Here is a 57,671-nt window from a genome sequence, read left to right as displayed (position 1 = left end):
ATGACCACATCTCCGGTGGCCAGACCAATGCGGACGATCAGATCGATTCCAGCGCCCATCTGTTGCCAGTCGTCGCGAAGGTTGGTGACTGCATTTTGCATTTCGAGGGTTGCGAGCGCCGCATTGTAGGTATGGGCTGCCGTCTCTTGGTCCTGAGGTTCGAAAAGGGCGATGATTCCGTCACCCATAATCTTGTCGATGCGCCCGTTAAAGTGCTCGATAATGGACGACATTGTTTTAATGTAATTATCCAGCAGGCCTTCGAGATTGGTGGCCGACACACTTTTTGAGATGGTGGTGTAGCCTTTGATGTCTGCAAACAAAACGCTGATATTTGATTCGTTCATTTCCTAGATGCCACTTACTTCAACTTGGGGTTTCAAGCTCCGTTTACAATCCAAGCGTCAGGTTACTCGAACTTGCCCAGTCAGTACAGCGCCTTGACCATGCTAAAATTGCCCAACCGCAAGGTGCCACTCAACAAAACGCTCTGAGTAAATCTCGCGGCCGGTTGCTTGGTCTAAAATGGGCTTGGCAGGGTAGGGGTTAAAGCCAACGCTGAAGGTCAAGGGACCCACGGGAGTTGCGTAGCTTAGGCCCACCCCTGTTCCGATTCTCAACAAGATATCCTTGGGATCGATGGACTGGGACCACAGGTTACCGGTTTCAAAGAACAAATCCAGTGCGATATTTTGCGATAACTTGATGCGGAGCTCGGATTTCGCCAACGCAAAAAACTGCCCGCCTTGGCAAAAGTCATCGCAATCTGCTGGAGAAATCGAGTTTTCTAAGTAACCGCGAAGTGAATTTCGACCGCCGAGGAAAAAGCGTTCATCGATGGGTGCGTCATTGGAGTTTTCGTTGGGGCTATAACTATCATGTACTTTGATATAGCCGCCCGATCCTGAGAGCGCCAAGACGTGTTTGCCGAGCGGGATATAGCCGGACATGCGGCCTTCGACTTTTGTAAATGCGTAGCTTTGCCACTCTTCACCGGAGTCGGCGCTTGAGGTACGTGAGCGACCGGTTGCATAGCGTGCATCAAAAAATGCAATCCAGCCTTTGGTTGGATTGATGGGCTTGTCTCGAAAATCCACGGTAATGAGAGGTCCAATTTTCAGTCCCTGCCGCAGCCCTTGTTGGTAATTGTTATCGCCCTCGAGCTGGGTGTTGCAGTCCGTCTCGCCGATACATTCTAGATCTGTGATACTTACCTGCGGCTCAAGCGCAACTTTGAGCCATGGAGCGGGATTCACTTCGACTCCAAAAATGGCTGCGAACGTTTCTAGAAAATAAGCAATCTGGTTGTCTCGCTCATTAACGAAATCTACACGAAGCATGGGTGACCAGGCCCATTGAGTAAAGCGCGGTGAACGCAGGCTGAGCCGAAGCTCGCGCTCTAGGGCCTTCGTCAATTGCTCTGTTGCATTGTAGCTATCGTAAAGCGTTTTAAGGTTTTGTCCCTTATCACCATAAAGCCCGAAAAAGATTTGCCGATTCACTTTGAGCGAGGTTGTCATTGAGGCGCCGACCCCAAAGAGATTGAGGTGGGAGTAAATAAATCGCAGACGGGGACCATCTTCTGTGGAGAGGCCTCCACCTATTTGAAGTCGGTGACGGTTCTGCTCTTTGACTTCTGCGACCAAATCTTTTTGTTCGGTGGGATTGTCTTCGTCGAGTAAGCGAAGCCGGACGTTCGAAAAGACGCCTAGATTGGCAATTTGTCGTTGGTCTTGGATGGCGGTATCGAGGCTATAGATATCGCCGGGAGTGAGTGAAATGCGGTCACGAATAAAAGATTCTCGGGTATAGCGGTTACCGCGAACCAGGACTTCGCCGATGCGGACTTGAACACTTTCTTCGAAACGAAAACGTACATCGTAGCGAAGTGCTTTGGGGCTTTCATTTATTTCGGTGAAAACGCGGCAATAGATATAGCCCTCGTCACGGTACATCCGGAGTAAGGCAATGCGTGCGTTTTCAACTGCGCTCGACGAGAGCGGTGCACCGGGCGTCATCTTCGTGGCTGCGTAAACAACATCCAAGAGTTGAGCCGATGGAATATTCACGTTGTTTTTAAACGACATCGTATCGATAAAAGTTTGTTCACCTTCCACAATGGGAACAACAATGGTGGCGTGAGAGTCGACGATAGTAGGTTTAGCTGGACCGATTTGAGCGTCTAAGTAGCCGCGGTCTTGGTAGGCAGCTTGAATATCTCTGAAGGCTTGGTCAAAGAGTTCGGGGATCCAGCGTTTGTGTTGTGCGATGATTTGGGTGCGTTTGATTTTCGGAGGTGCCCCAGGTTTGGTTTTAAGTTCTCCGCCGCGAGAAATAATGTGACCGTCTTCTGCATAGAGCGGCTGAATGATTCCATCGGTTCCAAGAGCTGATTGGACGACTGAGCGAATATGTTGCTTGAGTTCGTCTTGGGTAAAGGCAGAAGCACCTTCGAAATTGAGTGATTGAATTTCGACCGGCTCGCCCTCAGTAATTCTAAAAAGATACCGGATGATATCAGTCGTCTCGTCGAGAAAGCCTTCGGCTTCAACCTTAATATTAAAGAAACCAAACCGCCGATACTTGCCGATGATTCGGCGTTTGAAGATTCCAAGGTCACCGATTCGAAGCCGTCCTCCATTATCGGGCCATAAACGCAAAAGCTCATCGTCACCTAAAAGCATGTTTCCAGTGAACTCTACTGAGATACGGGGTCCTGCTTGAATTTCAACGGTAACAACAGCGCCATCTTCCGTTATTTCGATTTGTGGCTTCTTGATTCTGCATGTCCGAAAATCACGTTTGACGTAATTTTTTTGGAGTTGTCGTAGGTCTTCAGTGAGTTTGATTTGATCAAGCGGGTCGCCAGGTCGCAGCGATAGCATGGCACGCAAGTGCTGCTCTCTTAATCTCGGATCGCCAATGATACGAACTTCACTTAAGACTATGGGCTCGCCTGGGTCGATTTCCATCAGGAGATCGATGGTTGCGGGGGTATCAGCGAGAGTCCGTGTGAGTTCGACTTTGGCGTTTTGAAATCCCGTTTGCTCAAGAAAGCTTTGGGTCTGTTTGGCGATTTCGGCTTCCGTACGGCTGTCTATTTCGAGGTGGTTCGACAAGCCAAGTGCGAGTCGCAGTCGTAGCTCGTCCTCGTAAGACAAACCTTCAATCTCAAGATCTCCAAGGTGCAGAATGGGTTTGAGCTCAAAAGTAAGTTCAACAGAACCGGCAAGACGCTTTGCATGAACAATCACGTTGGAGAACCGGCCGAGGCTGTAGAGTCGCTTGATGGAGGTATGCAGATCGATGGTACCAAGCAGGAAGCCGGGCTCGATGGATATCAGTTTCTTTAGTTCTTCGGGATTTTCGGACTCGGGTGCTTCGATGTTGATCGCGACCACGGGCTGCCCACGGTATGGTGAGAGCTTATCTGGAGTTGCCGTTCCCACCAGTACGGTGATGATGCAGGCAATAAGAGGTCCCATTATTCAAACTGCCAATCCAGCCTTAGGTCCAGGCCCATATCTCCAAGCGATGGGATGGCTTCACTGAAGCTTACCCAAGTGCTTTCTAGGGTGATGCGGGAACTTAGTCGATATTGCAACGCAATAATATGTTGCTCGTCTTTTTCATAGAGTGGGCCGTTATATTTCAGCTCCCAGTTTTTACCTAAATCCTTGGTAACAAGAATTCTGGGCTCGGTTTTTTTACTGGTCTTAGAATAACCGCTCGTGAGTGTGAACTGATCGACAACCGGCAGAATTCGGCGAACGCGCTCGTCCATACCTGTTACTTTCCAAATGGCGTCGACCGCGCCGGAGAGTACACCCGTCGCATTTTCTTCAGTAATGATAGAACCGTTGGAGCCGTTACTATTGCTTTGGCTGTTGTTGTCATTATCGAGTCGTAATCCAAATTGAGCACAAACCAGTGCCTGCTGTGAGGTTACTGGGGCGCCGCTGTCGTCCTGGCCTTCGGCTTGAACGGTGTAGCCCGAGTCATCGCCAGTGATGTTGACGGAGAGTTGCATATTACAAGCTTCGGTCGAGGACTCGGTAGATGCGCGAACCTCGAACCGTGGGCTGATACTGTACTCTTCAACAAAGTCGATGATGCCCCGCTCTATTTTATAGGTGTTGCCGGCATAGGTTGCTCGCCCCCAGATCGGAGTGACAGTACCCACGAGTCCCATGTGTTTTGTGGTTCCGGTAACCCGCAAGTTGGCAGTGAGTTCTGATTCTACGAAGTTATTGGTGAAAAGAAGGTTATTCTCCCCGCGAACATTCACCCGCAGGCTCCACGCTTCTCCGGGGCTCAAGCCGGGTAATGGAAGCGGCTTTGCCTTTTTGCGAAGCATATCGTCCAGTTCGATATTGGAAGTGTAATGAAGGTTTAAAAGCTCAACATCACCAACCAGCTCGAGGCTGCCAACTCGGCCCATTAGGTTCAGGGTTCCCGATGCGGTGAGATCAAGATCTTCATTGGGCCTTAACCGCACGGACGAGAAAGTGGCTTGCAGGTTGGTTTGGCTCGGGGCATCTTGAATCAGGATGATGCCTCCGCCCAAGCGGACGGTGCCATTGCCGATACGCGCGTTGCCTTCTGATATTTGGACGGTACGCCCACTGATATCGAGCCTCGCTTGGATATCTTCAATTTCTTCCTGGATGCTTGCGAGTCTGAGAGAGCCCGACTTAATGGAGGCATGCCCAGCATAAATGGGAGTCTCAAATGTTCCTTCCATCAGGACACTTGCGTTGATGCTACCCTGACCAGATTCCACCTCGTTCCAAAGGCGTGGGACCATACTCAGGTCACCATTTAAGTTGACCCTTAGGCTAAGCTCATCCTCCAGCGGCATACGGCCTGCTAGGCGAATGGTTAGCTCGGGAATCGCGAACGCGGCATCGGAGAACTCGAGAACCTCATTGGCGTAATTCATTCTGACGGGTCTGACTTGGTTGAATTCTATATCGTTCCAGACGAGCCGCGCTTCATCAAAAACACTGTCCGCAATGATCGCTTCTGGGTTGAGGAGGTCACCCTGGGAAAACAAGGAGCCTGTTAACCAAAGGTCGACACTTTCGGGCAATGTATGAATACGAGAAATATTAACTTCATTCAGCTGCATCGTGGCGGTGTATGGCATCTTTTCACCAAGCGTGATGTTGGCTGAGACATTGGCCGCGCCCGCTACGCAACTACCGGAGACCTTGGATTGGCCGTTGGCTGCGCGGAACTGTAAATCGGTTTGGCCCAGGTTGAATCCATAGACTGAGAAATCTTTAATTTGGAGAGCAGCCTCGCCGTTGAGTTCGTTCAGCTCGCCGTTGAATTTCCCTTGTCCAGAAACGCTTCCCGTTGATTCAAGGTCACCAAGAAAGGGGGTAATCAGCTCCATTTCGATTTGCTCTGCTTCAAAATTGAATAAAGTCGGGCTGTCGTTGTTCAGAGCGATTTGAACTTCAAGGTTGCCATCTTCTGGAAGGTGCCTGCTTTCAATCGTGAGCCATGGGTCTTCAGGCATCATGGTGATGTTGACGAGCGTTTCCCCAAAGTTTGCTTCATCAACAAACATTGTGTCTGATTTAATCTGTGCGCGAACCTTGGGCTGGGCGAGCTCTCCGGAAATGGTAATGTGACCATCGAGAGAGCCCTCAAAGCGGTCGGCATGCTCGGGAATGGCCTGAATTGAATTTAAGAGTGGCGCTGCTAAGACTCGCTTCACTTCAAATGCGCCATCAAAAGTGGGGATATCGTTAAACTCAATTCGAGCTGTGCCCTGAATGGTGCCTGGCTGACGTTGGATATCGATCCTGGGCAATTGCAAAGCATTATCGGCGAAAATAATCGTTGCCTGAGTTTGCCCCAGTTGGAAGGTGTCAATTCCAAACCCCTTAAACTCGGTGGTTCCTGAGATCACCAAGTCATCGTAAGGTCCTTCCACGGTGGCAGTTAATGGGCCACGCCCTCGGTAAGGTAGACCGACAATGGGACTGATTTCGGCAAGGTTAAATGTTTGGCTGACCGCACGCAGCTCCATTCCTTTGGATGGGTCATAATGAAGTGTGCCGTTGGTGGTGAGTGCTGACCTGCCTTGGGAGATAACCAAGCCCCGCAAATCTATTTTGTCTGCGGTGGTGTAAGCTTTGCCGCGAACCTTACCGTCAGGCAATAAAAGTGAAACCTCAGATCTTGGGTTTTGATAATGTCCTTGAAGGCTTTTAAAATTACCCACACTGAGGTCACTTAGTAGGTTTGCCTCAAAAGGGTTGGCCGTTCCTTGAACACCCAAGGTGCCATTGATTTCACCATCAACCCAGACCGAAGGCTGACCTAGAATCTCAATCAAAGAACCCATACCGACGCCATCGAGATTAAGAGTTATGTCCATGGGCAGACTCGGTTTCAAGAGCACATCACCTTGCGCCTTGATCACACCGAGGTCGGGCCGGTCAATTTTGAGTTCCTCGATGGTGAGCTTGTCGTTGTCAAAGCTTGCCTGCGCCACCAGTGTGCCTAGGTAGTAGTCGAGGACACTCACATTTTTGCCCCCCACTGTGAGGTTGAATTTGAGGTTGTTGAGGTCTCCTTGAATGGAGCCATCCACTCGAACCAGACCTTCCATTTCGGGGAGAGATGGAATCTTTTGCCGTAATCTTTCAAGGATAGCCGAGCCGCCAATTTTCATTTGAAGATTGATATTGTTGCTGAATTCGAGTTCACCGCTGGGCTCAAGGTGGAGTCCGGGGAGGAATATCTTGACGGCGTCAATATTAATGGAATCGGGTGAAAAGAGCGCTCCGGTGATTTGCGCTTGTCCTTTGGCTTCAAGGCCAATGTCTTGAGTGGCATCGGTGTAGTGAAGCGAGGGGATATGAATGGAGGCGTTATGCCCCTGCCATGCTCTAGGTGTAGCTCTCAATTCTAAGTTCTGTGCCGAGATTGAATACTCTTTTGTGGCGTATCGAAAAGTGGTGTTGACGATCCAAATTTCGTCGATGCTCGGGGGGGCTGAGTTTTCAGAGTCTTCGGGCACGGTTTCTTGCCCAGCCGGTTTTCTATTTTGAAAAGCCGCGATATCGGACTCAAGAATGTCACCTTTTAGCCCATCCACTTCCAAGCTGGTCGTCAGCAAGCCTGCTCCGGGTTTCCATTGAGGCCGAATGCTTATTTTGGCCCGGTGGATGGTGACCCAGGGTCCACGTTCGTTTGGTCGAAAAGCAGTGACATCCTTAATTTCGACGCCCGGTGCAAAGAGCGAAATACGCAAATCACCAATACTGATGGGGTACCCTGTGGACGCCTGCACTTCTTCCTGGATTTGAGTAAGCAGTGATTGCCGCACTCTGGGCGTATCGATTGCAAAGATAATCCCGGTTAGGAGTCCTGTGAGAATACACAGGGATATGATGATGTCGCGCTTCACGCTCTGTCCAACTCCTAGTGTACCGACGGCTGAGGTGCCAAGGCTCGCATTCGCAGGGTTTGGATGCGGTTAAGAATGGCTTCGGCTATTTCTCGTTTTGGTGCCAGTTCGATGGCTTGCTCACTGCCATCACGGGCCAAGATAGTGACCGCATTGGTGGGGCTTGCAAAACCAGTATTTTTTCCACTGATATCATTGGCAACAATCATATCGAGATTTTTGCGGTTTAGTTTTTCGCGGGCATAACCCAAGACATCTCGGGTTTCAGCGGCGAAGCCTACAATGAATTGTTCGCTGCGCATGGCCTCAAGGGCGCCAAGGATATCGGGAGTTTTTTCAAGCTGCAGTTGACCAAGTTCGCTCTTGGTTTTTTTAATTTTATGCTCATGTTGCTCAGCGGGGCGGTAATCCGCGGGTGCTGCCGCCATGATCCAAACATCGCTTTGTTCAAATGCTTTCTCGCAGGCGTCGAGCATATCTTGAGTCGATGTTATCTTGATGACGTTCATACCACTGGGTGCTTCGAGCGCCGTCGGTCCAAGGACGAGTGTGACCTGAGCCCCACGGTCTCTTGCGGCTTGGGCAATCGCGATACCCATACGACCGGTTGAGGGGTTCGATAAAAACCGCGCAGGATCGATATGTTCTCGGGTTGGTCCCGCCGTGACCAGCACACTCATGCCAACGAGATCTCCAGGGCCCAAAAGCGCAGCAGCTTTCTCGGCGATTTGAGCTGGCTCAGCCATACGTCCACCGCCACTGCGACCCGAGGCGAGTGCACCTTGAGTGGGCGACATAAATTGTACCCCGCGCTCTCGAAGGACGGCCACATTGGCCTGTGTGGCGGGATGGTTCCACATGCCGTCTTCCATGGCTGGGCAAATGAGGATGGGCGCTTGGGTTGAAAGTGCTACTGCACAGACCGGATCGTTGGCTCGGCCTTGAGCAAGTCGTGCAAGGGTGTCGGCGGTGGCGGGTGCGATAATTAAGGCATCGATATCGTGTGATAACTCCACGTGACCGATTTCTCCACCTTCGGCGGCCGACCACATATCCTCGATGGCGCGGTGTCCACTGAGGGCCGAAAAACTCATGGCGCCCACAAATCTCGTGGCTCCGCGGGTAAGAACGGGGCGCACATCTGCACCAGCTTCTGTGAGAAGTCTCAAGAGATAGATGGCCTTATAGGCGGCGATACTTCCAGTAACGCAGAGGCCGATGGTCTTTCCGTTCAGCATGGTACTCCTATATCGGATGCTGAGACTGTCTTCTATCGTGATCTTATTGGATTTTTTGAAATTCCTCCTAAAAATCGCGAATCCTGAGTTCTTTGAGGGTGCATCTCATAAATAGTGTGCTATCTGCAGCGCCATAAGGAGCAGACCATGGTTTTGAAGAATTTATTCGGCGGTGGGCCTCTATCTGAGAAAAAGATCGAAAAAATAACGAAGTTGGTGTGTAACCCATACTGCCAACCAGATGTGCGAAAGCGCGAGATGTGCCGCTTGCTCGACGATGAGCAACCCGCTGCATTACAGGCGGTTTTAAAGCGATTTGCGTTCAATTCCAACGGCGGTATCGCCGATGAGGATGAGAAAAAATGGCTTGAAAATCAGATGGTTGACATGGGTAAGCTCGCGATTGAGCCCTTGGAGCTTTACATCCGAACCGGCAAACAGCTGACCTATGCGTTACGTGCTTATCATCGGATTCAAGGTCCTGAGAAATCGGCAGATTTCTTTTTGACCGTGCTTCATGGTCACGGCCCAGATGCTTACCGGGCGATTGAAGCGAAACTGCAGATCGTTTGGCAATTGGCCGACTATCTCGAAAATGAAGGCGTTATTGCCGGTCTTGCGCCTTTCGTCGAGGATCATTCCGACGATATCCGCTGGGCTGTGATGGATCTTCTTGAGAAGATTGCCGACGCAGGAACCCTGAAATCGGAGGTTCAGCAAGTCTATGCCGCTAAAATGGGAATACTTTTGGCTGATGACTCAGCCGGGCCACGTATTCAGCGCCGAGCCGCCGAAGTCTTGGCGGATCGTGAATGGCGGGTCGATTCGGCCGCGACGGCGGTGGCTCCTGTCTTGGCGGACGAATTCTTCATCGATAAAAAATATTATGTGCGACGACGTAGCAAACCGAAGAGCTAGAAAGACTTCCTGTCATTTTTTGCTTGACCAGCGACCCCTCGGGGTGCGACTAAGCTCTCGCAACTTGGCGGGTTCACTTCCGTCTGAGTCATTTACCTATAATCGAGGTTTAAAGAAGGCCTGAGGAGACACCCGTTCTCTTCAGCCAAACCCACACAGAAACAAAGTGCTTAGAGCACCCAACCCATCGCCGCTTTTGAGGCAATCATCACGCGGCATCAGAGAAACATTCCATGGCAAAAGCAGAAGCAAAAGCAAAGTCAGTGAAAAGTGATGATGAAGTCATCAATCTTAATGAATTAAAGAAAATGAAGCCTCAGCAGCTGGCTAAGTATGCAGCCAAGCTGGATATTGATGGGCTGGCAGGAATGCGTAAGCAGGAATTGATGTTTGCAATTCTACAGGCGCAGACTGAAAAGGGCGGCAAAGTCTACTCTGAAGGCGTTCTTGAAACATTGCCTGATGGTTTTGGATTTCTTCGTGCACCTGATTATAACTATCTGCCAGGTCCAGATGATATTTACGTATCACCTTCGCAAATTCGCCGTTTGAACTTGAAGACTGGTGACACTGTTGCTGGACTTATTCGTCCACCTAAAGATTCTGAGCGATATTATGCATTGCTTCAGGTTGAGTCGGTGAACCATGAAGTACCTGAGAAGGCTCGTCAGCGTATCTTTTTCGACAACCTAACGCCGCTTTATCCAACCGAACGCTTCGTCATGGAGCACCCCGGTGGCGAGATGTCCACGCGAATTTTGGACCTTTTGGTACCAATCGGTAAAGGCCAGCGCGCACTTATCGTTTCACCTCCACGTGCAGGTAAAACAGTTTTCTTGCAGAACGTGGCTCACGCCATTGCTCATAACCACCCAGAATCGATGTTGATCGTTCTTTTGATTGACGAACGTCCTGAAGAAGTTACCGATATGCAGCGTTCTGTAAAAGGTGAAGTTGTAAGCTCTACATTTGATGAGCCAGCACAGCGTCACGTTCAGGTTGCTGAGATGGTTATCGAGAAGGCCAAGCGTCTTGTTGAGCACGGTAAGGATGTTGTCATTCTTCTCGACTCCGTGACCCGTCTTGCTCGCGCATACAACACTGTTGTTCCTCCATCAGGTAAGATTCTTTCTGGTGGTGTTGATTCAAACGCTCTGCACAAGCCAAAGCGTTTCTTCGGTGCTGCACGTAACGTTGAAGAAGGTGGTTCACTGACCATCATCGGTACTGCACTTGTGGATACAGGTTCTCGTATGGATGAAGTTATCTTTGAGGAATTCAAAGGAACAGGTAACTGCGAACTTCACCTTGATCGTAAGCTCATGGAAAAGCGTATCTTCCCTTGTATGGACATCAACCGTTCAGCAACTCGAAAAGAAGAAATGCTTTTGGGCGCCGACGTTTTGAACCGCGTTTGGATTCTGCGTCAGCTGCTTCACCCACTCAACGTCATCGATTCTATGGAATTCTTACTTTCCAAGATGAAGGGCACGAAGACCAACCAAGAATTTTTGGACTCCATGAGTTCATAATTTCTAGTTTGTCTAGATTGTTAGATTCTAAAGAGGGGCTTGGTTATCAAGCCCCTTTTTTTTTGCCTACCTTGCCACTTTAATGACCTGCTGCGTCATCGTTTTTTTGAATATTTGCACATCTTTGGACGATGGTGGTCTTACGGGGTACACTGTTTGGGCCGAGCTGGCATTCCCCGGGTGGGGTCTGTCCGCTTTAGATGTTTAGGCAAAGATGTTCAGGGATGGAGGAGCCCTATACTATGGCGGGTTTAGGAGAACTGCTGGTTCGCGAAAGCATGATCAGCGTTGAACAACTGCAAGAAGCGCAGTCTGAAACACGTCGCTCTGGAGTTCGCCTCGGAGCCTCGCTGGTCAAACTGGGAATGCTTGAGGAGGGTAAACTTCTAGAGTTTCTCTCGCGTCAGTATCATGTACCTTCGATCAATCTTGACGACTTTGAAATTGATCCTGATGTGATCAAGCTTTTGCCCCAAGATGTGGCGATTAAGCACCAAGTCGTTCCGGTGCATAAGGCAGGTCCTTCGCTGGTTGTAGCGATGGCAGATCCATCCAATATTTTCGCAATCGACGATATCAAATTCTTGAGCGGCTACAACGTAGAGGTTGTGGTTGCCAACGAAAGCCAAGTAGCACGTGCCATTGAGCGGTATTACCTTGGCAACGTCGCGATGTCGCTTGACGCGGTGATGCGAGAATTTGATGAAGAAGAAATCGAATTCGATGTTGATGAAAATTCAATTGATGTTAGCGATTTAGAACGGAGTGCTGAAGATGCACCGGTCGTAAAACTCGTTAACTTGATTCTCATTGATGCTATCAAAAAGGGCGTTTCTGATATTCACGTTGAATCTTACGAGAAAACATTTCGTGTGCGTTACCGCATTGATGGTGCGCTTTATGAGGTGATGAGTCCGCCACCGAAGCTACGTGATGCGGTTATTTCGAGACTTAAAATTATGAGTTCGCTGGACATCGCCGAACGACGTTTACCTCAAGATGGTCGTATCAAGCTCAAGCTTGGTAAGGGCCGCGAGATGGACTTTCGGGTTTCCGTGCTACCGACGCTTTTTGGCGAAAAGGTTGTTTTACGACTCCTAGACAAGAGCAATCTGCAGCTGGATATGACTAAGCTTGGTTTTGAGCAAGATTCGCTGGATTCTTTTCTGCACGGTATTCACCAGCCTTACGGAATGGTTTTGGTCACGGGGCCGACGGGAAGCGGTAAAACGACGACTTTGTATTCGGCCCTTTCAGAGCTTAACCAAACAACTGAAAACATCTCGACTGCAGAAGATCCCGTGGAATTTAACTTAAACGGGATCAATCAGGTGCAGATGCACGATGATATCGGCTTGAACTTTGCGTCAGCGCTGCGTTCCTTTCTGCGACAAGATCCAGACATCATCATGGTTGGTGAGATTCGAGACTTTGAGACGGCTGAGATCGCGATTAAAGCGGCGCTTACGGGTCACTTGGTTTTATCAACGCTTCACACCAATGATGCGCCATCTACTGTTTCTCGATTATTAAATATGGGTGTTGAGCCGTTTTTGATTACCGCCAGTTTGAATGCGGTTGTGGCTCAACGACTCTGCCGAAAGATCTGCAGTGACTGCAAGGTCGAGGTAACCGTTAATCCGCAAACGCTGGTCGATTTGCAAATGAGCCCCGCCCAAATTGAAGGCGCGAAAATTCAACGGGGAGAAGGTTGTCACACGTGCTCAGAAACTGGTTACAAAGGACGGGTTGCTGTTTACGAAGTGATGACCATGCACGACGAACTCAAAGAGATGCTTCTGAATGGAGCTTCGACGGCGGAACTAAAATCCGAAGCCGTTCGTATGGGCATGCGTACCTTACGACAGTCAGCCGTTCGGAAAATGCTTGAAGGCATGACGACGGCGGATGAAGTCGCGCGCGTGTCGGCTGCCGATTAAGGGGTTTATGGGCGAGGAACTTACGGATAGTTCAAGCAATGGTTTGAACCTGCACGCTCTTTTAAGAGCTATGATGGATTATGAAGCCAGTGACCTTCATATCACCACAGGCTCGCCACCTCAGCTGCGTATTGATGGGGCGTTGACTCCATTAAAAACAGAAGCTCTTCGGCCTGGTGACACCCAGCGCCTGTGTTTTTCGGTTCTTTCTGAAGAGCAACGTGAGAAATTCGAAGAGGAAAAAGAACTCGATTTTTCTTTTGGTTTGAAGAACATGGCGAGATTTAGAGCCAACTTCTTCATGCAAAGAGGAGCCGTTGCTGCCGCCATTCGTAAAATTCCGTTTGAAGTCCCAACCATGAAAGAGCTGGGTATCCCTGACTCGATGCGACAGTTGGGCAGGCGCTCATCAGGTTTGGTACTCGTTACTGGGCCCACGGGCTCCGGAAAATCCACGACTCTGGCTTCGGTGATTCACATGCTCAATACTGAGCGGCGTGGTCACATCATCACGATTGAAGACCCCATAGAGTATTTGCATCCGCATAAGATGTGCCTCATCAACCAGCGCGAAGTTGGGCACGATACGGCAGGCTTTAAGGAAGCGCTCAAGTATGTTCTGCGCCAAGATCCCGATATTATTCTCATCGGGGAGATGCGCGACCTGGAAACCATTGAGGCAGCTTTGACGCTCAGTGAAACAGGGCACTTGGTTTTCGCGACCCTGCACACCAATTCATCGGTGCAGACTATCAATCGAATTATTAATGTATTCCCCACATATCAACGCCTTCATGTGCGAGCGCAGCTCTCATTTGTCCTACAAGGCGTGATGAGTCAGCAACTTTTGCCCAAGATTGGCGGAGGTCGAGTCCTGGCAACAGAGGTCATGGTGACCAATGCTGCGGTGCGAAATCTCATCCGTGAAGAGAAAATTCATCAAATTTATTCACACATTCAAGTGGGTGGGGCAAAATATGGAACACAGACGATGAATCAATGTCTTTACGATTTGATTCAAAACAAAACAGTTCTCGCGGAGGACGCGTTATCGCGCAGTCCCAACTTCGAGGAACTGGAACGGATGCTGCGGTAAGACGTTGGTTGATAAAAGATTGGATCCTCGGGTAACACAGTTTTAAGAATGCCCGCGGAAAAGGGGAAACATGGCAGTTTTCATCTGGGAAGCCAAAACGAGAGTCGGGGAAACCCGTTCCGGCGAAATGGAAGCCGATTCCTCAGCCCTGGTTACACAGCGGTTGCGTGCGCAACAGCTTCAAGTTGTGAAGGTTCGCAAAAAACCGACCGAAATCATTATCAGGATGCCAGGTGCCACAGGTGTTGAACCCAAAGACCTGATGGTTTTTACGCGTCAGTTCGCCACCATGATTGATGCCGGACTCCCGATGGTTCAATGTCTAGATATTTTGGGCACTCAGATGGAGAACCCAGACTTCAAGAAAATCGTCATCGCGGTAAAGCAATCGGTTGAATCCGGTTCGACACTGGCCGATGCATTGCGCAAACACCCCAAGGTATTCAACCGCCTCTTCGTGAACTTGGTTGAAGCCGGTGAGACCGGTGGTATTCTCGATACGATTTTGAACCGACTTGCAGAGTACATTGAAAAAAATGCGAAGCTTGTAAAGCAAGTCAAAGGGGCAATGATCTATCCCTCATTGGTCCTGGGCGTGTCGCTTCTGGTGACACTGGTTCTCTTGATCTATGTTATCCCGGTTTTCCAAAACATGTTCGAGGATTTCGGGCAGGCATTGCCGGGCATGACTCAAGTAGTTGTCGATATGAGTGAGTGGACCCGTGATAATACATTCTTGATTTTTGGTACCCTCATTGGTGGTTCTGCGGCAGCCTATTCTTTTATTAAGAGCAAACAGGGACGGCGACTCTTTGATGAGTTTGCCCTGCAGGCACCTATTTTCGGGCCTCTTGTTAAGAAAGTCTCGGTCGCTAAATTTACGCGAACGATGGGAACGATGCTTGCGTCGGGTGTACCCATTTTAGAAGCACTTGATATTGTAGCCGGTACCGCCGGAAATGTTGTGATTGAGAGCGGACTGCAAACGGTTCGTGCTCGAATCAGTGAGGGTAAGGCTATGGCGCAATCATTGGGCGAGATGAAAGTCTTTCCCACGATGGTTGTGCAAATGATTGCAGTTGGTGAATCGACCGGTGCGATGGATACAATGCTTAATAAAATTGCAGATTTCTACGATGATGAAGTCGATGACGCGATCGGTACGATGATGAGTCTCCTAGAACCTGCCATCATGGCATTTCTTGCGGTCTTACTCGGTGGACTTGTTATTTCGATGTACCTGCCTGTTTTCTCCATGGCCGGTTCAATTGGTTCTTAACCTCAGGTATCGATGATGGGGTTGGTTCAGCGAGAGGCTGCTTTACAGCGACGCTTACCTTGGCTTCTCGTCTTCAGGGCGGTGATTGCCACCGTTCTTCTTACCCTTAATTTCCTTGCAGATTACTTTGAATGGCCTCAGCGCCGTACGTCTTTATTGCTTTATGCGGTGATCATCGGAACCTACCTCATGGTTCTGGTTGTCGGCATTTTGCTCAAAAAAGGGACGAAGCCTGTTGTGCTGAGCCGGTTGTACCTTTTTGGAACGGTGCTTTTTGCCTTGATGTTCGTTCAGGGTACCGGCGGTATCGCCAGCCCATTTTCGTTTTTGTACCTACTCGCGATTCTCGATGGTTCTATCATTGGGGGGCAGCGCGCAGCCATTGCCTTAGCCTCGGCATGCAGCGTGATCTATGGCGCTCAGTTGGTGCTCCAGCTTTACGGTGTTGCCACAGCGGGCTTAACGCCTATTCCACCCGTAAGAGATTTTGCATTCCAGGTTGGGGTGCATATGGGCGCTTTTTATCTGGTGGGACTTTTGTCGGGCTACCTGGCGGAGCTTTTGGAAAGAGCCAGATTACTGGCAAGTACCGCTCAACAAAACCTTGCTCGAGCGCGTGATTTACACAGCGCGGTGGTAGAGTCGCTTCCACTGGGGATTATTGCAGTCAACGAATTGATGGAAATTCGAACCGCCAATAAAGCAGCTTCGAATATTTTGGCGATGCCCATGTATCAGCTGGTCGGCAGTGTTGTTCCTCTTTCCTTACGCGGATTCTTAACGCGCCATGAGAGTTTTGGTGAAGTTGAAGTTGAAATAGCAGAGCGAAAAGTCTCTCTTGCGCTTAGTCGATGTCCGGTACAACCCGATGATGAGAGCGAAGATGATGAGCACGAAGAACTCACTCTCTTGGTCTTGGAGGACCGTACGGAGATTCGAATTCTGGAAGAAGATTTACGCATTAAACAGCGGCTTGCATCCATTGGGGAATTGGCGGCCGCGATGGCCCATGAGTTGAGAAACCCATTGGCTTCTATGTCGGGTTCGGTTGAGCTTTTAACGCGCTATTTCGAAGAGGGCGACGACAAGCAATTACGGCTTAGCAATATCGTTTTGCGTGAAGTGGAACACCTGAACCGGCTCGTTGAAGAGTTTCTTATTTTTGCGAGACCGACGCCTCCGGTTCAAACGATGGTCGATGTCCCAGGGCTATGCCGAGAGGTGGCGGAAGCTGTATCCCACGATCCGGCTTGGGAACGTCACAGCCTCAAGCTGGAGCTACCCGACCGATTGTTTGTACGCTTTGACCAAGGGCAGGTACGCCGGGTTCTGTGGAATTTACTTCGCAATGCAGTGGAAGCATCACCAGACGGCAAACCTGTGAAAATGATTGTTCAGGAACGTGAGGGTATGGTGGTTATTGCCATCGTGGATGAGGGACCCGGTATTCCTGCAGAGCTAAGAGATGAAATATTTGAACCCTTCAAAACGACGAAGCAAGGCGGTACGGGTTTAGGTTTGAGCATATGCCACAGGATTGTCAGCTCGCACGGCGGCCGAATCGAGGTTTACTCGAAGCCCGATGAGGGGACGCGAATGGAAGTGGTCTTATCTGCTCGTGATGATTTGCCGGGAGATGCCGGCGGACAAATGACACGGTTAGGGCGCTTGCCCGTTCGCGAAGAGGCTAGAAAAATAAGCCGAGATTAAAATCTTTGTTTTCTGCGCTTAGCTTGAGTGGTTAAACACCAAGAGCTACGATGTCCATGTGGCGAAATTACTCATAGTAGACGATGAACTCTCCATGAGAGAGTTTCTGCAAATTCTCATGGAAGGCGAAGGCCACGAAGTGGAGCTTGCGGCCACCTACGCTCAAGCTCAACAATGTTGCCGTGATGCCCAATTCGATCTCGTGATTACAGATTTGAAATTGCCGGACGGCTCGGGGCTCGATGTTCTCAAGGCTGTCAAAGAAAGCCAAGTTGATGCCCAAACAATTATGCTCACCGCGTTTGCAACGACTGAGACCGCGGTCGAAGCGATGCGACTTGGGGCTTACGATTATCAAATTAAACCGGTCAAAGTGGATGAACTCTCGGCTCTGAGTACGAAGGCTTTGGAGAAAGTACAGCTGGTTCGTGAGAACCGAGAACTCTCTCTTGAGCTTAACCAGCGAATAACGACCGATAGAATTCTAGGCCAAAGCAGTGCCACCCGTGCATTGATTAAGATGATTGCGAAGATTGCTCCTACAAAATCCAATGTCTTGATTGAAGGTGAAAGTGGCACGGGCAAGGAGCTTGTCTCAAGAGCAGTTCATGACGCCAGTACTCGTAAGACTGGACCTTTTATTGCCATCAACTGCGGAGCGATTCCTGAATCTTTGATCGAGGCAGAGCTCTTTGGCCACGTGGCCGGTGCCTACACGGGGGCTTCTAAAGCTCGCGATGGACTTTTTGAGGCGGCCAATGGAGGCACGCTTCTACTGGATGAAATTGGTGAACTGCCATTGTCCATGCAGGTGAAATTACTTCGTGTGTTACAGGAACGACGGGTTCGGCGCGTGGGAGACGATAAAGAGCGAGACGTGGACATCCGGTTGATAGCTTCAACCAACCGTGACCTCGAGGAAATGGTCGGTGAGGGAGCGTTTCGCGAAGACTTATTTTACAGGCTCAATGTTGTACGCCTAAGGGTTGCCCCTTTACGAGAGCGAGCAGAAGATATCCCGATGCTCGCCCGTGGATTTGTTGCCAAGTATGCTACCGATGCAGAGAAGCAAATCAGTGGAATAGCGCCCGACGCTATGGCTACGCTTTGTTGTTACCCATTTCCGGGTAACGTGCGTGAGCTGGAAAATAGCATTGAACGGGCGGTGGCTTTGGCGGCTGAAGAGTTTATTCAGCGCGAAGATCTGCCAGAGAAAATATTACAAAAAGCCTCTGATCCGTCGGGAGATCCTCTAGAGTTCATGGAAGAAGGTGTGAATCTCGAAGGGCGTCTGCAGCAGATTGAACTTAGCTTCATCATGGAAGCGATGCGCCGAACCGGTGGCGTGAAAAAGCGAGCCGCTGAACTTTTGGGGCTATCGTTTCGAAGCTTTCGCTACCGTTTGCAAAAGTTGAATATGGGCGAGGACTCTGAGAACGATGAGTCTGATTAATTTGAAGATTTCAGAAACCCTTTTGGCCCCAAGTCGGCCTCTCTGAGCCCTCAGGCCGTAACCGGTAAAACCACATCGAACTTACCTACGAACTCATTTTCACTTTGATTTGAAAGGGGAATGGTTCGCTCTGGGACTGCCCATGGATCGTCCTCTAGAAACGGGTCGTTTTCAAAGTAGAGCTGAGTGGTAAGGCTTGCCGTATCGGAGGCACCAGCTTGGTAAGTCACTTTGAAGTGAATATGCTCGGGGCGGTAGGTACCAGCATTGGGATAGCGACCGGGCCGGATGGTGGTAAATTCGTAGTACCCATCTTCGTTGGTTGTCATTTGGCCACGCATTCGGAATGCATCACTTGAGTTATCGTAGTCACCGGCATCATCGGCATGCCAAACGTCGACCACAGCGCCGACCAAAGGTGTGAGGCAATCAGCGGCAAAGACTGTTCCTGAAATCACCAGAGGTCGGCCAGGCTCATCTTCGCCGACCAGTTCGGCCCGGTATGGAGGGTTGTCGCGGTAAAAGGGACCCTCAATATCGGAGGATGTTAGCTCGCAGATGTCTTCTGGCGCAGTGGCGTCTGTGCTGGGATCTGTTGCATCGGCCGCATCGGTGGGCTCTGGCGCAGTGGGATCTGATGCATCTGGCGATGTGGGGTCAGATGCATCGGCCGCGTCCGGCGCAGTGGGATCTGTAGCATCTGGAGATGTAGGGTCAGGCGTTCCGGGGTTTGTAGGGTCGCTTTCACTCGGGCTTGGTTCGGTGATGACAGGGTTGGATTCTCCGCAGCTTTGCACGAGGACTGTTCCCAGAGTGATGGCGGTCGCCTTTTGAATAAACTGTCGCCTAGTTGGGGAAGGTTTCGTCGACATGATGTTCTCCTTGAGCAATGAGTAGCGGCAATGACTAAGACCTTTAGTGTGACCGATTTAATCATTTCAAATAGGAATATTCTGTTTACTCGATTGTTCGTCAATTATATATAAACATAATGGCATATCCAACACCATCTCTAGATTCCCTGCGTTGTTTCGTTGAAGCAGCCCGGTTTCTAAACTTCCGCTCAGCTGCGAAGGCTGTAGCCCTCACTCCGGCGGCGCTGGGCCAACGCATTCGCCAGCTTGAAGAGTTGATGGGGCACCAGCTTTTCCACCGTACAACACGCAGCGTGACGCTCACAGAGCATGGTTTGGCTCTTCTTCCCCATGCTCAGCATGCTCTCGAGGCAGCCCAGGAGTGTGTGCGGGCTGGCCGCGGCGAGCTTGAGCCGCCTCCTACGGAAATTGTCTTGGGAACCCGTCATGAGCTTGGTTTGAGCTGGGTGGTCCCGGCGTTGGCTGTACTCAAGGAGGAGCTGCCCCATTTAACGATTCATCTGTATTTTGGTTCCGGTCTAGATCTTTTGGCTCACAGTGCTTCTTTGGAAATTGATTGCGCCATTACATCAAGCCGAATGATGGATCCTCGTCTGGATGCCTTTCAGCTTCATGTTGAAGAATACGTTTTCGTTGGGAGTACGGAACTCTTAGAAGAAAATCTTTTGGAACAACCGGGTGAAGCCGCCAACCATACACTGATTGATATCAATGAATCCTTGCCGCTTTTTCGCTACTGGCGCGATGCTCCGGGGGGTATGGACAGCATGAGATTTGGTTTCATTCGCCGTGTTGGAACCATCGCTGCGATACGTTCCTTGGTTGTTCAAGGAGACGGCGTTGCTGTGTTGCCCAAGTATTTTGTGCAAGAGGATATCGATGCAGGACGTCTTCAGATCATCATGCCGGCGGTCACGCCCGTGAATGATTATTTTCGACTCGTCTTTAGAGGCGATGATCCAAAGAGAAGTCTGTTTGAAAGAATGGCGCGTAAGCTGGCTGAGTTACCGCTGACTTAAAGAGCAAGGTTTTGGCGCTTGCAGTAGCCCCAAAGAAATCCGCAGCCGAGCACACTTGTTCCGGCGATCACCGCAAGAAGTAAAAAGACTGAATTTTGGCCATGGTTTGTCTTGAGGTAACCAATGACCAGTTCTTGGATCACAGGCCCAATCGACCCAAGTCCGTTGATGATACCGCTGGCGACAACGGCTTTCTCTTTACTGCTAACATCCATAGCAGCGGTGCCCGAAAGCAATGAGTCTGGTCCCATCATCATGAAGCCGATGAGTCCTAAGAGTAGAACAAAGAGCCAGAGCTGCGTTCCGCCCACCAAGTAGAGCGAGAGTGTCGCAAAAAATGTACCCACACTCATGATGAAAATGACGGGTGTTCGATGACTCTTGAAAAGCTTATCCGAAGCATAGCCGCTGACGATTACGCCTAAAAACCCAACCCAATCAAAGATGGTGGAAAGGTGGCCGGCGGTGGCAGTGTCGAGATCTGGAAAGGATTCGCCCAGAAGCATCGGTGCCCAACTATCGAGCGCGTAGCGAAGAAACTTGAAGCAAAAGTACAAGAGGCCCATGGCAAAGACGATGTTGATCGCTTCACTCCATGGCAGCACTCGGCTTTTCGTTTCGCTTGAGTCGCTGGTATCCACTTCTTCGACAAAGTCTGGAAGGCCAACCTCCATGGGGTTTTCTTTGCCCCAGAAGTAAAAAACAATCCAGATTCCCATCAAGATGACACTGGCACCCCAGAACGACCAGCTGATTCCAAAGAGGGCCAACATGAATGCTGCGAAGTGTTTGGCCAGAATGCTACCAATTTGGTAGCAGGTGCCCCACCAAGCCATGAGTCTACCACGCTCGGAATGAACGCTCCATTTGGCAAGAACGCCGATATTACCTGGCCAACCGGTTGCCTGTGCGAAGCCGTTGATGACCATGAAGCTCATGAGAGGATAGTAGGCGGCGGTTCCGGCATCGATGACAAAGCCAATCCCGATATTGGCAGCGAGAGATATGGCCATGCCCACGAGAATCAGGAGACGGCACGCGAATTTTTGCCCAAGCCGAGCAGATAAAAACTGCCCCAACATATAGGCCATTAAGTAGGCCGCCCAGATATTGGCAAGATCCATATCGGTGAAGCCAAAGTTTCCTTTGAGCTCCGGTTTTACGATTCCAAACCCTTTTCGGCAGAAATAAAAGCCCGCGTAGGAAAGCCAAGTGGCGGTAAACACTTTAATACGCCACCGGGTAACCTCGGGTTGCTTGGTGTTCGGTTGTAAGCTTGCTGCTTGAGTCATGGTTGCCCTTTGAGCACGTCTAAAAAGACACGTTATCGATCTCTACACTTCTTGGAAGGTGGAAAAGGAGAACTTCCGGTGACAATAGGAGCACCTGTCTTGGTTTAATGAGACAGACCCTACCTTTAACCCAGCGTTGATACCAATCTTTAGTACTTTAGTTCTCTGCATTGAGCTGGCCACGTAACCAGTGAAGACTGGAAGATCCGGCAAGTTGATAGGTTACAATAAAGCCAAAGGCGGTGTTCAGGTGGTTTGCCAGCGGAATTTCTTCATATTGAATATCCATCCCACCTTCTCGTAGGCTTGCAATGAGAATCTGCGTAGATTCGGGCGGGACAGTATAATCCCAGATCCCTTGATAGATCTTAATTGGCGCAGTTTGTTCGAAGGGCACCAAGCGGTTGGCTGCAAAGCCGAGTTCGAAAGCAGGGAAGTTTGTGAAGTCACCACTGCTGAATGCGTCTCGAAATTGTTCGGTGAAAATCTCTTCCGCAGAGGTACCCAGTCTGTCCCATAAGGTTTCCACACCCTCATCTTCAATCAGGCATAGCGACAAGATTGCTTCTTCGATTTGCGAGCGACGTGCCTCGTTGAAAACTCCGGCGGTGGAATAGTCGTAATAGTGACTCCACGCGAGTGCAATCAGGGCGTAGAATGTAAGATGTGTTCCATCTGTATTGATGTAGGGTGTCCAAAACTCAAGAAACATATTGGAAGGAGCCGCGGCAGCAAAGGCTTTGATGTCTAGCTCTGGCGCGTAGGTACGATGCAACGAGGCCGCACTCAATGTGGCATGACCGCCCTGACTTAGGCCGGTGAGCGCTAATTTTTTGGAATGCGGCACTTGTGCGTATTCTAGGAAGTTAAGAGTTGCACGGGCCCCATCCAGTGCGGCTTTGGCTTCGCTTTCGGCAACGAGGTAAGGATGGGTTCCTGCACTGCCAAGCCCGGGGTAATCAATGGCTACACCCACGAGGCCTTGTGAACCAAATTGAGCTGCCAATCCTGCGCCAACCGAACCGGCGCCCGGAGCACACCGACTGGCCACACCTACTGTGAGTGGATTGTTTAAAATTACATGGAAGCCATTTTCTGGGTATTGAACATCGAGTGGCAAGGTGATGGTTGCCCGTGCTTGTGTTCCATGTGTTGCAAATTGAACCAGCCATACACTGTAGCCGTTTTGGATATTGGAGCCATAGGCTGCCCACTCGTCGACCGTTTCTCGGTCATACGCACCGATGTAGGTCACCTGCTGGATGCACCCATTTTCGGTACACTCAGTATTAACCTGAGAAGTGATTGCTTCGATGCTTGGTATTGGTGGAAGCGATTCTACAGTTTCTTCGGACTCGGCCGGTGATGTCTCAACGCTATCGTCCGGTTTTGACGAGGACGTCCCTGAAGGGCTGGCGCATCCGAAGAGGAATAAGCCTATTCCCAGGAAGGTGCCTTTGCATAAATGAAAAACCATATGAGTAACCCTACGAAGAACATACACCCTGCGCTTAAAATCATCCAGGCTGATTCAGGCCCGACCACCACAAGACCGATCCCGATACTGCCGCCAACCCATTGAAATCCCCAAATGATTTGTGCGGCTTTCGCTGCACTGATGTTGCGATTCTTAAGTCGGATGGCTTGGTGGTCTGGGCTTCCTTGGAGCGGGGATTTCCCTTTCGAAATCCTAGCAAGAGAGCAAATGGCAACCTCGAAAAGCGGCACAAATAGGATAAACAAGGGAGCGAGCAGTGCTAGGCTGTTGTTGGCAGCGTAGTCTCCAATCATCGTGAGACTTGCTAGCATGAAGCCGATAAACATACTTCCCGTATCACCTAGGTAAATTCGAGCCGGCGCTTTGTTAAACCAAGCAAAACCAGCGCAGCTTCCCGCCAGTGCAAGTGCGGCTGAGGCGATTAAGGGGCGTCCATTTAAAAGTGCGATAACGGTAAGGCTTAAAGCGGCAATAGCAGCTGTTCCCGAAGCAACGCCGTCGGAGACGTCGAGAATATTTACCGCGTTGGTAACCACCACGACCCAAATGACAGTAAGTAGCAATGTGGCCCAGGCAGGTAAGGATGCAATTTGGATGGTGGCGCCGCTTTTAAAGAGTACCCAAATTGCTAAGAGTTGCCCCATGATTTTTAAGCCCGGTGTTAACACGCGCAAGTCGTCGAAGAGACCGAGCATGGTGACGATGGTGCCGCCGAGGAGCATGCCGAGTAATTCTTTATCGAAGTCGAAGACCATTCCAAGGCTGATTAAAAAAGCGAGATAAACCGCAACGCCGCCTAGGTAGGGAGTGGGTTCTTTATGTCGTTTAAGCTTGCCGTCCGGGCTGTCTAAAACGCCAAACGAAATTGCGGCCTTGCGCACCAGTGGTGTGAGGTAAAGCACGAGCCCCAGGCTTAAAATAAAAACAGCCCCAAGAGTAAGCTCAAAGAAATCAGACATGCTTCTTCCTTGAGAAAACCCACATGGAGGCGACCAGCGCAATGGCCGCATAAGACAGGCCGTAGAGGGTACCAAGCTCCAGAAAGTTCTTGGGAATGTTGAGTGCGTTCGAGGCTTCAGGCCGTAGGGATAAATCGGCCAAGTCGGGAATGATGTAGTAGACAGCATGTAAGATTTGGGAGCTTAGCGCATCACCTCCCGCTTCCGATTTTTGCGCAAGGTTCAGAATATCTCCGGCCAGATTGCCGGCTAGGATAAGACCTGAGGTGTAGGTGGCCGCCAGGACAGGTACGCCGACCGTGCTGAAGAATAAAGCCACAGCAACGACCAAGGACATCTCTACCAGGGTGAGCCAAGCACTGGCCCAAAACGCCAACGGTATCTCTTCACCATAAACTGAGAGGGTGAGCGCGGTGGCGCCGAGCATCAGCATCACCACAACTTCCATTGTCGCTACGATGCCTAAATATTTACCGAGAAGGTAGGCCCACCTGGAGATGGGGCGAGTGAGAAGCGTGTAGGCTGTTTTGTTTTTTACTTCTGAACCAAATGAAATCACCGTGAGAGCAATGGCGATAATGGTTCCAAGCATACTGGCCGCCGCAAGCCCCACATCTATGATGAGGCGTCCCCGATGACCAAGAGAGACCGAGCCAGCGGAAATGCTGAGTGCGGTAAGAATTGCTGCAAATACCAGCGTTACCAACAACAACTTATTACGAACGGCTTCTTGAAAGGTCATCGCCGCAACGGTGGTAGTGCCTTGCCATGGACGACTCATTGGGTGGCCTCCTGGTTATTGTTGCTGACTTTCGCAAGAAAGAGTTCTTCAAGAGAGGCGCGATGGGCATCGAGCTCAATGATATCAACTTGATGTTTCCGGAGTGTATCGATGACCCGGTTGGTTTCGTCCGGGCTCGGCAGCGTGAGTTTGTGAGTGCCACCACGCTCCATCAACAAGACGCCAATCTGGCGTAAATCTTCCTGGCAATCTGGGTTACAGATACTGGTGTGTATCTCGACCTTCTCGATGGTTTGACCCAGTAAGGTATGCAGCGGCCCCGACTTTTTAATAGAGCCAGCTTGAAGAATCGCCACGCGGTCACAGATTTGTTCAACATCCGGAAGAATGTGAGTGGAGAAGAAAACGGTTTTACCGCGGGAGCGAAGATCCTCTAAGATAGTCCGAACGAGGTGACGGCCCAGGGGATCGAGACCACTCATCGGCTCATCAAGAATAATGAGATCGGGGTCTGCGACCAACGCTTGAGCGAGGCCGGCGCGTTGCACCATCCCTTTTGAATAAGTTCCGATTTTGCGATTCATCGATTCAGAAAGCTGCACTCGGTTGAGGGCAGCCAACGCCCGCGTTTTAGTCTCTGCTCGGCTCAGTCCGGCGAGCCTTGCATGGTGCATGACCCATTCCAGTGCTGTGAGGTGGGGTGGGAAGAATGCACGCTCGGGCATAAAGCCAACTCTTTGCCGGATACTGGGATCTTGCATGGTACCTCCCAGTACTTCCACTCGTCCCGCTTTGGGTTGAAGTAGGCCCAGTATGGCCTTGATGGTGGTCGTTTTTCCTGCACCATTTGGGCCCAAAAATCCGAAAATTTCGCCTTGCTCGACATGGAGGCAGACGCCGCGAAGGATTTCGAGGGTGGGCGTCCAAAAATGAGGCTTCACGTCGAATGTGAGCCCATCAATATTCAGAGCTTTCACTGCAATTTCTCCTTGGCTTGTTGGCTTAGCCTGATTCGGCGCGCTTCGCTGGTGGTCGCTGCTTGGCCTGTCTCTGAAATGTAGTAATCACCGCCTACTGGATCACTCTTCGGCAACTGCCTGAGCATTCCTGTGCTGACTAAATCTTGGAGAGTGGTTGGGGCTTTATTGAATGAACGGGTGTATTGGTCGATGATGCGCTGAAAGGATAAGAGTTCCTGCTCGAGTACCAAAAGGTTTCTGCGTTCAATGTAGAGTTCACGGAGCTTCTCATCTTGAATGTCGTCGAGAATGGTATCAATCATCGCGATACCGATGTCTGGTTTATGAGATTCGGCTGCCAGTTTCACTGCAAGCTTACCAAGTACCGGAGGGGCCTCTTCGTGCTTGGCAGCCTCAGCGTAGAGCTTAGCTGCCATCTCAAAATCTTGGTAATACATATAATAGTTAAAGCCGAGCATGTAGGCGATTCGCCAGTTGTCGGGTCGCTCCAGTCGGCCCGTTTCTAGGATACGCATCGCGTGTTTGAGGTTGTCGCCGCTGGTATTGAGTACAGAACCTGCGAAGAAGTACGCCGCGCTGAATTTTGGGTCGAGGCCAATGACCAATTCCATAAAGCCCAGCAGGTTTGGATACTCGTATGCGTGCATCCGCCGGTCCCCGAAATGGCTAATCGCTCGAAGCCAATAGTAATCTGCGACCACTTGTTCGTAACCGAGACTGATCAATTTGATGGCAGCATGGGCGGGGAGAACTTCTTTATCGAAGGTTGTATCTTTTCGACTCGTGGCATCAAGGCGCATGTGTGCTTGGCTAAGAATAATCCCTAAAAAAATAAGCCATGGTAGAAATCTTTTCATGGTTCGCCGTTGAGCAAAGTTTCCATACGTCCCTTTGTAGCAGGTGCGAGCGACAATATTTTCTTCTCACGAGCCACATGGCTCAGGCTCAAACGGTCCGCAGCAATCGCTCTTTTCGCGTGGACACGAGCATCGTCATTTTGGCCGGTGATACGAAGCATGAGGGCGAGGTTTGCGTGAGCACTGGCGCAATGTGGTTCCATCTCGAGGGTCTCTCTAAGAAAACCAATAGCGCGTTGGGCTTGGCCGCTTCGGTAGACCGCGCGCGCCAAAGGAACTCTGGTTAGACAGTCGTGCGGGTTTCGTTCTAAACCAGCCATACCCACTGCCGCAGCTTTAGCCCAAAGGTCTTTGTCCTTTGTTTGATTGGCAGCATGTGCAAGCAGCGAGGTCGCGCGTTCAACGGGGCGGTGGTCGCGCGGGTAACGGTCACCGAGTTCAAGCAGCCGCTCCGTGATAACGAGTGGTCCTTCGCCCCGTCTGAATTTAAGGCTTTCGAGTAAGAGTTGTGCCCCAACACTGAAAGGGGCAGCGTCAACGGCTTGTTGAGCCACAGATTCTGCTCGTGGAAGATTGTTGGCTCGGCTAAGAAGTTGCGCCTCGTCTTGATAGTGCCGGTTGAGAATACCGGGAACCAGAAAACCAATAAGAACGACACCTAAAGCTCCTATACTGGCGTGAACATGAGCCCAGCTTTGCTCCTCCTCAAAGGGGCCGGGTTCATGAGATAGTCTGAAAATATAAGCAGTCCAAACAGCGGCGGTGGCTATAATAATGACCACATGAAGTGTGGTTGAAAACATCGCGGGTATCAGAAAAGCAAAGAAGGTTCCGAGGTGGGGAAGTCGCTGGGACCATGATGTTTCGATTCGCAGCAGAGCTAGAAAAGGCGTAGCGAGTGCGGCGGCAATGGCAACCAAACCTAAAAATCCTGCTTCAATCCAGCCGTGTAAAATCGCATTGTGGGCTTGTTGGGCAAAGCGTGGGTAGTGAACAAGACCATCGAGTGCAACACCGTGCATGCGCATGGCTTGCGCGAAACCGGCAATACCAACGCCTTCGGGGCGTGCAAATGCAACTTCCAAACTGCTTTGCCAAATCGAGAGACGACTAAAAGAGAGTGGGTCTGCGCTGCCTGTAATACGATTATAGAGGAGAGCTGCGGCACCGCAGGTTGCGATAACAACCAGAGCACTTAGATATTTTTTAAAGCGGCCAGAGACAGCGACAAAGCATGCTGCACCGATGAGTAAGGCAAGCACGGCAGAACGGCTTTGGGAAGCAAAGACGGCGGCCGCGCAGATCACGGTGCCCAATAAAGGGAGTTTGGACTTTGGTTGCTGAATAAAAAAGTAGAGGAGAATAAGTGCGCATGGAGCAAGCCATGCGGCGAGGTTGTTGGGGTTGCTAAAGGCACCACTTGCCCGAGCCAGTGGTTCTGCGGCCCAGAGGGTGAGCGCGTAGGCTGCATGAATCACGGCCACAAAACATATCGTTTTCAAAAGGGTCGAAGAGGTATTTTGTTCGCTGTGAGTCAGGGCGAGAAAGAGCCCACAAATAATGGTTCCCGTAACTGTGGCTTGAATACCTAAGCCGAGATTGTCTGCAACGGTGAGACCCCAAAGCATGGCAATCAACGCAGTTCCTACTGGGATTATGGCGAGGCTTTGAAGGGGAACTTTTCTTTGAGGCCATGCGCAAATGCAAAGGTAGGCAAAGAGTGCACGAAGCACCGCGGCTGAAAAATGCGTCGTTGCCCCATCCACATAGAGGGAGCAACCCATTATCAATGCAGTGAGGCAAATGGCACGTTTAGACATAGCTGGCATCATGAACTGAAATAGAGTTGATTTAAAGTAATGTGCAGGTTGAATTCAGGTTTTGATCGAGGCTGTGTTCGAGGGGAGATGGCAAAAAAAAGGACCCGCCATAGGCGAGCCCTTTTCATATACTAACTGAACGCAGACTTAGAGCTGAATATCGTTACTCATGTGCTCCATGTCGCCGCCGTCATCAATTTTCCAGTTGTCGCAAGTTGCATCGCTATCGATGTTACCACTTGCAGTAATGGTAAATGATGTATCGTTACCCGTCGGTGTATCCGTCGGAGACGTACAACGTGAATCCTTACCGTCAACTTGAGTTGCACCTGTTGCAGTCAAACCCTGTACCGATGTTGATGCATCGTTGCAGAAGTAAGAGTAGCGTGGCTCTTGACCGGTTGACCAATCGCAGAAACAGCTGTTTGAACAAACAAATGTATCTTCGGAACCGAAGTTTGTTTGCTTAGCAGTGTATACCGCTTTCAAGTTCGCTTTAGCTTCTGACTGCTTAGCGCGTGCTTGAAACTTAGAAAAGTTTGGAATTGCGATGGCCGCAAGAATACCAATAATGGCAACAACAATCATGAGTTCGATAAGAGTAAAACCCTTAGATAGAATTCGTTTCATTTTACGTTTCTCCCTCCCCAATACTAGGGCTCTGGCACTCCCGCGAGCGCCGGTTATCCTTGTGAAAAATTAGCACAAGGGCGGTTGTTACCCAAACATTCTGCAAACAAAGTGCCAGTTCTCTCAATTTTAAGAGTCGTGTGATAATAGGGATTTAACCAATAGGTAACCTTTTGAAAGTGACAATATTTGTCACCTCGCACTAAAACAGTGACGTGTTTTGTCGCTTTCTGGGACTTTAATGGGCTCCAGAGGGCATTATAATGGGGGCGCGAGTGAAATTGCGTCTTTCAAAGGTTCAAACGAACTGAGCCTAGCGATATAGAGTAGGTATGATGGAAGAGTTACTCGGGCCGTGGCTCATTATATACGTACTTTTTGTGGGAGCCTGCGTGGGTTCCTTCCTTAACGTGGTCGTCGCGAGACTGCCGCGTGCCATGAGTGTGTCTCATCCGCGCTCGCACTGCCCGCTCTGCAAGCATCAGCTGACCTGGTACGAGAACATCCCCATTGTGAGCTTTTTGGCTCTCGGGGCTAAATGCAGCGGCTGCAAGGCCCCGATTGCTTGGCGTTACCCACTCGTTGAGACTTTGATGATGGCACTGTCGGGAGCGTTTTGGTTTCGGTTTGGATTGAGCTTCGAATTTCTCATCTGGTGGCCGCTCTCTGCCGCCTTATTGGCGATTGTATTTCTCGATATCGATCATTGGTGGATCCCAGATGTGATCACGTGGCCGGCTATGGTTTTAGTGGCGGGTGGCTCGTTTTTACCGGGCGGCTTGATGCCGATTGAAGCGGCGATGGGTGTTATCCCAGCCTTACTCATTTTTTCGGTCGGACTCGTATTCAAGCTGCTGCTCAAAAAAGAAGGTCTGGGTTTTGGCGACGTTAAGTTGCTCTTGTTGATCGGATTGGCACTGGGACCCATCAGCGGTTTGCACGCCTTGTTTCTCGCGGCACTCCAAGGGGCAGTGATTGGTGGTTTGGTCGCCATGAGCGGTGGTCACCAAAGTGAAGCGAGCCAAGCGGATGATATTGCTTTCGATGATGATTGGGAGCCGCCCCCACGGGCAGTGCCTTTCGGACCATTTCTCGTCATGGGCGCATTTCAAGTGGTTCTTCTTCCGGATGTTTTTGAGGCGTTACCGATTAAACTTGGGCAATGGGTTTTGGGGCTGGGCACTTGAAGGGCTTGTGGGCAAGACTCATTGTTGGGGTGTTGGGTGCGACCGTTGTGGCGGGAACATTGGCGGCTGTGATTTTTTTCATCTGGCAATCGGATGCGATTCGCCAAGAGCAGTTCTTGAGTTTAACGCTCGATGCCGAGCAAAAGGCGCGCGCCTTAACCAGGGCTCCGGAGTCAAACTGGGAAGCGAGTATCAGCGAGCATACCGGTGAAGATGGTTTAGATTTTACTTTGATAGCTTCCCACGGTGGCAATCATTCATCAGGCCGTGAGACTTTTGTAGCGGTGTTGAGCTTAGAGACTCCGCACAGCCTGGCAGGATACCAGCACGCAGTTGTCTCGCTTCACGGTGAGCGATGGTTAGCTCTTGTGGCCTCGGTCCCAGCTCACAAGATGTATGACAAACTTTATAACTCTCTGGCCACAGCTTTGCTTTGGTTCTTGGTGCTTGCGCTGGCTCTCGTGGCTTTGACGATGCTTTTTTATCGGCGCTTGGTGATAGGGCCGGTCGAGCGACTTAAAGAGCTGGTGGGGGAGGCTGATGCTACTGGACTGTCTCAATTTGGAGAAGTCCAACCAGGTGATTTCGGATTTTTGAGCCGCGGCATTATCTCTATGAATCAAAAGATGGCCGACGACGCCAAGGAGTTGAGTCATCGCCTCGATGATCTCACACAAACTCAAGGTCAATTGGTGCGAGCGGAGCGTTTGGCAGTGGTCGGCCAATTGGCTGCAGGTGTGGCGCATGAAGTGGGCAATCCCTTGGCGGTTGTGAGTGGCTACGTAGAGATGATGAGCGCCGGTGATTTAGAGGCCTCACAGCAAGAACGAGCCCTGGAAAGTATGGGCCGTGAGTTAGAGCGAATGAACCGAACCATTCGTGATTTACTTGATTTTAGCCGTGACGAAGTCAGTGAGAGCACGCGTTCAGATTTGATGGATGCGGTGGACCATGTGAAGCGTCTTTTGGCATCGCAGTCACGATGGCGAAAAGTAGAATTTAAAGTCTGTGAAGATTCGGAGCCAGTAGAACTTCTGATTGGCACAGACAAGCTGGTCCAGGTTTTACTGAACCTTTGTCTCAACGGCTGTAAAGCGATGCAGGGCGAGGGTAAGTTACAGATTAGCTGGAAGGTAGTCGGTGAGCATGTCGAGGTTTACCTTGATGACTCAGGTCCGGGAGTCACACCAGAACAGCGCGAAGAAATCTTCCAACCGTTTTTCACCACGGGGCAACCGGGTGAAGGCACTGGCCTTGGTTTATCGGTATGCGAGAACATCGTTACCCGAGTGGACGGTAAGATTTGGGTTGAAGACAGTACCTGGCAAGGAGCCCGGTTTGTGCTTTCTTTAATTGGGAAGCGGCTTGAGAATGCGCAGTGAAATCATCGCGTAAATAACGCCGAGTAATGAAGCAACGTCACCTTCGATTTCATCTGTAAGCTCACGAGGCGATGCAGGAAAGTCTGACTCTTTAAGCTTCTGGCTTAGGCTTTCAGGAAGCTGCAGGTGTGTGAGATCTTTGCGCTCGGCGTTTGGATAATCGAAACGGGATTCCATAAACCGAGACATGAAGAACCGAAGTCTTTTCTCATCGAAAGCTCGGTGAATACCTTCCACAATCAGAGCACCTTCTTGAAAATCAATGGTGATGGTGGGCTCGGGAAGTTCCACAGATGGATTGAACCGGTACTCTCCGGTTTCCCAGGTAAACGGCTCAAAGATTTTAGTTTCAAGCTGGAGGCCTAGAGCGTAAGAAAGATTGCTCTCGGTGATGCTGCCCATCTCAACCAGAATTTGACCTTGCTTGGCTCCAGTTTCTTTCATTTTCGTGATAGACTGCTGGAGGTCTTCTCGACTGATCATACGTTCTTGAACAAGTAATTGTCCGAGGCATTCCCCAACAAGGTTGGATTTCACGCCGCAGGCAGTGCCATCCTTTACGTAAACAATCTTCTTAACTTTTCCGCTTCGCAATAGCAGAGCTCCGCTTGCACGCTCATTCCAAAGCTTGCCGAGTACCTCTGCGATGGAGTGGTTCTCAAGAGAGCCTTGAAGTGCGAGGTCACGGTTGCGTCTTCGAAAGTCGGTTCTGGCTTGTTGTTCAACTTCGTCCGCTTCGTGTTCCGTATCGGTATCTACGGGGAGCTCAACATCTGCAATGTTGAAAGAGCTGGAAGTTAAAATGCCGTCGATAAACGTTCCGCCATTGCCGCCATCTAAAGCAGAGTCGTCAATCTTTTCTTCTTTGCCAAGAATTTTCGTGGCGAGTTCAACAACCCGTTCGGTTTGCAGTGGCTTATCGAGATACTCGATGACTTGTTCATAATGAACAAGGTCTTGTCGATGGTTGATGCTGCGGTAGATTCCACTGAAAACAATGACTGGAATTTTCTTGAGCGATTCATCTTCGTTCATTTGTTCAACGAGGAGAAAGCCATTGATGTTGGGAATGAGTACGTCGAGTAAGAGCAGGTCAAAGGCACCCGAGCGCAGGTGCTCAAGAGCTTGTTTACCGTCTCGACAAGTTTCCACCGTGTAGCCGTGCTCGTTGAAGAGGTCGACAAAGGTATCCAAAATGTTTCGGTCGTCGTCTACGACTAGAATGCTGGCCATTCGGAAAAACTCCGCGAAACTAAAGAGTCCTGGAGGACATTAGGTTCCCCATTATCTCTAAACTACGTCGGTATAGGGTGCCGAGTCCAGATCTTTACCGATTGAATCAACTGGTCAGAGAATAGATAAAAGAGGGGAACTATGAACCGAAGGGCTTGCCGGAGCGCAGGCAGCCTCATCAGCGTCCTGTGGGTGGAGATCTACCTCAGCCATCGGCTTAAGATCGTCGGGCCCATTAACCTCTCCATAGAATGGATGAAGGTCGGAGTCGGCCAGCTGGGAAGGCTGGACGTTACGCAGTGCGTTAAGGAGGTTGCCCTTGAGGTGAGGGTTTTTCACCGAGAGTTCCGCCAAAAGCTTTTTCACTTCTTTTCGCTGAGATTCCTGAGAGCCGCAAAGCGTACATGGCATGATTTCGAAACCATGTGCGATGGAAAGCTCTTCCATGTGGGATTCAGGAACATAAGCCAGCGGGCGCATAACCTCGTGGGTACCGGCATCGTTGAGCAGACGCGGTGGCATGGCTTTGATGGAGCCTGCGAAAAAGAGGTTGAGCATAAGCGTTTCGATTAAGTCATCGCGGTGGTGACCCAGAGCAACTTTGTTACAGCCATGCCGTGTGGCGGCTTTGTAGAGGATAGCTCGACGAAAGCGCGAGCACAGCGAGCAATAGCTTTTACCAGCTTCCGTAATATCAACTACGCGGGTGTAAGTCTCTTGTGTTTCGATTTCCCACGGAATCCCGAATTCGGCTTCGAGCTTTTCCATATGGCGCCGCATGGGGCTGCCATCGTAACCGGGCTGACCTTGATCGAGGTGGAATGCCACCAAATCAAAGCGGAAAGGGGCCCGGGCGCGCATCTGGGTGAGTCCCCACATGAGCCCATAGGAATCTTTCCCACCGGAGAGGGCCACCATGATTCGGTCGCCTTCTGTTATCATATTAAAGTCGCGGTTGGCTTGATTCATCAGCCTTAGGACTTTTGCTTCTAGACCTCGGGTTCGCATGCCGGCCTCTCTACCTTGCAAAATTTGATTCGACAAGCTGTATTTACTGGCTTTTTCAACCCCTCGGGCCTCCAAGAGAGAGTTGAATTCGGGGAAATCGGCAAATTTGTTCAATTGAGCACCTACTCAGCTCTTTTGTGGCTTGTCTTTCTAGGTCTAGTCACCAACTTTCGATATGGAGTGCAAATCCAAAAATAGGGAGCAAAGATGCGTATCTATACGAAAACCGGTGATGCTGGTGAAACTGGGTTGGTGGGCGGAAGCCGTGTAACCAAGGACCACGTCCGTGTTGAGGCCTATGGAGACGTAGATGAACTCAACGCCGTTATCGGGCAGGCTCGCAGCATAGGCAACGATCCCGAACTGGATGAGTTTTTAGCTTTTAGTCAGTCGGTCTTGTTTGAATTGGGTGCGGAACTGGCCACCCCGAGCGGCGGTAAGCAGCGCTCATCGGGAATTTGTCAGGACGATATTACTCGGGTTGAGAAGGTGATCGATAAACTCGAGGAAGAATTACCACCTCTGAAGTCGTTTATTTTGCCGGGCGGAACCCAATTCGCCGCTTCATTGCATTTGGCACGAACGGTGTGTCGACGAGCCGAGCGGCATGCAGTGATGGTTGTTCATGCTGGTGAAGAAGTCGCGGATGAACCTTTGGTGTTTTTAAATCGTCTTTCCGATGCTTTGTTTGTTCTGGCACGTGTTGCTTGTCTACGAGCGGGTGAACCCGACGTTGCCTGGACGGCTCGAGGACGAGGTTGAGAATGCACCATTGGGCTTGGACCTTTGCGATGATTAGCTCTGTGCTCTTTGGCGCGCTGGGTTCCGCTGCACAAGCAAAGCCGGCCAAGGTCGTTGTGATCGGCGTCGACGGAGTCTCTTTAAATTTATTGGAGCCATACGCTAAAGCCGGAGTGACTCCGAATATGAAGCGCATGTTGGAAGAGGGGGCGCGCGGAGATCTGGCGTCTATTTGGCCATTGCGCACCCCGCAGGTTTGGACCACTGCCGTGACGGGAAAATATCCGGGCCAGCACGGCATTTGGGATCACCTGTCCAACACTTACTTTAACCCTCCTCCGTTTCGCTCGAAGGAGAAAATCCGTGTCACCACAAAAGACCGCCGTTCAAAAGCGCTTTGGAATATTCTTTCTGAGAAAAATATCTCGACCGCCAGCGTGGGTTGGATGGCAACGTGGCCGGCGGAAGATGTAGCGTCAACGGTTTTGGTTTCACCTATCGAGCTTAAGGGAGACAAGCGACAAACGACCATCAAAGGCAGTTTTTACAGAGACGCACCGAATATGGTGATGCCTAAGTCTTACGAATCCTCGGTGCGCAAGCTTATCGTAGAGGCCTCGGATTTAAGTGCCGAAGACATGACCCCTTTTGCCAGCATGCCGCCTGAGTCGAGTGCTTTGTACAAACTGCCTTATTTGAGACGTTATGTTTACGGACTGAAATGGAGTCTGGCGAGAGCCCGTTCGGTTGAAAACATTACCCGGAGCATCGCTGCGAAGGCTCAACCAGACGTCCTCTTCACTTATTTCCAATGCACAGATTCTATGCTTCATCGATTTTGGATTTTTCAAATGGGCGAAGAAAGAATTCGTGCACGGCTCAAGGGCCATAAGCTGGATGCTTCCCATGCAGCGGAATTATCAAAGCGTTTTGGTAAGGTCGTAGAGGCTTGTTACCGGGATGTGGATGCCCGGATTGGCCGAATCTTAGCTGAAGTTGCGGGTCCAGACACGCTGGTGCTTTTGATAAGTGACCATGGGTTTGGAGATGCTCCGGAACCCCATCGCATGCGCGACGAGCCTTACAGTGGCAATCATCTAGATGATGGGATCATCTTGGCGATGGGCCCTGGGATCCCCGCGGGGAACCTGCTTAAGAAAGTTTCTATTCTGGACATCACGCCATCGATACTGCACCACCTCGGGCTGCCAGTGGCCAGTGATATGCCAGGCAAAGTGGTTGGCGGTATCATCGGCGCTTCAAGTAAGCGCGCTCTAGAGTTGATCGGCAGCTATGAGCGCAAACCCCAGCATGAGATTCCCTACCAAAAGGGTTACCCTCCTAAAGGCTCGACTCGCCGCTCAGATTTTGAATAATGAATTACTGAACGTAGCCAAGCGATTTAAGACGCTCGATTTCAGTTTCGTGAAAATGAGTATCGGGCTGGAGGTTGTTGCTTGGCATCGGAACCGCTTTCTGGCCTTTGGCAAGAACCATCGGCGGAAAAGTGCGCTTGAAGGGCTCGCTGATCAGATCCAGCGCGATATCACCAGGCAGGTCGCCAGGAATGCCAACGCCCATTAAATAAAGAGCGGTTGGCGTGATGTCGTAAAGCGTGCGGTCTGAAAAGACTCCCGGCTTGATATGGGGCCCGTGAACAAGCATTGCGCCTTCTAGGCTGTGTTTGCCATCGAATGGAACGCCCGAGTGGATGACCTTATCGCGGTTAAGGTTCTGCCAGCCATGATCGCTGACCACCATGATGGTGGCGCCTGGACCCGCTGCATCAATGATGCGGGCGAGCATTTCGTCTAGCACTTCGTAGTAAGAGTCGACGATTCGCCCAAATCTTTCTTTCATTTCCGCAGCAATGTCTGGATCGAAGTTTTGGTTACGAAGCCGGGTTCGAATCTCTTCTTCGGACTGACGCAGGAGCCAAAAGCGGTGGGCCAGCGTGTCTGAGCCATCGAAGTAGGTCATCACGAGATTGGTATCGGGGTTTTTACGCAGCTGATCTTCAACGATTGCGGTGTTTGTTAGTGTACTGGCGATGGACCAGCGCGCTGTGTAGAGGTACCGCTCAAGCTTAGGCACCTGTTTGTAGAGCTTTGAGCTTTTGGGCGGGGCAATCACGACGCGTTCCAGCTCGTCTTTGGTGATGCTATCTGCGGAGCGTACGAGATGCTTAATTTCCGGGAATAGGTCGCTTGGGTGGGTTTGGTCTTTTGCGTTGTCGTAAATCTTACCTTTGATGGAAGTTTGCTTACGCTGACCAAGAGCTACGTAGGGAGCCACCATGACGCCCTCGATTTTTTCGGCTGGCCATGTGTTGAGCCAACCTACGACGAGATTTTTCTTTTGAGCTGCGGATGTCATGTTCCAGATAGCGGGAGCTGCTCGCATATCGGATGTGACCAGCCGCTGCTTTTGCTTGCGCTCTTTCTTGGGCCAAAACCAGGAGCCTGTGACGAAGTCGAAGATGCGGTGAACGCTGCGATTGTGCCCAGTGGCAACTGTGGTCCAAAGCGCGGGTGAGCGCATAGGCTTTTCACTGATGAGATTGAGGCGAGAGCCTTCGCGCATAAGCTTTGCGAAAGTGGGCAGCTTACCTTCAGCGACGAGTGGATCAATGACATTGAAGGTCATGCCGTCTACGCCAATGATGACCATTTTTTTGCTGACGGTGGGGCGGGTGTCTGCGTTCCCAACGGTTACTCCGAGGGCTAACGCGATACTAATAAAACCTGCTGCGATGACTTTATACATATTTTTCCAATAACATTTGGTCGTTCTTAGTTTTATGGCACACACCTCTGACGTTGTTGAAGCGTGAAGGGGGATTATTTATTTCCTTTACCTTCTTTGGCGTGCAAAAAGTTGCTTCGCAAAAGGAATGCAAACATGCAAGTACTTCAAGATCTCGAGCCTATTTGGGCTGCTGCCGTACAAATGACGTCCAACACGGATTGGGAAGCTAACTTAAAACGGGCGTGCATGTATGTTGAACAAGCGGCGGATGCAGGTGCGCGCTTGATCATGTTGCCCGAGAATTATGGGTTCTTGGGGCGCGAAAATGATAAACTCCCGCACGCACAAACCGTTGAGGATGGTGCTTTTCTTGAACCATTACGAGAGCTTGCACAAAAGCACCGTGTAGGGGTTTTGGCCGGCAGCATTCCAGAGCAAGGCCCAGATGCGCAGCACGTTTATAACACTTCAGTGCTGATTGGGACCTCTGGCGAGACTTTGGCCAGTTACCGCAAGATCCACCTTTTCGATATCGATATTCCCGGGGAGGTCAGTTTTAAAGAGTCGAGCGCTGTGGCCGCAGGGGAAAAGACGGTTGTGGCGGACTTTGAAGGCTGGAAAATTGGCTTAAGCGTTTGCTACGACTTGCGGTTTGCTCATCTCTATCAAGCTTTGGTCGATGAGGGGGCTTTGATACTCACCGTTCCCGCAGCCTTCACACTGCAGACCGGCAAAGACCACTGGGAGGTTTTGCTACGGGCCAGGGCCATTGAAAATCAGTGTTTTGTCATTGCACCCAATCAATTTGGGCATCACAGTAAGGGGCGTGCATCCTGGGGTAAATCGCTCATCGCAGATCCCTGGGGAACCATCGCGGCATTGATGCCTGAAAAAGAAGGTTTTGTGATGGCTCAGCTAGACCCGGAAGAACTCAAGCGCGTCAGGCGGGGTTTACCGTGTTTAGAGCACCGCAGGCCTGTTTAGAGCTATGGGAATAAATCCGGTTTTGGTTTAGTATTAAGTTTGGTTTCGAGGAAATTAAGAGTGGATGTAAAAGAGCACATTTTGTTTGTAGACGACGAAGAGAGCGTGAGGAAGGTTTTCAAGCGCACTCTGGAGACCTTCGGGTTCCAGGTCGATACGGTGAGTTCTCTGGCTGAAGCGGAAGCAGCTATCCTGCAGCATGACTATGCCGTGATTGCCGTGGATTACGGTTTGCCAGGCGGCCCCGACGGCTTAACGTTGATAGATGACTTATCCCGGGCTCAGCCCAATGCCATTTGCGTACTGGTCACCGGCCAGTGTGATTTAGATCTCGCACTTAAAGCTGTGAACGAACACTCGATCCGCCACGTGATTTGCAAGCCTTGGAAAATCGATGAACTCAATTCTTTGATGCGCCGCTCCGTGGAAGCTTATTGGGAGCGATGTGGCCAACGTTCAATAGAAGAGGGCATGATTCAAGCTACGCGCATGATGCGTGAGCAAAAGGCGGCTCTCGAAAAATTTCGTGAGCAAACAGAACAAGATGTCTCCGAACTCTTGCTCAACGTGGTCGCCCTCAAAGGTCACGAAACCCGCGAGCACTGTTTACGGGTTCAAGGTTACGCCTGCCTCTTGGCGAAAACCATGGGCGTAGATGGCAGTGAACTTGCTCATATCTCTACCGGCGCTTTACTGCATGATATCGGTAACCTAGGCATCCCCGATGCGATATTGCTCAAAGCTGGCCCCCTAGACCACGCGCAATGGAGAATTGTCAGGCGTCATGTTGAGGTGGGTGCTGAGCTTTTAAAAGGGATGCAAGGCTTGGAAGGGCCTCGCCAACTCGTTTTAGAACATCACGAACGATGGGACGGAAGTGGTTACCCACAAGGGCTCTCTGGGCATGAAATCAGTTTGGGCGCGCGAATTTTTGCGGTGGCCGACACGGTAGAAACTTTGCTCTCGCCGCGTCCTTGGCGAAAGGCTTGGCCCTTACCAGAAGTTGTAGCTGAGATTCACCGAGGCTCAGGGACTCTTTTCGACGCACAGGTGGTGGCAGCTTTTGATGAAATCGATTCCACACAATGGGTCAAAATTCGCGCCCAATTCCCAGATAAGGTCTGGGAAACCAAGGCCACTGCGCCTTTGGCAGTGCCTATCCCTACGGATTTAAACTCCGCTAAAAACTAATACCTCCTCTTTAATTGTTGGCCGATTTTTTGCGTCTTGCGTCTAGCCGTTCCATACGGTTGGTATGATGGGAATTTCTACATTGGCTCTTGTGTTGATGTGCCAGATTGGTGCGCCGCACATCGAGCATGTTCGTAATGACACCACTCGCCAATGGAGTCTCTCGGCGGAGGCAGGTGCTGGCCAGCTTGGGGAAACGGCGGCTTTATGGACCCAACCTCGCTTTACACTTCATCGCGACCAAATTGATCTCGTTCTGGCATTACCGCTCTGGGTAGCCATGGGACCTGAGGTGAAGCTTCTTAACGATGTAGAAGATCCTGAAACATGGGCCGCTTTGATTGAGTATATGAGTTTGCGCAATCGCTACGGTGACGCAGAGATTTACGTGGGCGGCCTGCGCGGTGAGCGCTTTGGTCACGGAAGCTTGGTCGATCAGTACACCGGTCGCATGGATCCCATGACACCTCGAACAGGCGCGCGTATTCGCTATTCAGCTTTTGGGGTCAACTCGGAGTGGATGGTCAACAGTGTGGTGAAGCCGCAAGTGATGGGTGGACACGTAGAAGCTGCTCCTTTGAGTTATTTCGGTTGGGATAAAGAAAAACGTTACCGGATGTCGTTGGGCGGCATGCTCGATGTGGGAACCCCGCTTGGAGATCATGAGGCTGTGATTGGCGGCCTTAACTTGGGCCTTTCGGCAGTGGTTTGGCGCAACAAGTCGTTAGGCTTTGAGCTCTATGCCAATGGCGTGGCTTTAGCGGGCGATAAGTTTGGCGGTCACTTTGGTCTGCTTACGGAATGGGGCAGAGACAGCCAGCGTTCGATGGCGTTAACCGTGCGCGCGGAAGCTGTTTTAGCCGGTGATGGTTATGTACCAGGCTATTTCGATATGGCTTATGAAGCAGAGCGGGTCGGCTTGCCGGGTGAGGACCGAGGTGCCAAGGGTACTTGGAATACACCAAGCTCGGAGCATGTTCGCCTGCAATCAGATTTTCGCATGGAACGCATGTTGGTGTCGGCATCGGTTGATGTGCGGCTCGACGGCGAAGCAAAGTATGCCTTGATGGGGCATTACGAAAGCCCGCAGTGGGGCGTGGCTGGTATGCTCACGCAAAGGCATATTCAGGAAGCAAAGGATATCGTGGCATGGAATGGCCAGACAGCAGCCATGCTCGAGTTTTCCGGCAGACTTTACCGTGACTTGTATGGCTGGGCCCGGCTTTACCGAGGCTGGCATGAAGAAAATGATACGATCGCCTCGATGACCGCATGGAGTGTGGGCGTCGGCTATGGCATGGCTCGCCTCTTTAAGTAGAGGCTAGAAGCTAATACCCACCCTCTTTTTCAGAGCTTATATTACCCTTGCTGATTGTTGTGTGCGGCTAACGCCTCGCGTTAGAAATCTAGTGTTTACGAACGGTTGCAAAATCTCGAGACGGTGGATATCTCAAGGCTCACATAGACTAAAAGCTTGGGGCTACTGTGAGGAGAAGGCTTATTGATTAAGCCGGTATTGATATGACGCATATTGAGAACGCAGGTCTAAAAAAACTCAGTGATACTGGTTTGAGCATGTCTCTTTTAGCGGCATGTTTTGAAACAAGCCGTGATGGTTTGGTGCTCGTTAGTGCCAGCGGTGAAATATCGGCTGCGAACTCAGAACTCACAAAACTTTTAGGACATACTCCCGAAAGTATTCTCGACACCAATTGGTTAGCAATGTTCAAGACTGCCCAGCGTATTCGCGCAGAAGATATGCTAGCCGACATCGTAAATGGTAAGTCAGGGCTTCTAAAGCATACGCGCATGCTCACGGCCGACAACCGCCTCGTGCCGGTTCGCATTTGGGGAACTCTGCTTAAAAATGGTGATGATGCTTTTGTACTCATGACCACTCAAGACCTGGATACGGGCAACGAAGAAACTGGCGAGAAGCGGCGTATGGATGGGCAAATTAAATATGCTCAAAAGCTTGAGACGCTGGGCGTTTTAGCTGGCGGCATTGCTCACGACTTTAACAATCTTTTGGTCGGTGTTTTGGGTAACGCAGGGCTTGCTCTGATGGAAATGGACGCCTCACACCCAGCTTCAGAGTCGGTTCGGCATATTGAATCGGCGGCGATGAAAGCCTCCAAACTCACGGAACAGCTTCTTTTGTATTCTGGCAAACGCAAAGCGACGCAGCGGGTGGTTAATCTCACCAAGGTTGTGGATGGCGTGCGGCATCTACTCGAAGTGTGTAAGGCTCGGCAGGTTCATATGGAGTACGAACTTGCGCCTGATGTACCGGGTATCTACGGCGACCCATCGGATATGCAGCAGGTATTAATCAATCTTGTGACCAATGGCTCGGAATCTCACGAAGGCGATTCTGGGCAGGTGCGGGTATGTGTAAAGGCCGAGGTACTTCGCTCGGAGCAGCTCAATCAAGCTTGTGTCGGCTCTGGTTTAGCCGCTGGCCGCTATGTCTGTATTGAAGTGGCCGATACGGGCCGCGGTATTGATGATGCTGCCATGGCGAAGATATTCGACTCATCATTTACCACTCGCACTAAAGGCCGAGGCCTTGGGTTGGCGGCGGTGCGCGGCATTGTGGAGAGCTACCACGGCGCGGTGATGATCGATTCGAGTAAAGACAAGGGCACATCGTTTAAGGTTTATTTTCCTGCCCGTGATGAAGCGATTGTTCCCGACGCAGAAGGCGTGGCATCGCTGGTGGACTGGCGTGGTACCGGTACCATTTTGGTGGTGGACGACCAGGAAAGTGTTCGCCAAGTGGCCTGCGAAACTCTCGCGTACTACGGCTTTGATATCCTAACTGCCCGCGAAGGCAGCGAGGCTTTGGAGATTATGGCTGAAAAAGGCGAGAGCATTTCGGCTGTGCTTTTGGATATGACGATGCCTGGGATGAGCGGTGAAGAAACTCTCCAAGAGCTTCGAGCCAGAGTGCCAGACTTAGGTGTGGTGATCTCTTCTGGCTACAGCGAGGCGGAAGCATCGCAGCGTTTTGCCGGCTATGGCTGGGCAACTTTTATCCAAAAACCATACCGTCCCGTGGACTTAGCGCGCCGAGTGCGCCAGCTCTTGGAAGCCCACCCAAGGCTCTAAAAAAGCCTAAATCCATCAACAAAATCAACGAACTCCCCTGATTCTGTGCTTGTCACCGCGGCATCCGCCGTGTATTGGGCGTCGCATACGTTTTTTTAGGAGTCTGGCATGGCCATCAATATTGGAATCGTGGGTCTTCCCAACGTCGGTAAATCAACTCTTTTCAACGCGCTTTCAGCCGCGGGTGCAGAGAGTGCCAACTTTCCCTTTTGCACGATTGAACCCAATGTTGGTGTGGTACCGGTACCAGATAAGCGCCTCGACCAATTGGCCGGTGTTTACGGTTCTCAGAAAATCATTCCTACCAGCCTCGAGTTTGTGGACATCGCAGGTCTCGTTAAGGGCGCGTCTGAAGGCGAGGGCCTTGGTAATAAGTTTCTCGCCAACATCCGTGAGTGTAATGCGATTGCCCATGTGGTGCGCTGCTTTGAAGATGAAAACGTGGTTCACGTAGACGGCAGTGTTGATCCTCTACGGGATGTAGAAGTGATTGAAACAGAGCTTTGCCTCGCAGACTACGCCAGCATCGAAAAGCGCATGAGCCGCACATCCAAGCTTGCCCGAAGCGGCGACAAAGATGCTAAGGCCGACATGGCTGTTCTAGAAAAGGTCGAAGCCCATTTGAATCAGGGTAAGCCCGTCCATACTCTGGGACTTACCGAAGAAGAAACCGCCCGCATCAGCGACATGCACATGCTCACCGACAAGGCCATGATGTACATCGCCAACGTTTCTGAAGACGATGCAGCGGATGCAAGCGGTAACGAATATGTACAAAAGCTAAAAGCGGCCGTGGCGCCGGCACCTGTTATTTGCATCAGTGCGGCCATCGAAGCGGAAATCTCACAGCTCGAAGATGAAGAGCAAACAGACTATTTGGAGTCGTTGGGTCTTTCCGAGCCAGGCCTTCATAAAGTGATTCGCGAAGGCTACAGCCTGCTTCATCTGATTACTTACCTAACAGCTGGTCCGAAAGAGAGCCGAGCTTGGACTGTCAAAGTAGGCTCTACTGCACCGGAAGCAGCTGGTGTGATTCACACTGATTTTCAGCGCGGCTTTATCAAAGCCGAAGTCACTCAGTGTGCTGACCTGGTTGAGCTTGGCAGCGAATCTGAAGTGAAGGCTGCTGGTAAGATGCGCATGGAAGGCAAAGAGTACATCGTTAAGGATGGCGATGTGATGCACTTTCGGTTCAACGTATAAACCACCTGCCCCCAGAGCCCTGAATCAAGGTTTTACGGGGACTTAGGTGTTCTCTGGGCAGACGTGACGTGTCCGGTTTTGTCCCGACATGTCCAGTTACGGGGACAGCTTCGGAGACAACTCCGAAATACACGTATGAAAACCCTGCTCCGGTAGTCCTTCAATCAGCCCCTCCTGGTTGCAGGCTGAGATGTACGAACCCGGCGAGCTGGTTGAATCCACCGAGAGGGTCATCGCTCACCTGCGATTGGCTCTGAACGCACCCGCAGAAGAACGAGCGCACCGAATCCACGATGCGCTGGATCGTCTGGATGAGATCATCGAGTGGCTGCGAGCGGTAGAAACTCGCTACAAAGCAGACTCTGTTTGGGCGATGAGAGCGATTCCCAAGGCGTAGGTCAGCTGTCCTCGCCAACCAGGACTGCAAACGCCTGGGCGCTGATGGTGAAGCTACTCGAGAGGATCTCGGGACCATCTGGCTGCGAGCACGAATCCCACTTGATGAGGCCGTGGCGAATCAAAGGGGCATCGGGATTGAAGGGTGCCCGCTTCTCCATCTGCTGCTGAAAGTCACAGCCACTGTCGATTCAACGACGGCTTATGTGCAAAATGCTTCGCTATGTTCTAGCCAGATGACCGACAGCCCTTCGACTACCGAGGGCACCCGCTGCCAGCCTACTTGCCCATCACACGCCCGAAACGACCGAAAACGTCGACGAGCTCTTGCAGCTTGGCCTGCCGCTCCTGGTCATCTCCCTCCAGGAGGGCAGAGGTGACGCAGGATTCGAGGTGTGCGCTGAGGATTCCCTGGGCCGCTTTGGCCAGCGCGCCCTGGACTGCAGAAAACTGGTGGAGCACGTCGACGCAATAGGTCTCGGACTCCACCATGCGCTTGATGCCAGCCACCTGACCCTCGATGCGCTTGAGGCGCGCGACCATCTTCGTTTTGTCGTCACCGGTCAGCATCGATCACTCCTCGTTCCTCACGCCCGCTCTAATGGGCCATTGTTGCCTGCACATGAACCGCGTTGAAGACGGTTGACATCATCGCCTGAAGAATATACCCTATGGGGGTATAGGTATCAACAATGGCGCTTCGAAATCTAAAACTTGTTGTGCGAGCCATGGCCCTGATGATGGCCCTGCTCGTGGCTGTTCCGGCCAGTGGCCTGGGACAGCTGCTATTTTTCTGCACGATGACCGGCGAGGTGGGGCCAAAGTGCTGTTGCCAGCACGAGGTCGGGCAAGACGCTCTTGAGGTGCCCTCTCTGAGGGCCGCATCCTGCTGTGAAGTCGTCAGCGCCAAGCAGCAGGTCCCGCCCACGCGGGTCGAAGTGCAGGCGCCTCAGTTCGAGACACCGCAGTTTGTCGCCTTGCCCTTCGCGCCGAGTGAGCGCACGCGGGTTCGTGCGCCCACACGCCTCGCCTTGCCTCATGGCTCCCGCGGACCCCCGCCCGATCCGGGGCCGCCTATCTTCATCAAGCACTGCTCCTACCTGATTTGATCCTGCACCGCTTCGACCTTTGAGGTCCGGGCACTGGTGTGTCCAGCGCCTCGCTGAGGACGGGCTGACCGGTCCGCCTCGATCTCGAACCGACGTGCAGGAGTAGGAGTATGAACACAAAACTATCGAGGCGTGCTGCGTGGCAGCGGCGCCTTCTCGTGGCGGCCTTGCTGCCCATTCTTGGCGGCTGCGTCGCGGCCACCCAGCGAACACAACACAGCGCATCGAGCCTGGCATGGACCCGTAGCGCACCCACCGATGTGCCCGATTCAGCTGCGGCCCCGTTTCCCGCTGTCGACGCGCTGTCCAGAGAGCAGCTCATCCAGCAAGTGCTCACCCGCAACCCCACGGTGGAAACCGCACGGCAGGCGTGGGGCGAAGCGCTGGCCCGTTATCCCCAAGTGACGGCTTTTTCCGACCCTAGGCTGAGCTACGAAACAGCACCGGGCACGATTGGCTCGGAGCACGGCTACGGACAGGTCGTGCGCGTAAGCCAGCGCCTCGAGTGGCCTGGGAAGCAGGCGCTTCGGGGCGCCATCGCGCTCGCCGAAGCCGAGGCTCGAAGCGCGGACCTGGAGCGGGTCCGACTCCACCTTCGTACCACGGCGTCGATCCTCTTTGACGACTACTTTGCGGTGGGCCGAGCACTGGAGATCAATCGAGCCCATCGGGAGCTCGTGACCCGACTTCGGCAGGGCGCAGTGGCCCAGTACGCGGCGGGCCGTGGTGGACAACAGGATCCCATCCAGGCCGACGTGGAGCTGGCGTTGCTCGAGCGCGAGCGGCTCACGCTGGCGGCCCGCGAACAAATCATTGTCGCGCAGATCAACGGTCTGTTGCATCGCCCGGCCGAAAGTCGGCTGCCCGCCGCGCCCGCAACCCTCGAACCTGCCGTCGCACCATCCAGGAGCGCTGAGCAGTGGCAGCGATACGCTCAGCAGCACCGCCCCGAACTTCACACCGCGGCGCGGATTGTCGATGCTCGAGCGAGCAGCATGGCGCTGGCTCAGCGCGCCTACTACCCAGATTTCTCGTTTGGGGTCGCCTACAACTCGATGTGGCCGCAGTTCGAGCACCAGTTCATGCTGGGGTTCTCACTCAATATCCCGCTTCAGCTCGGCGCTCGTCGTGGCGGTGTGAACGCAGCGACCGCCGCGCTCGCGCGTTCCAGGTCACTGCAGGCCGAGCGCCGGTCCGCCGTGGATGTCGAGGTACGCCAAGCATTAGTGCGCTTCGACGAGGCGCTGGCCCAGGTCGCCGTCTACCGCGACCTAGTACTGCCGGCCGCTCGGCGCCATATTGAGACTGCCGAGGCAGGCTACACGAGCGGACGAAACAGCTTCTCCGACATCATGAGCGCCCAGCGGCAGCTGCGGCGCTTCGAACAAGCCTACTCGGAGGCACTGGCCGACACCTGGCGCGGGCGAGCCGCGCTCAACAGGGCGGCGGGGACAGCCTCGGGCCAACCGGCTGAAGGAGGTGTGCGATGAGCGGCATTCGCATCCGGCGCTTGGGCTGGTTCGGGCTCTTTGCCCTGTTGCTGACCGTGCTGGTGGTCTACCGGGGACCATTGCTGCAGTGGTTCTTCATCGAGTCAGAAGAGGTTGCAACACCCCCATCCCACCATCATCACGCGCACCGCGAACACAGCGCAGCGGATGAGTCCGCCCCACAGCGCGTGGTTTCACACCCTTTCTCTGAGGAGCAGCTGACGACGCTGCGCGGGGGGTTCGCTGCGACCGAGGAGATCCGCATCGCCCTGTCTCAAGATCGGGTTGACGTGATTCCCGCCGCGGTGACACGTGTCCGAGCTGGCTTGGCGCCCCTCGACGGTGTCATGTTGCCCGAGCCTGTCCGCGCCGCACTGCGTGCCGCAGCGTCCAGCGCGGAAGACCTCGAGAGCGCCGATTCGGCAACCTCCGCCCGCAGATCCTACGCGGCGCTATCGCAGGCGTTCTTTGGTCTCGCCGAAGCCGATCCGAGATTGCAAGAGGGCTGGCACGCCTTTTCCTGTCCGATGGCCGAAGATTTCCCCAAGTGGTTTCAAGCTCACCAGACGATCGAGAATCCATATATGGGCCAGCAGATGCTCGCTTGCGGTTCGGCGAGTGATTGGGAGACGGAGATGGGACCGACCGCCCCGCCGGCAGGGGCCGACGAGGTAGCGCATTACACCTGCCCCATGCATCCGTCTGTACGTCAGCAGACACCCAGCACCTGTCCCATCTGCAACATGGACCTCACACCGGTTACCCACGAGGACCTGCGTACCGGGGATGTCCTGGTGGACTCAGTGCGTCGACAGCGCATCGGCGTTCGCACCACGGCCGTGGCTCGCCGAGCCCTGGCCCGACCCATTCGAGCGGTGGGCGAAGTGGCCTGGGATGAGAGCCAGGTCCATGACGTGACGGCGCGAGTGGATGGCTGGGTCGAAGATCTGCGTGTCACCCGTGCGGGCGACCCGGTTGAGCGCGACGCGACCCTGCTCAGGTTCTACAGCCCAGACCTGCTGGCGACCCAGCGGGAGCTGTTGGCAGTGCCGCCAGGGGGCCGATTGGCGACGGCGGCTCGCGAGCGACTGCGTCTCTGGGGCATGTCGAGCTGGGCGATTCGAGACATGCAGAGGCGCCAGGAGCCGCGGCAGCGAATCGGCATTCAGAGCCCCATCACCGGCGTCGTGATCGACAAGAGGGTCAACGAAGGGGCGCATGTGTCGGCCGGGGCGCTGCTCTACCGCATCGCCGACCCAAGCAGGGTCTGGGTGCTTGCGGACGTCTTTGAGCAAGACCTCCCCCATGTCACTGTCGGTCAACGCGTTGTTGTGAACGTGTCGGGCGCGACCGGAGAGCCGATCGGCGGCGTGGTGGACTACATCTACCCGACGGTCTCAGCTCAGACTCGGACCGCGCGTGTTCGGGTGCAACTCGACAACCCTGAAGGCCGCCTGCGCCCGGGCATGATCGCCAACCTGAGTTTCGACGTTGACCTCGGTGAACACCTCGCCGTGCCCACCGATGCGGTGGTCTACACCGGCCGACGACGCCTGGTGTTCGTGGATCGTGGGGAGGGGCGTCTGCGTCCCGTAGAGGTCACAGTCGGTGCGCGCACCGCGGACTGGATCAGCATCGAAAGCGGCCTGACCGAGGGCGACATCGTGGTGAGTTCGGGCGTGTTCCTGCTCGCCGCCGAGAGCCGCATCCGCTCGGCCACCGACTACTGGGAAGCCAATGATGAAGCCCAGTAAGGCGCGCCCCGGGCTGATCGCTCGGCTTATCGAGGTCAGCGCCCGCAACCCGCTGCTCACTGTGCTCATTGTGGCGGCCATGGGCCTGTGGGGGTTCATGTCCCTACGCGCAGCACCACTGGACGCCATCCCCGACCTCTCGGACACCCAAGTCATCGTCCTCACGGATTGGCCGGGCCGCAGCCCAGACCTTGTGGAGGACCAGGTCACCTACCCGGTCTCGTCGGCCTTGATGAGCGCGCCCGGTGTCTCTTATGTGCGGGGGCAGTCCTTCTTCGGTCTGTCCTTTGTCAACGTCATCTTCGAGGACGGCACCGACCTGTACTGGGCCCGCAGCCGCGTCCTCGAGTACCTGAGCACGGTTCAAAACGACCTGCCTGCTGATGCCCGGCCAACCCTCGGTCCGGACGCCACCGGCGTGGGTTGGGTGTTTATGTACGTGCTGGTCGACGAGACCGGCCACCACGATCTGGCCGATCTGCGAGCTCTACAAGATTGGAACATTCGCTACGCGCTCGAGAGCGTGCCCGGAGTCGCCGAGGTTGCGGCCGTCGGCGGCTACGACAAGCAGTACCAGGTGCAGCTCGACCCGAACCGCATGATGGCGCATGGGGTGACGCTGGCACAGGTGCAGTCGGCCATCCAGCAGTCCAATCGGGATAGCGGTGGCCGCACCCTGGAGATCGCCGGACACGAACACATGATCCGCGGCCGCGGCTACCTGGGCAGTATCACGGACATCGAGACCATCCCGCTTTGGGTTTCCGCGAGCGGTACGCCCTTGCTGGTGCGCGACGTGGCGGAGGTTTCCCTGGGCTCGGGGCCACGCCGTGGGCTCGCCGAGTGGAACGGCGAGGGGGAGACGGTGGGTGGCATCGTCGTGATGCGGCAGGGAGAGAACGCGCTCACGGTCATTGAGCGGGTCAAGGAGCGCCTGGAGGCGGTCCGTGCGGGTTTGCCCCAGGGGGTGCGCGCCGAGGTGGCCTACGACCGCTCGGAGCTGATCGAGGCGTCCATCGACACGCTGACCCACACCCTGGTCGAAGAGATGGTGGTGGTCAGCCTGATCATCTTCCTCTTTTTGCTCAGCGTGCGCAGCGCGCTGGTGCCCATCCTCACCTTGCCGGTGGCGGTGCTCTTGGCCTTTATCCCCATGCTCCAGCAAGGGCTGACGGCGAACATCATGTCCCTGGGCGGCATCGCGGTGGCCATCGGCGCCATGGTCGACGCCTCGATCATCCTCGTGGAGAACATCCACAAGCGCCTGGAGGAGCACGAGGACGATCCGGACAGGCTGTCGGTGGTGATCCGCGCCATGCAGGAGGTGGGTCCGTCGATCTTCTTTTCCTTGCTGGTCATCACGGTGTCGTTCCTGCCGGTGTTTACGCTGCAGGCCACCGAAGGCCGGCTTTTTAAGCCCTTGGCCTACACCAAGACCTACTCCATGGGCTTCGCAGCGGTCTTGGCGGTGACGCTCACGCCGGCCCTGGCGGCGATCTTGATCCGCGGCCGGGTCCGACGCGAGGACGCCCACCCCTTGAGCCGACTCCTGAAGTGGCTTTATGTACCGGTGGTCCGTTTTGTGGTCCGCCACCGCTGGGGGGTGGTGGCCGCCACCGTCATCGCCATGATGCTGACCGTGCCCGCCGCGCTGCGCCTGCAGTCGGAGTTCATGCCGCCCTTGAACGAAGGGAGCATCCTCTACATGCCGTCCGCGCCGCCAGGCATGTCGATGACCGAGGCGGGCAACGTGGTGCAGGCCATGGACCGCCAGCTGATGGAGATCCCGGAGGTGGTAAGTGTGCTCGGGAAGATGGGCAGAGCCGACACCGCCACGGATCCGGCCCCCTTGGGCATGGCCGAGACGACGATTGTGCTCAAGCCTCGCGATCAGTGGCGTGAAGGGCTGACTTGGGACGATCTGGTCGCCGAGCTGGATGGCAAGTTGCAATACCCCGGGATGCCCAACATCTGGTGGATGCCCATCCAGACGCGCACGGAGATGCTGGCCACGGGGATCCGCAGCCCGCTCGCTGTTCAAGTCTTTGGCGATGATCTGGCCACTATCGAGCGCGCGGCGGTGGCCATCGAGCGCGTGCTGACGAATGTTCCCGGGACGCGTAGCGTGTTCGCAGAGCGCGCCACCGGCGGCTTCTACATCGACTTCGAAATCAAACGCGAGGAGGCGGCTCGGTACGGGCTTCGGGTTGATCACATACAAGCCGCGGTGCAGACGGCGATTGGCGGCTCGGACGTCACCGAGACGGTGGAGGGGCGCCGGCGCTTCTCCGTCAACGTCCGCTACGCGCGTGAGTTTCGCGACGACCCGAGTCAGTTCGACCGCATCCTCGTGGACACGCCCGCTGGCGTTCCAGTGCCGCTGACCGAGGTCGCTTCTGTCCGCTTCGTGAACGGTCCGCCCATGATCCGCAGTGAAGACGGACAGCTTACGGGCTTTGTCTTCGTGGATCCCGGCAGCCAGGCCATCAGTGACTATGTGGCCAGGGCGCGCGCAGCCGTCGCCGCCGAGGTTGGGCTGCCTACCGGCGTGCGGATCCAGTGGACGGGCCAATTTCGCTATCTGGAGCGAGCGGAAGAACGGCTCCGGGTGGTGTTGCCGCTCACGCTGCTGCTGGTGTTTCTCTTGCTCTACTTGAACACCCGGTCGGTGACGGAGACCGCCATTGTGCTTTTGGCGGTGCCGTTCTCGCTGATTGGGGCTTTCTGGCTGCTCTATTGGCTCGGCTTTCATCTGAGCGTCGCGGTATGGGTGGGCATCATCGCCCTGGCTGGCCTCGACGCCGAGACAGGGGTGATCATGCTGCTTTATCTGCGCCTGGCGGAAGACCGTGCACGTGAGCAGGGTCGCCTGAACTCCATGGCGGACCTGACGGACGCCATCGTGGAGGGCGCGGCGGGTCGTGTTCGTCCCAAGCTGATGACGGTGATGACCACCATGATCGGCCTGACCCCGCTCTTGTGGAGTACGGGGGCGGGCGCCGACGTGATGCAGCGCATTGCCGCCCCCATGGTGGGGGGGCTGGTGAGCTCATTCTTTCTTGAACTCACTGTTTACCCGGCGATTTTCGCCATCTGGAAGAGCCGCAAGCTCGACCACACAACGCCCCGCATAGGGGAAGGAGAGATCCAATGATGAAGAAGACTTTTTTGATCCTGTTCTTGGTCACCGCAGCGGGGGCGCCTGCCATCGGGTGCAAAGAAGCGCCGACTGAGGCGCAGCCCACTTCAACGGCCATCGCCACGGCGGATCTGAGCGCGGAAGTTTCCGCCCGGGTTGACACGGCGCTCGGCGACTATGAGGCGCTCAGAGCCGCCCTTGCTGGGGACCGTCTGGGCGAGGTCGCAGCCATCGCGACCCGCCTCGAACGCAGCGCGAGCGCGGCGAAGGCAGGGGCGCCTTCGAGCATCGCGAGTCGTCTTGACGAGATGGTCACGGCGGCGGCGAGGCTCAAGGTCGGTGGTAGCGCAGATGACCAGCGCCGAACCTTCGGGGACCTGAGCCGAGCCGTCGTCTCATTGCTCTCCGAACAAAGCACACTCGCCCGCGGGCGATACGTCTTCCAGTGCCCGATGGCCCAGGGCTATCAGAAGTGGGTGCAAACCGGCGAGAGGCTGGAGAATCCGTACATGGGAGGCAGGATGCTTCGTTGTGGATCTTCCAGCGAGTGGAGCCCGTAGCTGTCACTGCTTTCTGAACACTGATACCGCTAAACATCCGAGAAAAACGGGGACACCTGCGGGCACAGGGTTCAGCAAGTGGCGTGATTGCAGGCGCTTACGAAACGCGTCACATTACGGTTCAACGTGTAAGTCCACCCTCAGTCCTTAAGAGCGGATTTCCCTTCAGTCTTTATCTGAATCAGCTTTGTCCCCGGATTGAATCAGCGCTTGCTTCAGTCGTGGGATGATCTCTCGTTCATCCGTGGTCTCTACAATGCAAATCTGGTCGCCTTGGTATTCTCGAACCAAGGCTCGATACTCTTCCAAACCCCAACCCATAGTGTGTGCACGGCCGCCAGGAATTGGCATTTTCGCCGCGTTGTAACGGCAGGCACCTGGGGCAAAGAAAACCACAGACCAGGCTCTTTCTTGGAGCTTCTCCACAAAGTCGTCATCGTTGGTGCAGGAGACAAATTCAACATCGCCAAGTAGGGGCGGCATAACCTTGGCTGCACGCAGTGCCATTTGCGGATCGCAGCCACGGGCTAGAATGGCCTTTGCTGAGAAATCCAAGGAGTCTGCATCGCTGGCTCCATCGACAACCTCAGCCATCATTCGGTCTTGCGCCGACCCTTTGGAACTTTTGATTTTAGTCATGATTCTAACCTTGTGGAATTGTCTCGGGATTGGATTTTATTTCAATATCAGTCCCAATGGGTCATGCGTATCACAGCCGAAATCCATGGCATAGCGTTGAGACTTTGTGCGCGAGAGGAATGGAGCCTTGGGGCCACTTGTATGATTAGATGTGCTTATGTCTAACTTAGCTGATTTTACCGGGCCTATTCTTGTGACTGTAGCGTACTTCATACTTTGGTACGCTTTACTCTTTCGCCAGATACAAACCAAGTATCGACTTCGGGCAGAATATGCGGGCCGCAACGAAACGTTTGACCGCTACTTTGGTAAGGACCCGCACATGTTGGCCATGGACCGGGCAGTGATAAACACCCAAGAGCAAATGGTGCCTTTTCTCTTTGCGCTTTGGCTTCACGCTGCTGCGGTTTCAGTTTCCGTCGCAACGGTACTCGGCGCGGCCTATGTGGTGTTTCGCGCGCTTTATCCGATGCTGCTTGGAGCTAAGCTGGATAACAAGGTGGGCAAGAAGATTGTCTTGGCCACAATACCTTCCTACCTGATTGTCTTTTATCTATTTGGTAGCACGGTGTGGGCGGTGGTGACGTAGAACTCTTTTCTACACTTGGCAGTCTTAGCTCTTTAAAGCCTCAGCCAATCGGCACAACGCATCCAAACTACTGGCTCCAAGCCTAGCTGAGCGCTCTGGGCTCCATCCGAAAATGGGATCTGGGGCATTGGCGTTGTCTTTAAATGGCATCTCAAGGGTGTAAGCCGCGCACTGAAAACGGTGGGCTACGGCATTGGTGCACATGGTGAGGTTGGCTTTACCGGGCGCCGCCACAGAATATCCAAACTCACGTTGCAAATCGGGATTGGCCTGCTCATAGGCCGCCGCAAAGATTTCGCAGAGCGCCGGCAAGGGGCTGGTCTCGTAACCGGGGATGCCATCTGAGCCGCTGAGAAAGTTGTAGGGCAGCTCTTCATCGCCGTGAACATCCAAGCAAAAGTCCACACCAGATGCGTCCATGGCAGCCAGGGTGTGATAAACCTCTGGGCTACGTTCAAGGGTGGGCTCGGCCCATTCGCGGTTGAGATTGGCACCGACAGCGTTGCATCTTAAGTGTCCTCGAATCGCACCGTCGGGATTCATATGGGGGACAATGTGAAATGTTGCCATGCTGCGCATCTGTCTTGAAATGGCGTCATCGGGATGCAGGAGGCGGTCTAAGAATCCTTCCATCCACCACGATGCCATGCTTTCGCCAGGATGTTGCCGGGCAATCACCCAGAATTTCAAAGGGCCATCTCCAACAACCAGACGATGCAGGTCGCGGCCATCTACAGTGGCGCCCAGCCGGTCTACCGTAGCGAACTCTGATAGCTGACACTGCGCCAGAAGGTCGAGATGTTGCTCATGGCTGTGAGGCGCAAAGTAGGCATACCACTGCATTTGGCCTTCTGGGTGATGGTCGATGGTTAAGACGCCGTCTTCAAATGCGGTATCCACGCGGGTCCAAGCTTGCCGGTCTGTGCTGGTGCAAACCCGGTAGCCTTCCCAGGCTTTGGGGTAACTGGCTTCACCGGCATTGAGGATACGAAGCTTACACGCCTCATCTTGGGCGCCATCGACTCGAAAGTGAAACCACTGCATGTGTTCATCGCCGGCATCTTTTTTAATGCGCAGATTGGCGACATTGTTGTCTAGGATTTCGACGACTTCGATATTGCCTGAGTCAAAATGAGAATCGATATGCATGGTTTCACCTGATTTCTTAAAGCAGCGGTGGGAATGATTCACCGAGCAACTCTTTAAAGTCTCTTTGGTAAGCGCACAAGATAAAACGGGGATCTTTCGAGTTGTTTACTAAGAGGTTATTCCAGGCCTATACTTCCCATGTTCTCCACGAAACCCCATTTGTTCAGGATAATCAGTATGCCGCGACGTTTACAGTTCGTTTTAATTTTGCTGCCCTTTATGCTTCTGGCCTGCAGTGGTGGCAAAACTTCCGGTGATGTTGATACCCCAACGCCTGACGTTACGGACACCGCGCTCCCCGATGACCCAGAAGACCAGACAGCCCCAGACCCGGGTTCGGAAACCTATTGGCCCAGTACCGAAACGTGGGAGACGGTTACACCGGAAGAGGCCGGTGCTCAGTTGGATAAATTGAATGAAGCCATTGAGTTTGCCGAGTCGTCCAACAGCGGCGGATTGGTCATTCTCTATAAGGGCCGAATTGTTGCAGAGCGTTACTGGCAGGGCTGGGACCAAGATACAACCATGGCGATTTACTCTGCCACCAAGAGCATGACATCAATCCTGACAGGCATGGGCTTAGATGAGGGTAGTTTCGAGGGCCTTGAGCAGCCCATTTCAGATTTTGCACCGCAGTGGGTGGATACCCCCAAAGCTGCCATTACGCTTGAGCACTTCTTAACCATGACCACTGGACTCAGCACCACGCCGCCCGATCTTGATAGCGAAACCACCGACCAGTTTGATGGACTTGCCGATGGTCTGGCCTTGGAGAATACGCCCGGCACGGTTTGGGAGTACAACACACCGGCGTACCTCATGATGTTCACCATGATCGAAAAAGCGACCGGTGAAAATCTGGAAGATTACGCATGGAGAAAACTCTTTGGTCCTTTGGGGATGGATAGCGCGGAGTGGGTGAAAATTGTGGTGAGTGAAGAGGTGACCAACTACCGGCGCATCGAAAGCAATACCCGAGACATGGCCAGGTTTGGACTCTTTAATCTGCGCCGAGGCGTTTGGAACAATGAACGACTGGTGAGTGAGGAATACTTTGAGAAAGCAACCTCTGCATATTTGGAGAGCAAATCCGATTATGGCTTTCTTTACTGGCTGCAAGAAGTGGACACGGAAGCAATGGGAACTCTTTCCGTGCTCAGTGCCATAGGCAAAGATCAGAAAGTCATCATGGCCATTCCCGAGCTTGACTTAGTCATTGTTCGACACGGCGATACCGCGGGTATGGGCTTTACCGGTCAATTTACAAAGTTGGTGGCAGATGCGTTTGCTCAGCAGTGAGCCCCGCAAAAAACGATTAGAGTTGAAGCAGCAGAATCAGCAATCCAGATACAGAGAAAATAGCGTTTAAGGTTCTTAACCTATTCCAGCGGTTCCAGGGTGCTTCAAAGTCGGCTCGTGCCTGCGCTAATTCTGATTCGCCCAAAGCGTTAAGATCCAGCGCTTGCAATGCATTGTTAAGAGGAATGTTAAAGCGAACCGTAGGCAATTGAACTGCAAGTAAATACAGAGCCGATGCAACCAAGAGCAGATAAAGCTGCCCGCCACTTAGGTTCAGCGTTCCTAAAATAAGTGTAGCGATGACTGAAAAGATAGAGCCAACCCAGACCACCATAAATGCCGGTTGATTGTTTTGGATGATCCCGTCCATATGTTTGAAGGACAAAAGAAATTCTCGGTCTGAAAGTTTGGCAATACCCGGCATGACCACTGCCGCAAAGCCAAACACCAAGCCTGCCACCAAGGTACACAATAGAATCGATAACATCAGCGTGAGATAAAAGAGGTTTAACATCATTGTTCACGTTCCCGACAAGCCAATGCTTGCGCTAAGTAATCAAATACCAGCCGCAGGCGCCGACTGGTTTGCAGTTCTCGGTGACACACCATCCATATAGGAACTGGAATCGAGGGGAAATCGGGAAAGACCTTGACCACTTTAGATTCTTGGCTGCCCACGTCGTCCATCATCAAGCAGACTCCAACGCCTTGCTTACACATTTCCCACATGACGAGGTGATTGTTGGTTTCAACCACGAACTGTTCTTGAGCGACGTCGACCCCGATAAAACTTTTATATTGCTTCACCATTCGAGCACTGTTTTCAAAAGCAAAAAGATGGGTGCGGCTAAGATCTTCTTTGGACTTCAGTGGACCCATGCGCTCGATGTAGCTGGGAGCCGCGTAAAAGTGAGCGGTGCTGTTTCGAACTTTCTTGGCAATCAAATCTGGTTGAGTAGGTTCGAAATTGCGAAGCGCAATATCGGCTTCTCGGTGGTGCAGATCTCGAACTTCGTTGGAAACCACCAGCTCTAAGGTAATCCCAGGATGGTCGAGGCGTAGGCGGCTCAAAATAGGAGGCAGTATGTAATGGGCCACGGCTTCGCTGGCGGTGATGCAAACATTTCCCTCGATGGATTCAGATTGTCCGGTCGCAGCGAATGACGTTTTACTTGCGGCGGTGCCCATGGCGCGCACATGCTCCAAGAGCTCTAAACCACTTGTGGTTAACTTCAGCCCGGTACCGATACGCTCGAATAAGGTGACCCCGAGTTCTTCCTCTAAAGCTGAGACCTGGCGTCCAATAGTAGGTTGGGTCGAGGCCAAAGCTCTTGCCGCCGCCGAAAATGAGCCTTCTTCCGCGGTTACGAGAAAGGCGCGGGCACGATTCCAATCGAAATTCAGGCTTTTCCAGTCCATGCAAAAATGCATATCACATGTGCCAAATTAGGGAAATGACATTTAAAAACGTATTGATAGGATGGGCGACGTT

The 57,671-nt window shown here is 52.8% G+C and carries 46 protein-coding genes and 1 pseudogene (1 of these 47 running past the window's edge); 24 read left to right on the top strand and 23 right to left on the bottom strand.

The window, feature by feature from the left end; genetic code table 11:
- The 4 genes from HOK28_05720 to coaBC form a co-directional block, all read right to left on the bottom strand.
- Nucleotides 1-347, bottom strand: the beginning of a protein-coding gene (locus HOK28_05720; GenBank protein ID MBT6432569.1) for a diguanylate cyclase. 1,138 nt of this gene lie to the left of the window's left edge; only the first 347 of its 1,485 coding nucleotides appear in the window; the start codon lies at nt 345-347; the stop codon falls past the left edge of the window.
- Between the two features lie 102 nt (nt 348-449).
- The gene (locus HOK28_05715; protein MBT6432568.1) at nt 450-3,485 is read right to left on the bottom strand and encodes a BamA/TamA family outer membrane protein; all 3,036 of its coding nucleotides are present in this window, start codon (nt 3,483-3,485) and stop codon (nt 450-452) included.
- Nucleotides 3,485-7,429 carry a hypothetical protein gene (locus HOK28_05710; protein MBT6432567.1) on the bottom strand — a complete coding sequence of 1,315 codons (3,945 nt, stop codon included), beginning with the start codon at nt 7,427-7,429 and terminating at the stop codon, nt 3,485-3,487. The genes HOK28_05715 and HOK28_05710 overlap by 1 nt, the downstream gene beginning before the upstream one ends.
- A gap of 14 nt (nt 7,430-7,443) precedes the next feature.
- Nucleotides 7,444-8,667 carry a bifunctional phosphopantothenoylcysteine decarboxylase/phosphopantothenate--cysteine ligase CoaBC gene (gene coaBC, locus HOK28_05705; protein ID MBT6432566.1) on the bottom strand — a complete coding sequence of 408 codons (1,224 nt, stop codon included), beginning with the start codon at nt 8,665-8,667 and terminating at the stop codon, nt 7,444-7,446.
- Nucleotides 8,668-8,814: 147 nt separating this feature from the next.
- On the opposite strand from coaBC, the gene HOK28_05700 reads away from it, so the two are divergent.
- The 7 genes from HOK28_05700 to HOK28_05670 all read left to right on the top strand — a co-directional run bounded on the left by HOK28_05700 (nt 8,815) and on the right by HOK28_05670 (nt 18,595).
- Nucleotides 8,815-9,585 (top strand): hypothetical protein, encoded by a 771-nt coding sequence (locus HOK28_05700; GenBank protein ID MBT6432565.1) that lies wholly within the window; start codon nt 8,815-8,817, stop codon nt 9,583-9,585.
- 233 nt (nt 9,586-9,818) lie between these two features.
- Nucleotides 9,819-11,117 (top strand): transcription termination factor Rho, encoded by a 1,299-nt coding sequence (gene rho / locus HOK28_05695; protein ID MBT6432564.1) that lies wholly within the window; start codon nt 9,819-9,821, stop codon nt 11,115-11,117.
- Nucleotides 11,118-11,359: 242 nt separating this feature from the next.
- Complete coding sequence (pilB, locus tag HOK28_05690) at nt 11,360-13,057, top strand: type IV-A pilus assembly ATPase PilB (GenBank protein MBT6432563.1); 1,698 nt, start codon at nt 11,360-11,362, stop codon at nt 13,055-13,057.
- Between the two features lie 7 nt (nt 13,058-13,064).
- Nucleotides 13,065-14,153 (top strand): type IV pilus twitching motility protein PilT, encoded by a 1,089-nt coding sequence (locus HOK28_05685; protein ID MBT6432562.1) that lies wholly within the window; start codon nt 13,065-13,067, stop codon nt 14,151-14,153.
- Nucleotides 14,154-14,223: 70 nt separating this feature from the next.
- Entirely contained in the window at nt 14,224-15,432 is a 1,209-nt protein-coding gene (locus tag HOK28_05680; protein ID MBT6432561.1) for a type II secretion system F family protein, read from the top strand.
- Between the two features lie 12 nt (nt 15,433-15,444).
- Entirely contained in the window at nt 15,445-17,142 is a 1,698-nt protein-coding gene (locus tag HOK28_05675) for a GHKL domain-containing protein (GenBank protein ID MBT6432560.1), read from the top strand.
- Nucleotides 17,143-17,236: 94 nt separating this feature from the next.
- Nucleotides 17,237-18,595 (top strand): sigma-54-dependent Fis family transcriptional regulator, encoded by a 1,359-nt coding sequence (locus tag HOK28_05670; protein MBT6432559.1) that lies wholly within the window; start codon nt 17,237-17,239, stop codon nt 18,593-18,595.
- Between the two features lie 50 nt (nt 18,596-18,645).
- Here HOK28_05670 and HOK28_05665 read toward each other — a convergent pair whose 3' ends face one another.
- Entirely contained in the window at nt 18,646-19,467 is an 822-nt protein-coding gene (locus HOK28_05665; protein ID MBT6432558.1) for a hypothetical protein, read from the bottom strand.
- 119 nt (nt 19,468-19,586) lie between these two features.
- Between HOK28_05665 and HOK28_05660 the strand changes: the two genes are divergently transcribed.
- A complete protein-coding gene (locus tag HOK28_05660) occupies nt 19,587-20,489 on the top strand; it encodes a LysR family transcriptional regulator (GenBank protein MBT6432557.1) in 903 nt (300 codons plus the stop codon).
- On the opposite strand, the gene HOK28_05655 is transcribed toward HOK28_05660, so the two are convergent.
- From HOK28_05655 to HOK28_05620, 8 genes and pseudogenes are all read right to left on the bottom strand, one after another.
- Nucleotides 20,486-21,781, bottom strand: a complete 1,296-nt coding sequence (locus HOK28_05655) for an MFS transporter (GenBank protein MBT6432556.1) — start codon at nt 21,779-21,781, stop codon at nt 20,486-20,488. The genes HOK28_05660 and HOK28_05655 overlap by 4 nt on opposite strands.
- A gap of 157 nt (nt 21,782-21,938) precedes the next feature.
- The gene (locus HOK28_05650) at nt 21,939-23,258 is read right to left on the bottom strand and encodes a hypothetical protein (protein ID MBT6432555.1); all 1,320 of its coding nucleotides are present in this window, start codon (nt 23,256-23,258) and stop codon (nt 21,939-21,941) included.
- Nucleotides 23,219-24,238, bottom strand: a complete 1,020-nt coding sequence (locus tag HOK28_05645; protein MBT6432554.1) for an undecaprenyl/decaprenyl-phosphate alpha-N-acetylglucosaminyl 1-phosphate transferase — start codon at nt 24,236-24,238, stop codon at nt 23,219-23,221. The genes HOK28_05650 and HOK28_05645 overlap by 40 nt, the downstream gene beginning before the upstream one ends.
- Nucleotides 24,231-25,019, bottom strand: a complete 789-nt coding sequence (locus HOK28_05640; protein MBT6432553.1) for an ABC transporter permease subunit — start codon at nt 25,017-25,019, stop codon at nt 24,231-24,233. The genes HOK28_05645 and HOK28_05640 overlap by 8 nt, the downstream gene beginning before the upstream one ends.
- The gene (locus HOK28_05635; GenBank protein MBT6432552.1) at nt 25,016-25,957 is read right to left on the bottom strand and encodes an ABC transporter ATP-binding protein; all 942 of its coding nucleotides are present in this window, start codon (nt 25,955-25,957) and stop codon (nt 25,016-25,018) included. Before HOK28_05635 ends, HOK28_05640 begins: the two co-directional genes overlap by 4 nt.
- The gene (locus tag HOK28_05630; GenBank protein ID MBT6432551.1) at nt 25,954-26,817 is read right to left on the bottom strand and encodes a hypothetical protein; all 864 of its coding nucleotides are present in this window, start codon (nt 26,815-26,817) and stop codon (nt 25,954-25,956) included. The genes HOK28_05635 and HOK28_05630 overlap by 4 nt, the downstream gene beginning before the upstream one ends.
- On the bottom strand, nt 26,814-28,637 hold the full coding sequence (locus HOK28_05625; GenBank protein ID MBT6432550.1) for a hypothetical protein: 1,824 nt from the start codon (nt 28,635-28,637) through the stop codon (nt 26,814-26,816). The genes HOK28_05630 and HOK28_05625 overlap by 4 nt, the downstream gene beginning before the upstream one ends.
- Before the next feature lie 486 nt (nt 28,638-29,123).
- Nucleotides 29,124-29,267: pseudogene (locus HOK28_05620) on the bottom strand (prepilin-type N-terminal cleavage/methylation domain-containing protein).
- 332 nt (nt 29,268-29,599) lie between these two features.
- On the opposite strand from HOK28_05620, the gene HOK28_05615 reads away from it, so the two are divergent.
- Both HOK28_05615 and HOK28_05610 read left to right on the top strand, forming a co-directional pair.
- Nucleotides 29,600-30,454 carry a prepilin peptidase gene (locus tag HOK28_05615; protein MBT6432549.1) on the top strand — a complete coding sequence of 285 codons (855 nt, stop codon included), beginning with the start codon at nt 29,600-29,602 and terminating at the stop codon, nt 30,452-30,454.
- Entirely contained in the window at nt 30,451-31,836 is a 1,386-nt protein-coding gene (locus HOK28_05610) for a HAMP domain-containing histidine kinase (protein MBT6432548.1), read from the top strand. Before HOK28_05615 ends, HOK28_05610 begins: the two co-directional genes overlap by 4 nt.
- Here the strand turns inward: HOK28_05610 and HOK28_05605 are convergent.
- Nucleotides 31,804-33,069: a response regulator gene (locus HOK28_05605; protein ID MBT6432547.1), complete on the bottom strand. Its 1,266-nt coding sequence runs from the start codon at nt 33,067-33,069 to the stop codon at nt 31,804-31,806. The genes HOK28_05610 and HOK28_05605 overlap by 33 nt on opposite strands.
- Before the next feature lie 114 nt (nt 33,070-33,183).
- A complete protein-coding gene (gene ttcA / locus HOK28_05600; GenBank protein ID MBT6432546.1) occupies nt 33,184-34,191 on the bottom strand; it encodes a tRNA 2-thiocytidine(32) synthetase TtcA in 1,008 nt (335 codons plus the stop codon).
- Nucleotides 34,192-34,284: 93 nt separating this feature from the next.
- Between ttcA and HOK28_05595 the strand changes: the two genes are divergently transcribed.
- Together HOK28_05595 and HOK28_05590 are read left to right on the top strand one after the other, a co-directional pair.
- Nucleotides 34,285-34,839: a cob(I)yrinic acid a,c-diamide adenosyltransferase gene (locus HOK28_05595; GenBank protein MBT6432545.1), complete on the top strand. Its 555-nt coding sequence runs from the start codon at nt 34,285-34,287 to the stop codon at nt 34,837-34,839.
- 2 nt (nt 34,840-34,841) lie between these two features.
- A complete protein-coding gene (locus HOK28_05590) occupies nt 34,842-36,194 on the top strand; it encodes a hypothetical protein (protein ID MBT6432544.1) in 1,353 nt (450 codons plus the stop codon).
- A gap of 4 nt (nt 36,195-36,198) precedes the next feature.
- Here the strand turns inward: HOK28_05590 and HOK28_05585 are convergent, their stop codons facing one another.
- Complete coding sequence (locus HOK28_05585) at nt 36,199-37,584, bottom strand: hypothetical protein (protein MBT6432543.1); 1,386 nt, start codon at nt 37,582-37,584, stop codon at nt 36,199-36,201.
- 183 nt (nt 37,585-37,767) lie between these two features.
- Between HOK28_05585 and HOK28_05580 the strand changes: the two genes are divergently transcribed.
- From HOK28_05580 to HOK28_05555, 6 genes are all read left to right on the top strand, one after another.
- Entirely contained in the window at nt 37,768-38,550 is a 783-nt protein-coding gene (locus tag HOK28_05580) for a carbon-nitrogen hydrolase family protein (protein MBT6432542.1), read from the top strand.
- A 60-nt stretch (nt 38,551-38,610) separates the two neighbouring features.
- Nucleotides 38,611-39,741 carry an HD domain-containing protein gene (locus HOK28_05575; GenBank protein ID MBT6432541.1) on the top strand — a complete coding sequence of 377 codons (1,131 nt, stop codon included), beginning with the start codon at nt 38,611-38,613 and terminating at the stop codon, nt 39,739-39,741.
- Between the two features lie 67 nt (nt 39,742-39,808).
- A complete protein-coding gene (locus HOK28_05570; protein ID MBT6432540.1) occupies nt 39,809-41,059 on the top strand; it encodes a hypothetical protein in 1,251 nt (416 codons plus the stop codon).
- A gap of 203 nt (nt 41,060-41,262) precedes the next feature.
- On the top strand, nt 41,263-42,852 hold the full coding sequence (locus HOK28_05565; protein MBT6432539.1) for a response regulator: 1,590 nt from the start codon (nt 41,263-41,265) through the stop codon (nt 42,850-42,852).
- 108 nt (nt 42,853-42,960) lie between these two features.
- Nucleotides 42,961-44,055, top strand: a complete 1,095-nt coding sequence (ychF, locus tag HOK28_05560; GenBank protein MBT6432538.1) for a redox-regulated ATPase YchF — start codon at nt 42,961-42,963, stop codon at nt 44,053-44,055.
- Nucleotides 44,056-44,245: 190 nt separating this feature from the next.
- The gene (locus tag HOK28_05555; GenBank protein MBT6432537.1) at nt 44,246-44,452 is read left to right on the top strand and encodes a hypothetical protein; all 207 of its coding nucleotides are present in this window, start codon (nt 44,246-44,248) and stop codon (nt 44,450-44,452) included.
- Nucleotide 44,453: 1 nt separating this feature from the next.
- Here the strand turns inward: HOK28_05555 and HOK28_05550 are convergent, their stop codons facing one another.
- The 3 genes from HOK28_05550 to HOK28_05540 form a co-directional block, all read right to left on the bottom strand.
- Nucleotides 44,454-44,612 (bottom strand): hypothetical protein, encoded by a 159-nt coding sequence (locus HOK28_05550; protein MBT6432536.1) that lies wholly within the window; start codon nt 44,610-44,612, stop codon nt 44,454-44,456.
- A 118-nt stretch (nt 44,613-44,730) separates the two neighbouring features.
- Complete coding sequence (locus HOK28_05545; protein ID MBT6432535.1) at nt 44,731-45,021, bottom strand: metal-sensitive transcriptional regulator; 291 nt, start codon at nt 45,019-45,021, stop codon at nt 44,731-44,733.
- A 215-nt stretch (nt 45,022-45,236) separates the two neighbouring features.
- Nucleotides 45,237-45,491 (bottom strand): hypothetical protein, encoded by a 255-nt coding sequence (locus HOK28_05540; GenBank protein ID MBT6432534.1) that lies wholly within the window; start codon nt 45,489-45,491, stop codon nt 45,237-45,239.
- A gap of 179 nt (nt 45,492-45,670) precedes the next feature.
- On the opposite strand from HOK28_05540, the gene HOK28_05535 reads away from it, so the two are divergent.
- The 4 genes from HOK28_05535 to HOK28_05520 are packed head-to-tail and all read left to right on the top strand — an operon-like array spanning nt 45,671 to nt 52,503.
- On the top strand, nt 45,671-47,050 hold the full coding sequence (locus tag HOK28_05535) for a TolC family protein (protein ID MBT6432533.1): 1,380 nt from the start codon (nt 45,671-45,673) through the stop codon (nt 47,048-47,050).
- Nucleotides 47,047-48,804, top strand: coding sequence for an efflux RND transporter periplasmic adaptor subunit (locus tag HOK28_05530; GenBank protein MBT6432532.1), 1,758 nt, complete (start codon nt 47,047-47,049; stop codon nt 48,802-48,804). The genes HOK28_05535 and HOK28_05530 overlap by 4 nt, the downstream gene beginning before the upstream one ends.
- Entirely contained in the window at nt 48,791-51,958 is a 3,168-nt protein-coding gene (locus HOK28_05525) for an efflux RND transporter permease subunit (protein ID MBT6432531.1), read from the top strand. Before HOK28_05530 ends, HOK28_05525 begins: the two co-directional genes overlap by 14 nt.
- Nucleotides 51,955-52,503 carry a DUF3347 domain-containing protein gene (locus HOK28_05520; GenBank protein MBT6432530.1) on the top strand — a complete coding sequence of 183 codons (549 nt, stop codon included), beginning with the start codon at nt 51,955-51,957 and terminating at the stop codon, nt 52,501-52,503. The genes HOK28_05525 and HOK28_05520 overlap by 4 nt, the downstream gene beginning before the upstream one ends.
- 165 nt (nt 52,504-52,668) lie before the next feature.
- On the opposite strand, the gene HOK28_05515 is transcribed toward HOK28_05520, so the two are convergent.
- Nucleotides 52,669-53,142: a hypothetical protein gene (locus HOK28_05515; GenBank protein ID MBT6432529.1), complete on the bottom strand. Its 474-nt coding sequence runs from the start codon at nt 53,140-53,142 to the stop codon at nt 52,669-52,671.
- Between the two features lie 157 nt (nt 53,143-53,299).
- Between HOK28_05515 and HOK28_05510 the strand changes: the two genes are divergently transcribed.
- Nucleotides 53,300-53,731, top strand: a complete 432-nt coding sequence (locus HOK28_05510) for an MAPEG family protein (protein ID MBT6432528.1) — start codon at nt 53,300-53,302, stop codon at nt 53,729-53,731.
- 24 nt (nt 53,732-53,755) lie between these two features.
- Here HOK28_05510 and HOK28_05505 read toward each other — a convergent pair whose 3' ends face one another.
- Complete coding sequence (locus HOK28_05505; GenBank protein ID MBT6432527.1) at nt 53,756-54,880, bottom strand: carboxypeptidase family protein; 1,125 nt, start codon at nt 54,878-54,880, stop codon at nt 53,756-53,758.
- A gap of 177 nt (nt 54,881-55,057) precedes the next feature.
- On the opposite strand from HOK28_05505, the gene HOK28_05500 reads away from it, so the two are divergent.
- Nucleotides 55,058-56,179 carry a serine hydrolase gene (locus HOK28_05500; protein ID MBT6432526.1) on the top strand — a complete coding sequence of 374 codons (1,122 nt, stop codon included), beginning with the start codon at nt 55,058-55,060 and terminating at the stop codon, nt 56,177-56,179.
- A gap of 16 nt (nt 56,180-56,195) precedes the next feature.
- Here the strand turns inward: HOK28_05500 and HOK28_05495 are convergent, their stop codons facing one another.
- Together HOK28_05495 and HOK28_05490 are read right to left on the bottom strand one after the other, a co-directional pair.
- Complete coding sequence (locus HOK28_05495) at nt 56,196-56,693, bottom strand: DUF1772 domain-containing protein (protein MBT6432525.1); 498 nt, start codon at nt 56,691-56,693, stop codon at nt 56,196-56,198.
- Nucleotides 56,693-57,610: a LysR family transcriptional regulator gene (locus tag HOK28_05490; GenBank protein MBT6432524.1), complete on the bottom strand. Its 918-nt coding sequence runs from the start codon at nt 57,608-57,610 to the stop codon at nt 56,693-56,695. Before HOK28_05490 ends, HOK28_05495 begins: the two co-directional genes overlap by 1 nt.
- Nucleotides 57,611-57,671 lie beyond the last annotated feature (61 nt).

It is taken from the genome of Deltaproteobacteria bacterium, assembly GCA_018668695.1.
In the GTDB taxonomy this organism is placed as follows: domain Bacteria; phylum Myxococcota; class XYA12-FULL-58-9; order XYA12-FULL-58-9; family JABJBS01; genus JABJBS01.
This window is presented reverse-complemented; position numbering and strand designations above follow the sequence as displayed.

What these genes read in the sequence shown, in the direction of transcription:
- HOK28_05715 (MBT6432568.1), bottom strand. Translation starts at nt 3,485, where the DNA reads ATGGGACCTCTTATTGCCTGCATCATCACCGTACTGGTGGGAACGGCA.
- coaBC (MBT6432566.1), bottom strand. Translation starts at nt 8,667, where the DNA reads ATGCTGAACGGAAAGACCATCGGCCTCTGCGTTACTGGAAGTATCGCC.
- HOK28_05700 (MBT6432565.1), top strand. Translation starts at nt 8,815, where the DNA reads ATGGTTTTGAAGAATTTATTCGGCGGTGGGCCTCTATCTGAGAAAAAG.
- rho (MBT6432564.1), top strand. Translation starts at nt 9,819, where the DNA reads ATGGCAAAAGCAGAAGCAAAAGCAAAGTCAGTGAAAAGTGATGATGAA.
- pilB (MBT6432563.1), top strand. Translation starts at nt 11,360, where the DNA reads ATGGCGGGTTTAGGAGAACTGCTGGTTCGCGAAAGCATGATCAGCGTT.
- HOK28_05685 (MBT6432562.1), top strand. Translation starts at nt 13,065, where the DNA reads ATGGGCGAGGAACTTACGGATAGTTCAAGCAATGGTTTGAACCTGCAC.
- HOK28_05680 (MBT6432561.1), top strand. Translation starts at nt 14,224, where the DNA reads ATGGCAGTTTTCATCTGGGAAGCCAAAACGAGAGTCGGGGAAACCCGT.
- HOK28_05675 (MBT6432560.1), top strand. Translation starts at nt 15,445, where the DNA reads ATGATGGGGTTGGTTCAGCGAGAGGCTGCTTTACAGCGACGCTTACCT.
- HOK28_05670 (MBT6432559.1), top strand. Translation starts at nt 17,237, where the DNA reads ATGAGAGAGTTTCTGCAAATTCTCATGGAAGGCGAAGGCCACGAAGTG.
- HOK28_05665 (MBT6432558.1), bottom strand. Translation starts at nt 19,467, where the DNA reads ATGTCGACGAAACCTTCCCCAACTAGGCGACAGTTTATTCAAAAGGCG.
- HOK28_05660 (MBT6432557.1), top strand. Translation starts at nt 19,587, where the DNA reads ATGGCATATCCAACACCATCTCTAGATTCCCTGCGTTGTTTCGTTGAA.
- HOK28_05655 (MBT6432556.1), bottom strand. Translation starts at nt 21,781, where the DNA reads ATGACTCAAGCAGCAAGCTTACAACCGAACACCAAGCAACCCGAGGTT.
- HOK28_05650 (MBT6432555.1), bottom strand. Translation starts at nt 23,258, where the DNA reads ATGGTTTTTCATTTATGCAAAGGCACCTTCCTGGGAATAGGCTTATTC.
- HOK28_05645 (MBT6432554.1), bottom strand. Translation starts at nt 24,238, where the DNA reads ATGTCTGATTTCTTTGAGCTTACTCTTGGGGCTGTTTTTATTTTAAGC.
- HOK28_05640 (MBT6432553.1), bottom strand. Translation starts at nt 25,019, where the DNA reads ATGAGTCGTCCATGGCAAGGCACTACCACCGTTGCGGCGATGACCTTT.
- HOK28_05630 (MBT6432551.1), bottom strand. Translation starts at nt 26,817, where the DNA reads ATGAAAAGATTTCTACCATGGCTTATTTTTTTAGGGATTATTCTTAGC.
- HOK28_05625 (MBT6432550.1), bottom strand. Translation starts at nt 28,637, where the DNA reads ATGTCTAAACGTGCCATTTGCCTCACTGCATTGATAATGGGTTGCTCC.
- HOK28_05615 (MBT6432549.1), top strand. Translation starts at nt 29,600, where the DNA reads ATGATGGAAGAGTTACTCGGGCCGTGGCTCATTATATACGTACTTTTT.
- HOK28_05605 (MBT6432547.1), bottom strand. Translation starts at nt 33,069, where the DNA reads ATGGCCAGCATTCTAGTCGTAGACGACGACCGAAACATTTTGGATACC.
- HOK28_05595 (MBT6432545.1), top strand. Translation starts at nt 34,285, where the DNA reads ATGCGTATCTATACGAAAACCGGTGATGCTGGTGAAACTGGGTTGGTG.
- HOK28_05590 (MBT6432544.1), top strand. Translation starts at nt 34,842, where the DNA reads ATGCACCATTGGGCTTGGACCTTTGCGATGATTAGCTCTGTGCTCTTT.
- HOK28_05585 (MBT6432543.1), bottom strand. Translation starts at nt 37,584, where the DNA reads ATGTATAAAGTCATCGCAGCAGGTTTTATTAGTATCGCGTTAGCCCTC.
- HOK28_05580 (MBT6432542.1), top strand. Translation starts at nt 37,768, where the DNA reads ATGACGTCCAACACGGATTGGGAAGCTAACTTAAAACGGGCGTGCATG.
- HOK28_05570 (MBT6432540.1), top strand. Translation starts at nt 39,809, where the DNA reads ATGGGAATTTCTACATTGGCTCTTGTGTTGATGTGCCAGATTGGTGCG.
- HOK28_05565 (MBT6432539.1), top strand. Translation starts at nt 41,263, where the DNA reads ATGACGCATATTGAGAACGCAGGTCTAAAAAAACTCAGTGATACTGGT.
- ychF (MBT6432538.1), top strand. Translation starts at nt 42,961, where the DNA reads ATGGCCATCAATATTGGAATCGTGGGTCTTCCCAACGTCGGTAAATCA.
- HOK28_05555 (MBT6432537.1), top strand. Translation starts at nt 44,246, where the DNA reads ATGTACGAACCCGGCGAGCTGGTTGAATCCACCGAGAGGGTCATCGCT.
- HOK28_05550 (MBT6432536.1), bottom strand. Translation starts at nt 44,612, where the DNA reads ATGGAGAAGCGGGCACCCTTCAATCCCGATGCCCCTTTGATTCGCCAC.
- HOK28_05545 (MBT6432535.1), bottom strand. Translation starts at nt 45,021, where the DNA reads ATGCTGACCGGTGACGACAAAACGAAGATGGTCGCGCGCCTCAAGCGC.
- HOK28_05540 (MBT6432534.1), bottom strand. Translation starts at nt 45,491, where the DNA reads ATGAGGCAAGGCGAGGCGTGTGGGCGCACGAACCCGCGTGCGCTCACT.
- HOK28_05535 (MBT6432533.1), top strand. Translation starts at nt 45,671, where the DNA reads ATGAACACAAAACTATCGAGGCGTGCTGCGTGGCAGCGGCGCCTTCTC.
- HOK28_05530 (MBT6432532.1), top strand. Translation starts at nt 47,047, where the DNA reads ATGAGCGGCATTCGCATCCGGCGCTTGGGCTGGTTCGGGCTCTTTGCC.
- HOK28_05525 (MBT6432531.1), top strand. Translation starts at nt 48,791, where the DNA reads ATGAAGCCCAGTAAGGCGCGCCCCGGGCTGATCGCTCGGCTTATCGAG.
- HOK28_05520 (MBT6432530.1), top strand. Translation starts at nt 51,955, where the DNA reads ATGATGAAGAAGACTTTTTTGATCCTGTTCTTGGTCACCGCAGCGGGG.
- HOK28_05515 (MBT6432529.1), bottom strand. Translation starts at nt 53,142, where the DNA reads ATGACTAAAATCAAAAGTTCCAAAGGGTCGGCGCAAGACCGAATGATG.
- HOK28_05510 (MBT6432528.1), top strand. Translation starts at nt 53,300, where the DNA reads ATGTCTAACTTAGCTGATTTTACCGGGCCTATTCTTGTGACTGTAGCG.
- HOK28_05505 (MBT6432527.1), bottom strand. Translation starts at nt 54,880, where the DNA reads ATGCATATCGATTCTCATTTTGACTCAGGCAATATCGAAGTCGTCGAA.
- HOK28_05500 (MBT6432526.1), top strand. Translation starts at nt 55,058, where the DNA reads ATGCCGCGACGTTTACAGTTCGTTTTAATTTTGCTGCCCTTTATGCTT.
- HOK28_05495 (MBT6432525.1), bottom strand. Translation starts at nt 56,693, where the DNA reads ATGTTAAACCTCTTTTATCTCACGCTGATGTTATCGATTCTATTGTGT.
- HOK28_05490 (MBT6432524.1), bottom strand. Translation starts at nt 57,610, where the DNA reads ATGCATTTTTGCATGGACTGGAAAAGCCTGAATTTCGATTGGAATCGT.